This window comes from Streptomyces sp. CB00455 (assembly GCF_001905445.1).
Lineage (GTDB): Bacteria > Actinomycetota > Actinomycetes > Streptomycetales > Streptomycetaceae > Streptomyces.
In genome coordinates this window covers 57,672-115,342 of the sequence record NZ_LIVQ01000012.1, presented here as the reverse complement: position 1 = coordinate 115,342, position 57,671 = coordinate 57,672, and the positions used below count along the sequence as shown (strand labels likewise).

Annotated in this window: 43 protein-coding genes (2 of these 43 cut by a window edge); 28 read left to right on the top strand and 15 right to left on the bottom strand. The window is 71.0% G+C overall.

What is annotated here, in order from left to right; all coding sequences use genetic code 11:
• The 3 genes from AMK16_RS31875 to AMK16_RS31865 form a co-directional block, all read left to right on the top strand.
• Positions 1-1,044: the 3' portion of a ParA family protein gene (locus AMK16_RS31875; RefSeq protein ID WP_073920813.1), read on the top strand. 123 nt of this gene lie to the left of the window's left edge; 1,044 of the gene's 1,167 nt are visible here — the last part of the coding sequence; its start codon lies off the left edge, out of view; the stop codon is at positions 1,042-1,044.
• Positions 1,041-2,345 carry a ParB/RepB/Spo0J family partition protein gene (locus AMK16_RS31870; protein ID WP_073920812.1) on the top strand — a complete coding sequence of 435 codons (1,305 nt, stop codon included), beginning with the start codon at positions 1,041-1,043 and terminating at the stop codon, positions 2,343-2,345. The genes AMK16_RS31875 and AMK16_RS31870 overlap by 4 nt, the downstream gene beginning before the upstream one ends.
• Positions 2,346-2,625: 280 nt before the next feature.
• Positions 2,626-3,486, top strand: a complete 861-nt coding sequence (locus AMK16_RS31865) for a DUF6008 family protein (RefSeq protein WP_443333629.1) — start codon at positions 2,626-2,628, stop codon at positions 3,484-3,486.
• Between the two features lie 4 nt (positions 3,487-3,490).
• Here the strand turns inward: AMK16_RS31865 and AMK16_RS31860 are convergent, their stop codons facing one another.
• Both AMK16_RS31860 and AMK16_RS31855 read right to left on the bottom strand, forming a co-directional pair.
• On the bottom strand, positions 3,491-5,206 hold the full coding sequence (locus tag AMK16_RS31860; protein WP_073920811.1) for a hypothetical protein: 1,716 nt from the start codon (positions 5,204-5,206) through the stop codon (positions 3,491-3,493).
• A gap of 315 nt (positions 5,207-5,521) precedes the next feature.
• The gene (locus AMK16_RS31855) at positions 5,522-6,469 is read right to left on the bottom strand and encodes a ScbA/BarX family gamma-butyrolactone biosynthesis protein (protein WP_079191874.1); all 948 of its coding nucleotides are present in this window, start codon (positions 6,467-6,469) and stop codon (positions 5,522-5,524) included.
• Positions 6,470-6,580: 111 nt separating this feature from the next.
• Between AMK16_RS31855 and AMK16_RS31850 the strand changes: the two genes are divergently transcribed.
• Both AMK16_RS31850 and AMK16_RS31845 read left to right on the top strand, forming a co-directional pair.
• Entirely contained in the window at positions 6,581-7,207 is a 627-nt protein-coding gene (locus AMK16_RS31850) for a ScbR family autoregulator-binding transcription factor (RefSeq protein ID WP_073920810.1), read from the top strand.
• Entirely contained in the window at positions 7,204-8,160 is a 957-nt protein-coding gene (locus AMK16_RS31845) for an NAD-dependent epimerase/dehydratase family protein (protein ID WP_073920809.1), read from the top strand. The genes AMK16_RS31850 and AMK16_RS31845 overlap by 4 nt, the downstream gene beginning before the upstream one ends.
• A 241-nt stretch (positions 8,161-8,401) precedes the next feature.
• Here AMK16_RS31845 and AMK16_RS31840 read toward each other — a convergent pair whose 3' ends face one another.
• Complete coding sequence (locus AMK16_RS31840) at positions 8,402-9,013, bottom strand: TetR family transcriptional regulator (protein WP_443333628.1); 612 nt, start codon at positions 9,011-9,013, stop codon at positions 8,402-8,404.
• A 426-nt stretch (positions 9,014-9,439) separates the two neighbouring features.
• On the opposite strand from AMK16_RS31840, the gene AMK16_RS31835 reads away from it, so the two are divergent.
• The 10 genes from AMK16_RS31835 (at position 9,440) to AMK16_RS31790 (ending at position 24,782) form a co-directional block, all read left to right on the top strand.
• Positions 9,440-10,642 carry an IS701 family transposase gene (locus AMK16_RS31835; RefSeq protein ID WP_073920807.1) on the top strand — a complete coding sequence of 401 codons (1,203 nt, stop codon included), beginning with the start codon at positions 9,440-9,442 and terminating at the stop codon, positions 10,640-10,642.
• Positions 10,643-10,741: 99 nt separating this feature from the next.
• Complete coding sequence (locus AMK16_RS31830; protein ID WP_073920806.1) at positions 10,742-11,185, top strand: winged helix-turn-helix transcriptional regulator; 444 nt, start codon at positions 10,742-10,744, stop codon at positions 11,183-11,185.
• A gap of 175 nt (positions 11,186-11,360) precedes the next feature.
• On the top strand, positions 11,361-12,350 hold the full coding sequence (locus AMK16_RS31825; RefSeq protein WP_073920841.1) for a DUF1702 family protein: 990 nt from the start codon (positions 11,361-11,363) through the stop codon (positions 12,348-12,350).
• 152 nt (positions 12,351-12,502) lie between these two features.
• The gene (locus AMK16_RS31820; protein WP_073920805.1) at positions 12,503-13,489 is read left to right on the top strand and encodes a DUF1702 family protein; all 987 of its coding nucleotides are present in this window, start codon (positions 12,503-12,505) and stop codon (positions 13,487-13,489) included.
• A 56-nt stretch (positions 13,490-13,545) separates the two neighbouring features.
• Positions 13,546-15,399 carry a CRTAC1 family protein gene (locus AMK16_RS31815; RefSeq protein WP_073920804.1) on the top strand — a complete coding sequence of 618 codons (1,854 nt, stop codon included), beginning with the start codon at positions 13,546-13,548 and terminating at the stop codon, positions 15,397-15,399.
• A 2-nt stretch (positions 15,400-15,401) separates the two neighbouring features.
• Complete coding sequence (locus AMK16_RS31810) at positions 15,402-16,517, top strand: enediyne biosynthesis protein (RefSeq protein WP_073920803.1); 1,116 nt, start codon at positions 15,402-15,404, stop codon at positions 16,515-16,517.
• Positions 16,514-22,432 carry a type I polyketide synthase gene (locus AMK16_RS31805; RefSeq protein ID WP_073920802.1) on the top strand — a complete coding sequence of 1,973 codons (5,919 nt, stop codon included), beginning with the start codon at positions 16,514-16,516 and terminating at the stop codon, positions 22,430-22,432. Before AMK16_RS31810 ends, AMK16_RS31805 begins: the two co-directional genes overlap by 4 nt.
• Positions 22,433-22,435: 3 nt before the next feature.
• Positions 22,436-22,894, top strand: a complete 459-nt coding sequence (locus AMK16_RS31800; protein WP_073920801.1) for an acyl-CoA thioesterase — start codon at positions 22,436-22,438, stop codon at positions 22,892-22,894.
• Positions 22,891-23,436, top strand: coding sequence for a flavin reductase family protein (locus AMK16_RS31795; RefSeq protein WP_073920800.1), 546 nt, complete (start codon positions 22,891-22,893; stop codon positions 23,434-23,436). The genes AMK16_RS31800 and AMK16_RS31795 overlap by 4 nt, the downstream gene beginning before the upstream one ends.
• Positions 23,433-24,782, top strand: coding sequence for a cytochrome P450 (locus tag AMK16_RS31790; protein ID WP_073920799.1), 1,350 nt, complete (start codon positions 23,433-23,435; stop codon positions 24,780-24,782). The genes AMK16_RS31795 and AMK16_RS31790 overlap by 4 nt, the downstream gene beginning before the upstream one ends.
• Before the next feature lie 80 nt (positions 24,783-24,862).
• Here the strand turns inward: AMK16_RS31790 and AMK16_RS31785 are convergent, their stop codons facing one another.
• Positions 24,863-25,633, bottom strand: a complete 771-nt coding sequence (locus AMK16_RS31785; protein ID WP_073920798.1) for a helix-turn-helix domain-containing protein — start codon at positions 25,631-25,633, stop codon at positions 24,863-24,865.
• A gap of 42 nt (positions 25,634-25,675) precedes the next feature.
• Positions 25,676-26,632 carry a ParB/RepB/Spo0J family partition protein gene (locus AMK16_RS31780; protein ID WP_242439019.1) on the bottom strand — a complete coding sequence of 319 codons (957 nt, stop codon included), beginning with the start codon at positions 26,630-26,632 and terminating at the stop codon, positions 25,676-25,678.
• A 421-nt stretch (positions 26,633-27,053) separates the two neighbouring features.
• On the opposite strand from AMK16_RS31780, the gene AMK16_RS31775 reads away from it, so the two are divergent.
• The 10 genes from AMK16_RS31775 to AMK16_RS31730 all read left to right on the top strand — a co-directional run bounded on the left by AMK16_RS31775 (position 27,054) and on the right by AMK16_RS31730 (position 36,467).
• Positions 27,054-27,641 (top strand): DUF5987 family protein, encoded by a 588-nt coding sequence (locus AMK16_RS31775; RefSeq protein WP_073920797.1) that lies wholly within the window; start codon positions 27,054-27,056, stop codon positions 27,639-27,641.
• Complete coding sequence (locus AMK16_RS31770) at positions 27,638-29,299, top strand: FAD-dependent oxidoreductase (protein ID WP_073920796.1); 1,662 nt, start codon at positions 27,638-27,640, stop codon at positions 29,297-29,299. Before AMK16_RS31775 ends, AMK16_RS31770 begins: the two co-directional genes overlap by 4 nt.
• Positions 29,300-29,408: 109 nt before the next feature.
• Complete coding sequence (locus AMK16_RS31765; protein ID WP_073920795.1) at positions 29,409-30,212, top strand: TIGR03084 family metal-binding protein; 804 nt, start codon at positions 29,409-29,411, stop codon at positions 30,210-30,212.
• A 98-nt stretch (positions 30,213-30,310) separates the two neighbouring features.
• Positions 30,311-30,901: a prephenate dehydrogenase/arogenate dehydrogenase family protein gene (locus AMK16_RS31760; protein ID WP_073920794.1), complete on the top strand. Its 591-nt coding sequence runs from the start codon at positions 30,311-30,313 to the stop codon at positions 30,899-30,901.
• A gap of 5 nt (positions 30,902-30,906) precedes the next feature.
• Entirely contained in the window at positions 30,907-31,500 is a 594-nt protein-coding gene (gene epsC / locus AMK16_RS31755) for a serine O-acetyltransferase EpsC (RefSeq protein ID WP_073920793.1), read from the top strand.
• Positions 31,501-31,571: 71 nt separating this feature from the next.
• A complete protein-coding gene (gene cysK, locus AMK16_RS31750) occupies positions 31,572-32,528 on the top strand; it encodes a cysteine synthase A (RefSeq protein ID WP_073920839.1) in 957 nt (318 codons plus the stop codon).
• Entirely contained in the window at positions 32,525-33,760 is a 1,236-nt protein-coding gene (locus tag AMK16_RS31745) for an ATP-grasp domain-containing protein (RefSeq protein ID WP_073920792.1), read from the top strand. The genes cysK and AMK16_RS31745 overlap by 4 nt, the downstream gene beginning before the upstream one ends.
• Positions 33,761-33,920: 160 nt before the next feature.
• On the top strand, positions 33,921-34,181 hold the full coding sequence (locus tag AMK16_RS31740) for an acyl carrier protein (protein ID WP_073920791.1): 261 nt from the start codon (positions 33,921-33,923) through the stop codon (positions 34,179-34,181).
• Positions 34,182-34,232: 51 nt separating this feature from the next.
• Positions 34,233-35,102: a phytanoyl-CoA dioxygenase family protein gene (locus AMK16_RS31735; protein WP_073920790.1), complete on the top strand. Its 870-nt coding sequence runs from the start codon at positions 34,233-34,235 to the stop codon at positions 35,100-35,102.
• Positions 35,103-35,210: 108 nt separating this feature from the next.
• Positions 35,211-36,467: a cytochrome P450 family protein gene (locus tag AMK16_RS31730; RefSeq protein ID WP_073920789.1), complete on the top strand. Its 1,257-nt coding sequence runs from the start codon at positions 35,211-35,213 to the stop codon at positions 36,465-36,467.
• A gap of 118 nt (positions 36,468-36,585) precedes the next feature.
• Here the strand turns inward: AMK16_RS31730 and AMK16_RS31725 are convergent, their stop codons facing one another.
• The gene (locus AMK16_RS31725) at positions 36,586-37,017 is read right to left on the bottom strand and encodes an SgcJ/EcaC family oxidoreductase (protein WP_073920788.1); all 432 of its coding nucleotides are present in this window, start codon (positions 37,015-37,017) and stop codon (positions 36,586-36,588) included.
• Between the two features lie 24 nt (positions 37,018-37,041).
• On the bottom strand, positions 37,042-38,226 hold the full coding sequence (locus AMK16_RS31720; RefSeq protein WP_073920838.1) for an acyl-CoA dehydrogenase family protein: 1,185 nt from the start codon (positions 38,224-38,226) through the stop codon (positions 37,042-37,044).
• 274 nt (positions 38,227-38,500) lie between these two features.
• On the opposite strand from AMK16_RS31720, the gene AMK16_RS31715 reads away from it, so the two are divergent.
• A complete protein-coding gene (locus AMK16_RS31715; RefSeq protein ID WP_073920787.1) occupies positions 38,501-40,087 on the top strand; it encodes a 4-hydroxyphenylacetate 3-hydroxylase family protein in 1,587 nt (528 codons plus the stop codon).
• A gap of 70 nt (positions 40,088-40,157) precedes the next feature.
• On the opposite strand, the gene AMK16_RS31710 is transcribed toward AMK16_RS31715, so the two are convergent.
• From AMK16_RS31710 to AMK16_RS31690, 5 genes are all read right to left on the bottom strand, one after another.
• Complete coding sequence (locus tag AMK16_RS31710; protein ID WP_073920786.1) at positions 40,158-41,495, bottom strand: condensation domain-containing protein; 1,338 nt, start codon at positions 41,493-41,495, stop codon at positions 40,158-40,160.
• 98 nt (positions 41,496-41,593) lie between these two features.
• Entirely contained in the window at positions 41,594-43,213 is a 1,620-nt protein-coding gene (gene cmdF, locus AMK16_RS31705; protein WP_073920837.1) for a tyrosine 2,3-aminomutase, read from the bottom strand.
• An 81-nt stretch (positions 43,214-43,294) separates the two neighbouring features.
• Positions 43,295-45,967 carry an AMP-binding protein gene (locus AMK16_RS31700; protein ID WP_073920785.1) on the bottom strand — a complete coding sequence of 891 codons (2,673 nt, stop codon included), beginning with the start codon at positions 45,965-45,967 and terminating at the stop codon, positions 43,295-43,297.
• A 33-nt stretch (positions 45,968-46,000) separates the two neighbouring features.
• Positions 46,001-47,449, bottom strand: coding sequence for an FAD-dependent oxidoreductase (locus AMK16_RS31695; protein WP_079191873.1), 1,449 nt, complete (start codon positions 47,447-47,449; stop codon positions 46,001-46,003).
• Between the two features lie 164 nt (positions 47,450-47,613).
• On the bottom strand, positions 47,614-48,861 hold the full coding sequence (locus AMK16_RS31690; protein WP_073920784.1) for an acyl-CoA dehydrogenase family protein: 1,248 nt from the start codon (positions 48,859-48,861) through the stop codon (positions 47,614-47,616).
• A 295-nt stretch (positions 48,862-49,156) separates the two neighbouring features.
• Between AMK16_RS31690 and AMK16_RS31685 the strand changes: the two genes are divergently transcribed.
• Both AMK16_RS31685 and AMK16_RS31680 read left to right on the top strand, forming a co-directional pair.
• Complete coding sequence (locus tag AMK16_RS31685; RefSeq protein WP_274535396.1) at positions 49,157-51,388, top strand: molybdopterin-dependent oxidoreductase; 2,232 nt, start codon at positions 49,157-49,159, stop codon at positions 51,386-51,388.
• Between the two features lie 52 nt (positions 51,389-51,440).
• Positions 51,441-52,784 carry an extracellular solute-binding protein gene (locus AMK16_RS31680; protein ID WP_073920783.1) on the top strand — a complete coding sequence of 448 codons (1,344 nt, stop codon included), beginning with the start codon at positions 51,441-51,443 and terminating at the stop codon, positions 52,782-52,784.
• Positions 52,785-52,913: 129 nt separating this feature from the next.
• On the opposite strand, the gene AMK16_RS31675 is transcribed toward AMK16_RS31680, so the two are convergent.
• The 3 genes in view from AMK16_RS31675 to AMK16_RS31665 are tightly spaced (at most 8 nt apart) and all read right to left on the bottom strand, a layout consistent with a single transcriptional unit that may run on beyond the window.
• On the bottom strand, positions 52,914-53,654 hold the full coding sequence (locus AMK16_RS31675) for an aspartate/glutamate racemase family protein (protein WP_073920782.1): 741 nt from the start codon (positions 53,652-53,654) through the stop codon (positions 52,914-52,916).
• Complete coding sequence (locus AMK16_RS31670) at positions 53,651-55,846, bottom strand: condensation domain-containing protein (protein WP_073920781.1); 2,196 nt, start codon at positions 55,844-55,846, stop codon at positions 53,651-53,653. Before AMK16_RS31670 ends, AMK16_RS31675 begins: the two co-directional genes overlap by 4 nt.
• An 8-nt stretch (positions 55,847-55,854) precedes the next feature.
• Positions 55,855-57,671 carry the 3' portion of a non-ribosomal peptide synthetase gene (locus AMK16_RS31665; RefSeq protein ID WP_073920780.1) on the bottom strand. The gene runs 25 nt beyond the window's last position, so only the last 1,817 of its 1,842 coding nucleotides appear in the window; the start codon falls outside the window, past its right edge — the gene reads right to left on this strand; it ends in the stop codon at positions 55,855-55,857.

The following is a 57,671-nucleotide window of genomic DNA, read 5'->3' as shown; positions in this document are numbered from 1 at the left end:
GAGGCCATCACCGACTGGGCCGCGGTGGACGGGACGCTTCCCCCGGTCGAGACGGCGGGGGCGGACTCGTTCGCCACGTGGCTGCCGGAGAAGCTGTACGACGATTTCAAGCGCGACTGCGTACGGCTGGGCATCCCCTATGTACAAGGGCTCAGCCAGGCGGTGCGGCTGTGGCTGGAGGCGCACCCCTCGCCGCGGCGGCGGCGTCCGGCCGCCACCGGCATTCCGCAGCGCAAGATCGTCTGCAATCAGAAGGGCGGCGTCGGCAAGACCACCATCTCCGCCGGGATCGGGCAGGCGCTGGCCGAGGACACCGACCTGGGTGGGCTGGGGCTGCGGGTGCTGCTGGTGGACTACGACCCGCAGGGCCACCTCACCAAGCAGCTCGGTCTGGCGCAGCTGCCGCACGACGGGGACAGCCTGGCGAAGTTCATGTCGGGTCAGGCGCGCGGCGACATCCGGGACCTGGTGGTCACGGTCGAGGAGCCGCGCTTCGGCAAACGGCTCGACGTCTTGCCCGCGTGCGCCGACGCCTTCCTCCTGGACGTCATGATCGTCCAGGCCCGCAACCGGCAGGCGACGCTGGAACGCGCGCTGGAGGCGCTGGAGCCGCACTACGACGCGATCATCATCGACTGCCCGCCCAGCCTCGGCATGGCGATGGACGCGGCGATCTATTACGGCCGCCGCCGCGACGGCGAGGCGGCGCGGGTGTCCGGGGCGGTCATCACGGTGCTCGCCGAGGACTCGTCCGCGGACGCCTACTCGATGCTCATCGAGCAGATCGAATCCGGAAAGACGGACTGGCGGGTCGAGGTGGACTACCTCGGGCTCGTCGTCAACGCCTATGACTCGCGCGACGGTTACGTCGTGACCTCCTCGCTCCAGTCGTGGCGGGAGCTCAGCGATCCGCCGGTCATCGGTGTCATTCCCCGTCTGAAGGAGCAGCGGGAAGCCGCCAGGGCGCGTCGGCCGCTCCTCGCCTACGCCCCGCACTCCGAGCAGGCGGACATCCTGCGCAACATCGCCAGGGAGATCTCATGACCGCCGCCCGTGACCGCGTCGGCCCCTCGGCGGCCTTCAGCCACGCCGCCTCGCCGCGCAGCATCCGGGGCCACCTGATCGACAGCCTCGTCGGCTCCGCGCCGTCCGAGATCCCGCTGGACAGGATCACCCACAACCCCGGCAACCCCCGCGAGGTCATGGACGAGGGCTACGTCTCGGCGCTCGGCGCGAACATGGGGCAGGTCGGACAGGTCCAGCCGGCGACGGTGATGACCCGGCTCGCCTTCCTCGTCGCGCACCCCGAGTACCAGGACGAGGTGCCGGCGGACGCGGAGTACGTGGTGCTGGACGGGCACTGCCGGCTGGCGGCGGCGCGCTCGGCCGGGCTGCCGGTGTTGAAGGTGACGGTCGACGACTCCTCGGCGGGCACGCCGCAGGACATCCTGGCGGCGGCGCTCAGTGCGAACCACTTCCGCAAGGACCTCACTTATATGGAGGAGGCCCGGGCTTTGGAGGCACTGGTCGCCCACCACGGCAGCGCGGCGGCGGTCGCCGAGCTGCTGGGCGGCAGGCTGAACTCGGGATGGATCTCGCAGCGCCGTGCGTTGCTGGCGCTGCCGCAGGACGTGCAGGACCGGGTCGACGCGGGGGAGATCCCGCTGGAGATCGCGCGGAGCGCGGGGCGCAAGGACCCCTTGGAGCAGCGGGCCTTCATCGAGGCCCGGCTCAGCGAGCGGCACGCGGCGAAGGCCGGGAAGGCGAAGACCCCGCGGGGGCGGGCGGCCGCGGCGGCGCGGCGGGCCGATGCCGATGCCTCCGGTGGGGACGAGTTTTACGGCGTAAGCGACGGCCCTGGGGGCGGCGTGCCCGGAGGGTTTTACGGCGTAAGCAACGAGGCCGCTGCGGGCGGGCAGCCCGCGGAGTTTTACGGCGTAAGCAACGGGGCTGCCGAGGACGGCGCGCTGGACGAGTTCTACGGTGTGAGCGAAGGCCCTGGTGCGGCTGGCGGGTCCAGCGAGCCGGGCGGGTTTTACGGCGTAAGCAACGAGGGCGCCGGGGGCGGCGTGCCGGGAGGGTTTTACGGCGTAAGCGACGAGAGCGGCGCTGCCGGTGACGGGGTGGCCGAGTTTTACGGCGTAAGTAAGGCAGGGGCCGTCGGCGGTCGGGAAGACGGGGCGCTTCCGGGCGCGGGCTGGGTGCACGTGAGCGAGCTCAACCGGATGCCGTGGTCGGACGGGCACAAGGTCGCGGACCTCGTGGTGGCCAGGATGGACGAAGCTCAGCTGGAGGTCCTCCTGCAGCGCATCATCGAGGCACGCGCGGCGTCCCGGCCCGGGTAGCGGCGATCGCACCCGTGGGGCCCACCGCGTTCTTCGCGGTGGGCCTCACGTGTGTACGGACTGCGCGGACTTGGCGAAGTCGCGGCGAGCCTCCGTCCGCGGCCTGCGAGGCAGCCGGAATAGCACGTGGGAAGAAGTCGGACGGTGTTCCGGCTCCTTAGCGTGTTGCTCGCGCGCGGAAATGGACGCCCCTGACGGGGGGAGCGGCCCCGGTCCGTGCGGCCAGCCGTACGGACCCGGTCGTCCCCTAGAAGGAGCCCTCATGAATCACCCTCCAGGCATGCCAGGCATGCCGGGCATGCCAGGAATGGGCGGCATGGCGTCCTCCGTGGACACCGCGGGAGCCGTGCTCTTCATCCTCTGGGCCGTCGCGATGTGGGCGGCTGTGGCGGTGCTGGCGTACGCCAACCGGGGCGCGGTCAGGCCCTGGCTGTACAAGGCGTCGGTCGGTCTGATCGGACTCGGGGTCGTGGGCCAGCTGGGCCACTTCCAGGAGCACGTGTCACAGGCCGGCTACTGGATCACCCACCCGATGTCCCCGGCGTGGATGACACCGTGGGCCAACAGCCTGTCCCGCGGCATGGGGCAGATCGACACGACCAAGCCCTCCTTGGGCATGGAGATCCTGCACCTCACCGGCAACTTCATCTTCCTGGCCGGCCTGGTCGGGATCGTGCTGATCACCAAGCGGGCCAGCGGCCACCTCCAGTCCCGCAAGTGGGCCAAGATGGGCGTCTGGATGCAGGGCATCCACGGCCTGGAGCACGTCGTCCTGACCCTGTCCGTCGCGCTCGGCGCGAGCCGCGCCATCGGCCTGTCGACCTGGTTCGGCGCGATCCCGCCGGGACCGGCTCTGACCACGTACCGCGTCTGGTGGCACTTCGTCGCCAACCTCGTCGGCACCGGCATCCTCGCGCTGTCGCTGTACCACCTGTGGCGCGAGAAGCGTGCGGTCAAGGCCGGGTACGGGACGGTCTCCGCCGAACCCGCACCGAAGGCCGGCGCGGACTCGGTCAGCGCAACGCCGGAGGCGGCCGGGACGGCCACGTCGCGCCCGGAGGGCCACCAGGAGCCGGTCACGGCCGACGGGGCCGAACCCGCTGGATCAGCCGAGACGGTACTGGCCGGACGAACCGGGTAGCGGGTCATGTCGCGGCCGGGGCGGGGACGTGGTCCTGCACGGTGAACCGGCGGCGCGGGCTGGGGATGACCCGTTCCGGCGTGGCGGTCAGGCATCGCCAGCACATGCCGTCCAGCGAAGCGGGTCTGGTGCACTGACCGTTCCGGCCGCAGCAGCGGGGCGCGGGCGGCCCGGGGTCCGTCCCGGCGGCCTGGGGGAGGCCGGCGGCAAGGCGGGCACGGACCGTGCGTTCCTCCGCACATGTCGTGCATTCCCCCTCGCCGCCGGGTCGGTGCGGACGGGCGCACGTCGGGCAGCACGGGCGCGGGGGAGCCGGTGGCCGGGCGCCCGCCCGTGGTCTTTCCAGGCGGTCGCACGACTGCAGCCAGCGGATTTCCGTGCAGGCCCGGCAGTCCTGGCCGGTGTGCCAGACGACCCCGGATTCGCAGGCCGGGTCCGCGCAGCCCCAGCGGGGCAGTGCCACCCCCAGCAGCCAGCGGCCCGGGTCCCTGATCTCGGAGACCATCGTCCCCGCCAGCCTGGCCGTGATGCGGGCCTGGAGGCGCTCGACCGTGACGCCGTCGGCGAGCTGCCGGTCGATCTCGCGGCCCATCAGGCGCAGGACGTAACCGCGCAGGCCGTCCAGCAGGAAGTGAGCCGGCTGGAGCACCGTGTGCGTCGTCCTGCTGAGGAACGCGGGGGAGGCGTCGGGGCGCGCAGGTGGGGTCTTCTGCCGGTCGGCGACCGGCCGGGCCAGGGGGGATGAACCATCCGCGCGGAGCGCGCCGCCGTCCACTGCCACCGGATCTTCGCAGTCGGCGCTCCGAAGCTGCTGCGGCCTCGCGCCCACTACCGGTAGTTCGCCTCCGGCGGATGGGAGGGGGGTCTTGTCGTCGGGTCGGTCAGTCCTAGTGTCTTCCTTATACGCGAGGGATCCGTCATCAAGTTGGGGACCCGATCCGTCATCGGGTTGGGGACTTGCACACGCTGTTTCGGATTTCTGTGCGAGGGGGGGCGGGATGGGTTCGTCGTTGACTTGGTACAGATTGCGGCCCTGATAGCCCGCCCGCGGGATCACGATCAGCCAGCCGCTTCGCACGAGGCGTTTGATGATCTTCCTCGTCGCCTCGACGCTGATCGGCATGCCCGCGCGGGGACCGTGCTGGTGGCGCAGGTGCGCCGCCACGTCGGCCACGGTCAGGGGCAGGCCGCGGGCAACGCCGTACGCGATGACCGCGTACGCGCGCAGGAGGCGCGGGGGGAGGCTCTCACTGGCGAGGACCGGTATCCAGACGAAGGGTTCCCAGGGCTCCATGGGGCGAATGCGGCGCCGCGCGGTCGTACCCCGGCCGCCCTTCAATGTGCGGCGTTCGTTCCCCACGAGTTCGACGAAGCCGTCCGGATCGGGCTGGCGAAGATCGTGGATGCCCCGCTCGACGGTGGACTTGCCGACGTTCAGGAAGGTCGCCAGAGTCGATACGCCGGCCGTGCAGCCCTCCGGACGCCGGGCCAACGCCGCGATCTTGACGTACGCACTGAGGGCCGCGTCGCAGTAATTGGGCAACACCACGAGCTTGTACGGGGTCCTGATCCGGGTCCCGGCATGGGGCCTGACCAGGGCGGAATCCCTGCCTCCAGCCAGCCCGGACAGACCAGATTCGGCCAGGAGTGTCCTGGGGGTGGCGCTATCCGGCCAGAGTGTTTCCCAGAGGGACTGGAAATCGGGAACGGTTTGGTCCATGATACGGGGGTCCCTTTCTTGACGGGCCTCAGTGAGATCTCTTATGTGACGTGAGGGGCCTTGCGCTGATGCAGTGGTTGTTGCAGGGGCACCGGTAAGGACAGGGAACGCAGTTCGCACGTGTTTGTCGGGTTTCACCCGCAGCGTGCATCCGCTCGTCGAGCTCCTACTCGACGGATGGAAAGAGGATGGTCGTAACCCCGGTGTTGGCGCACCGGGTTCGATCACCGGTCGTGGTCGGCTCTCAGGTCCGTTCTCGAACTCCTCTGTTTATCGGACCTGTTCGTGGGCAGGCTGCAAACACCACCACTGCGCTTAGAGCGACGTCACGTCCGTCATCTCTGTTGTCGCCGTGAAGGCGAAAGTACCGCCTTGGAGCCCGTTTACGCGCACACTCCGTCTGGATCTCACACTTCCTGGTGACGCGGTCTCCGCCTCGATCCAACACGGAGTATCGAATTCCACGTAGCGGTTGAACGACACGTCCATCGACGTGGGCATCAGTGCGCCCCACGAAGGCTCCAGCGCCTGGCCGGCCTGACGGACCGACTCCAGCAGGAGCATCCCGGGGACATGGTCCAGCGGGTGGTCGAACAAGACCGGATGCGCGGTGTCCACGCGCAGCTGCCAGCGCCAGCGCTCCTTGGTGGGCGACAGCACGATGTCCCGGCGCCGACGGCGCCCCGCCACGCTGCGCGAGACCGGGTCCGGCGGCATCGGCGCCGATTCGGAGAGCCGCGAGGCATCCGCCCGGCCCGCGCGCAGCCGCTCGTAGACGGCCGGGGAGTAGTTGCTGAAACCGATGCTCGCCACCGCCAGGAGCGAGTCGTCGCGCACGGCCTCGATGTGCATGACCATCGACGAGGGAACCGAACGGTGGTTGCGGATGTCGGAGCACGTCACGTGCAGCGTGATCTCGGCCGGTGTCGCCGTGACCCGCATGGCCTGCGGGTTGAGCGTGTACTGCATGCGGGTCCAGCCGATGCGGTGCCTGAGCGGAAGGTCGTACCCTGTGTGCGAAAGCAGCAGGCCGCACTGGCGGATCGTCTCGCACAGGAGCATCGGGTCGTGCATGTCGTGCTCCGGCGCGTAGAAGCTGTGGCTGCGTGGCCACTGAGCGCTGACAGTGAAGGCGTCCGTTCCCGTCTTTTCCCACCCCGTCAGGAACACTTCGGACAGAGCCGCCCTGTGGACGTACTCCCTTGGAACCGTCGTGGTCAGACGGGGTTCCGCTATCAGACGGCGTTCAGGTGTAGTGAGCATGCCTCTCCCCTGGGGCGTGCGTACATGAAGCCCCGCGCTCTACCAGTCGCGCGGACCGACCTGTAAAATAAGGGCGTTCGTTTTTTTTGTCGAGAGGCCCCGGGACATACGATGACCGAACCGCGCCAGCAGCGGGCAGTGAAGACGCGGGAAGCGATCATCTACGCTGCCGCCCACGTCTTCGACGAGTGCGGGTACAGCGGCGCCAGTATCAGCAAGATCATGGATCGCGCCGGGGTCACCCAGGGCGGCATGTACTTCCACTTCAAGTCCAAGCAGGAACTGGCCCGCGTGGTGATGGCGAAGCAACAGGAGTTCGTCGCCTTCAACGTGGGCCAGCCCGGCCTGCAGCGACTGATCGACCTGACCTTCTTCATGGCGCACGCCCTCCAGACCAACGTGCTGGTGCGGGCCAGCGTCCGGCTCGCCGTCGAGCAGGGCGAGTTCGGCAAGCCCGATGCCACCGCCTACCACGAGTGGGTGGACCAGCTCAGCGTCTTCCTCTACGCCGCCCGCGAGCGCGGTGAGCTGCTTGACGACGTCGATGAGCGGGAATTCGCCACGTTGCTGACCGGGGCCTTCGCCGGCGTGCAGATCTACTCGAACATCGCCACAGGCCGGGAGGACCTCATTGAACGCCTGATCTCCATGTGGAAGTACACGCTTCCGGCGCTGGCTCCCGCCCACGTCCGGGAGCGGCTCGTGCTGCGACCGTACGCCCGGGAACAGGCTGCGTGAAGCTGCGGCGGATCGTACTCACCGGCGCGACCGGCTTCATAGGCTCGGCCGTCCTGTCCGAACTCGCGCGGATCCGTGACGAGTCGGCTCCCGACGCCCTTTGGCTGCGGGCAGTGGGCCGCGGCGGCCCGCGCGCGGACGGCCGGGCCGACGAGTGGAGGGTGGCGGACCTGTCCGATCCCCGGTCTCTGCGCGGGGTCTGTGACGGCGCGGACATCGTGCTCCACCTGGCCTCGCTGGTCGGTTCCGACGAACAGCTGTGCGCCGCCGTCAACGTCGGGGGCACCACGGCGCTCATGACGCAGGCCCGGGCGGCCGGCGCCGGCCGGATCGTCCACCTGTCGACCTCGGCCGTCTACGGTCCCGGGCCCCACCGGGGGATCGCGGTGGACGGTGTTCCGCCCGCGCCCGTCTCGGGCGTCAGCCGGACCCGGCTGGCGGCCGAGGGACCCGCGCTGGCGGCGGGCGCGGTGGTGCTCCGTCCGGGGCTGGTGATCGGTCCGGGGGACCGCTGGGTGGTTCCCGCGATCGCGCAGCTGCTGCAATCCACCAGGGCGTTACCGGGAGCTGGGCGGGCTCTGCTGTCCCTGGTGGCCGTGGGCGACCTCGCCCGCCTCATCGCCCGTCTCGCACTGGGCCACCGCCCGGTCGGCGGTACGGTCTGGCACGCCAGCCATCCCGATCCGGTGCGCGCGGCCGATCTGGTGCGGGCGCTCGCCGTACGGGGCGTGCTGCCCGCAGTGGACCAGGACCTGTCCGAAGCCGAGTGCCTGGAACGCATGAGAGCTTCCGGTTGCCGGGTGAGCCCGCGTCAGCTCGGCCTGCTGGCCGAGGACCACTGGTACGACAGTGCCGCGATCTGGGCGGCCGCCGGCTGCCCGCCGGGTCCCGGAGCGCCGGCGCGCCTGGATGGTGCGGCCCCCTGGTACCGGGAGTACCTGGCCCGCGGGTGAGACCGCTGCGACGCGGCCGGCCGGGGCCGGCCGCACGCTCCGTGAAAGGCGTCCGTCCGCCGCTTCCCGAGAGCAGGGGCTCCTGGGAGGCGACGGACGGACTGTTGTGCCCGAGTGCCCGACAGCATGCTGGTAGTCACGGTGCCGGGCGGTCTTCGGGCAGCGTCCAGCAGGCACGTGTGCCCACTGGACGCGACCGCACCACGTCGACGGGGGACGACGGGTGGTGCGGTGGTCCGGTTCAGTCCGGTGAGCGGGGCGCGGGCACGGTGACCGCGGGTGTCTCACCGGTGGCCGACACGCCCACGAGGGCCAGATGCCACAGGCGCTTGAGCTGGCCCACGGCACTTTCGTAGGCCGTCTCGGTCTCCGTCCGGCGGCGCAGGTACGCCTCCGCGCCGCCGAGCAGGGTCTCGACCAGCGTCGTGACGTCCGCCGGGAGAGCGTCGTCGCGGAGCTGACCGTTCTCGTACGCGCGGTCCAGAAGTTGACGGACCGTCGGGCGCCACAGGTCCGCCCACGAAGCGCTGTCGGGGCGCTCGCGGGAGAGCCGGATGGCGGAGCGCACGCTGGTCTCCTCCTCCATCAGCCGGGTCAGTTCGAGGCTGAGGTCGACCACTGCGCGCAGGGCCGGCGCCGGCGCGGAAACCAGCTGCTCCAGCGCCGCCACCGTGACCGCCCTGCCCTCCTCGAACACCGCGTCGGCGAGTTCATTCTTGGACGAGAAGTGGAAGGTGACGGCGCCGATCGAGATCTTGGCGACCTTGCTGATCTGTGACAGTGACGTGCCCAGATATCCGTCGCGGTCGAATTCCTCCGCGGCCGCCCGTACCAGAGCTGTGCGCGTACGCAACGCCCGCTCCTGTTTCACCATGCTGTCTCCCGTTGAGCGCTCGCTACCGGGCGCAAGAGGGGCGTGGTTCCGTACCGTCGGCGCACTGATCCGGATTTTTTTCTTGAGTCTGACTTCACGTTAGAGAACCATCCTTCAGCGCCGTGCGGACCGGGCGCAAGGCGGAGTTGGCCAAGATGTACTGGAACTCCAGAGGGCATCAAGTCCCACTGTGTAGGGGGTGTCGGCGGCCTCGGCGACGGCGGCTCGGTGGCCGCCGCGGTACTCCTGGGTGGGGCCGTGACTGTGCTGCGGTGAACGCCGGACGCGGGGGCCCGACTTGGCGAAGTGGTCCAAGAACTCTCCTGAGTCGCAAAAAAAAGAGGGCGTTCGCTATTCTTTCATGGTGGTCGCCGGCCGTCGGCAGACACCAGGAGGGAACGCGCCATGGTCATGCACGCCTTGATGAGCTCCAGAGCCTCGATGCCCGTGTTCGCGGAGCGGGTCTTCGAGTGTCTGCCGAGGATGGATCAGCGCCGGTGGGCGCAGATGTACGTGCAGAGCCTGCTCATCACTCCCGGCAAGAAGTCCGTGCGGCGCCTGGCAGCTGCGGTCTGCGACTCGCCCACGGCCTCGCAGTCCCTGCACCAGTTCGTCAACGCCAGCCCCTGGGACTGGGCGCCGGTCCGCGGCGAACTCACCCGCTGGACCGAGCGGGAGATGGCCCCGAGCGCCTGGGTGCTCGACCTCGCGGTGCTGCGCAAGCGCGGGGAGCACTCCTGCGGCGTGCACCGCCGCTTCGTTCCCGCGACCGGACGTTCCGTCACCTGCCAGGTGGGCGTGGGCGGGTTCCTGGCCACGCAGGACAGCGCGGTCCCCGTCGACTGGCGCCTGCTGCTCCCCGGTTCCTGGATCAAGGACCCCGCGCGCCGTCAGCGCACCAAGATCCCCGCCGAGGCCGGCCCGCGCTCGCTCGAACAGCACGCGCTCGACGTCGTCGACAGCCTCGCCGACGCCAGCCGCACCGCGCCCGTGCCGGTCGTCGCCGACCTCGGGGATTCGACGGGGGCGGCCACGCTCGTGCGGGGCCTCTCCCAGCGCGGCCGGGACTTCGTCGTCTCCGTCCCCGGCAGCCTGCACGTGCTGGCCGGCCGTCACCTGCGGCTGCACCGGCCCGGCACCGCCGACGGCCGGGGCATGCTGCTCGCTGCCCGCAGCCTCTTCGAGCTCGACGCGGCGGGCCTGACCCGGATCGAGACGGTGGGTCCGTGGGGCGGTGGCCCGGGACGGCACAGCACCGTCATGTCGTGCTTCGTGCGACTGCCCGAGCCGACGGCGGCCGGGACGCAGGTGCACCGCACATACCGGCTGTTCGCCGTGCGCTCCGAGCGCGCCCGCCAGCCCGTCAAGCTGTGGCTGACCAACCTCACCCACGCCCGGACCGAAGAGGTCCTGGGGCTGACGCGGCTGATGGACCGCAGCGCGGAAGCCGTGCGGGAGCTGGAGGACGACTTCGGCCTCCTCGACTTCGAAGGCCGCTCGTTCCCGGGCTGGCATCACCACATGACGCTGGTGTCGGCCGCCCACGCCTACCGCAGGTTCGGCCGGCCGGGCGGCGACGGCGGGGAACCACTGCTGGAGGCCGCCTGACGGTCCGTCCGACGCCACGTCCGGCGCCCGCACGCATCCGCTCCAGCCGTCCGGTCGCCGGTCCTTTCACGAAACTCGTGGCGTGCATAGGGTGAAAGAATGCTGAAACACACGTACGACGGGCAGGACTGCAACCTCGCCCGCACGCTGGAGGTGGTCGGCGAGCGCTGGACGCTGCTGATCGTGCGCTCGGCACTCCTCGGCATCAAACGCTTCGACGGTTTCCTGGGCAACCTCGACATCGCCCGCAACGTCCTGACCAACCGGCTCGCCCGGCTCGTCGAGCACGGGCTCATGGAACGGGTTCCCTACCAGGACAAGCCCGTCCGCTACGAGTACCGGCTCACCCCGACCGGGCGGGACCTCACCCGGGCGGTGATCGCCCTCATGCAGTGGGGCGACCGGAACCTGCCCCAGGAGCTCGGCCCGCCGCGCCGTGCCGACCACATCGGCTGTGACGGGACGGTCCACATCGAGCTGCACTGCACCCAGTGCGGCCGCCGGGTGCATGACGAGGAAGTGGACGTGCGGCTCATCCGCTGACCGCTGACCGCCCACTCGTCAGCCGTGCCTGCCCCCCCGCGCCCGAGTTGGCCAAGTCCGTTCGGGGCGGACCGGTCGGGCCGGATGCGCACGGACGGAGATGCCCGGCCCGTGCCTGGGCGCACACGATGTGGCCTCCGGCCGCCGGCAGGGCGGCCCGTACGAGGAGGCGTCCGTGCCCGCACTGGGAGCACTGCGCAGGCTGGCCATGGCCCCGTCCCTGGACGAAGTGAGCTTCGCTGGACGCGGATTCACCGTGGAACCGAACGCGCGCACCCGCAAGCTCGAGGCCGTGCCGCAGGCGGTCGTCACCGGGTTCGAGTGGGGCATCGAGGACCGCGACCTGGCGACGACCGAGCGCCGGCTCTCGCTGGTCGACCCCGAGGTGCAGGGCTTCGCGTACGAGGGCGCCACCATGGCCTGCGCGATCCGCGACACCATGGGACCCGGCAGAGGCCACCGCACCCGCGACCTGTTGCAGGGGGGCGGCAAGCGGCACATCTTCCTCAACTACATCGGCATCGGCTTCGCCATGGCCAAGCTGCCCCGCCCGCTGTGGAAGAAGCTCGTACCGGACCTGAACGAGCCCGAGTACTACCCGGCCATGAGCTGGCTGTGCGTCGACGGGTACGGCTTCGACCGCGCCTACTTCGACACCGAGCGGTGGGTCGGCGGGCAGCGCCTGGACACCCCCTACCTGTGGGACGGCGACGCGGACTACTTCCAGCGCGCCTTCGACCAGGGCGTCGGACGGGCCCTGTGGTTCATCCACGGCGGCCACGTCGCCCACGTCTCGGCCGCCGTGCGCGCCTTCGCCGCGCAGCGCCAGGGTGACCTGTGGAGCGGCGTCGGCCTGGCCGCGACCTTCGCCGGCGGTACCACCGCCGCGGACCGCGCCGCGCTGCGCGACGAGGCGGGAGAGGACCGGGACCACCTCGCGCAGGGCTCGGTCTTCGCCACCAAGGCACGCCACCACGCGGGCTTCGTCCCCGAGCACAGCAGGGCAGCCGCCGAAGCCTTCACGGGCCTCGGCGTGGAGGCCGTCGCACGGCTCGCCGACGACACCGCGGCGAACGCGCCGGAGGCCGGCGTCGGGCCCGCCTACGAGGTGTGGCGCCGCAATGTCCGGGCGCAATTGCACACCTCCGCGGCAACGCTCGTCTGACGCTCCGCTGGCCCGCGACGATTGACGCTCCGCGGGCCCGCGACGATTTTCAGACCAATTGAGCACGGCGGAAGTAGAAGCCTTCCCGGGCCCTGGATAGATTCCCGTTTGCTGGGGGGTTTCAGGTTCTCAATGAGGGGCGGTCTACTTCGGTGTCCACTGTATTTGGTGCGCTACGGCGTCGGGTTCTCACACCTCCTGTTTCCGAGACGACGATGGAGGTGCGCGGGTTCCACGTGAAGAATCCGGAAGCCAAGGCGCGTCTGGAGAACATCGGCGAGGTGTTCCTGCGGGGATATGCCTACGCCGTGGAGGCCGGTTCGCCGGCCGAAGCCGAGGACATGCTGGAGACCGTCCCGCGGGACATGCGCGGCTTCGCCTACGAGGGCGCGGGCATGGGCGCGGCTGTGTACGACTCGCTGCCGGGCCACAGCGGCCGGCTCGACGGCCTGCTGAACGGCAAGGGCCGGCAGCACGACTACATGATCTACGTCGGGGTCGGCTGGGCGATGGCCCGCCTGCCCAAGCTCCTGTGGCCGGACATCAGGAAGACCGACCCGCTGCTGCGCTGGCTCGCCCTGGACGGCTACGGCTTCCACCAGGCCTACTTCAAGACCGACTCCTACGTGCGCACGCCCGCCGCCGAGCACCCGTTCAGCTGGTACGGCGGGCACAACCACTACACGCCGAACGCCATCGACCAGGGCATCGGCCGCGCGCTGTGGTTCGTCGGCGGCACCGACCCCGATGTCGTGACCGACCTGATCGCCTCCTATCCCAAGGAGCGGCACAGCGATCTGTACGCCGGCGCCGGCCTCGCCTGCACGTACGCGGGTGGTGTCACCGAGGCCGAGCTCGCGCGCTTCGTCGAGGGCGCCGGGGAGCACCGCTGGTCGCTCGCCCAGGGCTCCGCCTTCGCGATCGAGGCCCGCATCAAGGCCGACACGATCATCGACCACACCCACCTCGCCGCCCGCGTCGTCTGCGGTACGACCGCCGAGCAGGCGGCCGGGGTCTGTGTCCGGCTGCGCCCCGCCACCCAGGGCCAGGGCGACTCTCCCGCCTACGAATCGTGGCGCCGCGGCGTCTCCGCCGAGCTTTCTTCCCTCTCTCTCACCCGGAAAGGTGCCGACCAGTGACGGCCAAAAAGAACTGGGCGCATAGGAATGCGCCAGGAATTGTCGCTCTTGCCCTGATGGTCGGCACTTTCTACGGTGTTCGCCTGCCCGTTTCCTCGGCGGCCGAGACCGAGAAGATCGCGAAGAATTTCGGTTTCGAGTCGCTGTCGATCGCGATGCCCTCCGGATTTCCCAAGCAGGAAGTCCGAAAGGTCAACAAGGCATACCGGCACATCGAGGGATGGATCTCCTCGGTCGGCGCCGGAATCGCGGTCAACGACATCGACGGCGACGGCCTGCCCAACGACCTGTGCGTGAACGACCCGCGGATCGACCAGGCGGTCGTCACCCCGGCGCCGACGCGCAAGGACGGGGCGTACGCGCCGTTCGCGCTCGATCCCAAGCCGCTGGGCACCAGCACCACGATGGCGCCGATGGGCTGTGTGCCCGGCGACTTCAACGAGGACGGCGCGACCGACGTCCTCGTCTACTACTGGGGCCGCACGCCCGTCATCTTCCAGAACAAGAACGTGAAGGGCCAGCCGCTGTCGGCCGCCACCTTCACGCCCACCGAGCTGATCCCGGGCCAGCCGGGCGCGCTGTACACCGGCCCGCTGTGGAACTCCAACGCCGCCGCGGTGGCCGACTTCGACGGCGACGGCCACGACGACATCTTCATCGGCAACTACTTCCCCGACAGCCCCGTCCTGGATGACACCAAGGACGGCGACGTGGTCATGAACGAGTCGCTCTCCCACGCCCAGAACGGCGGCGGCGGCCACTTCTTCCGCTGGACGAAGGACGGGTACGAGAAGACCGACGACGCGATCCCGCAGGGGCTGAACCACGGCTGGACGCTCGGCGCCACCGCGGCCGACCTGGACGGCGACAACCTGCCGGAGGTCTTCCTCGCCCACGACTTCGGCACCTCGGGGCTGCTGTACAACAAGTCCAAGCCGGGCAAGATCGAATTCGGCGAGGTCAAGTCCGTGCACAGCGGCACCGTGCCCAAGTCGAAGGAGCTCGGACGCAGCTCCTTCAAGGGCATGGGAGCCGACTTCGGGGACCTGGACAACGACGGCCTGTACGACATGTTCGTCAGCAACATCACCACCTCCTTCGGCATCCAGGAGTCCAACTTCGCCTTCATCAACCAGGCGAAGAGCAAGGCCGAGCTCCAGGGCCGCTTCAAGGAGGGCGAGGCCCCGTACAAGGACGAGTCCGCCGACCTGGGCGTGGCCTGGTCCGGCTGGGGCTGGGACATCAAGACGGGTGACTTCGACAACGACGGCACCCTGGAGATCACCCAGGCGCTCGGCTTCGTCAAGGGCAAGACCAACCGCTGGCCCCAGCTCCAGGAGCTGGCCACCGCCAACGACGCCCTGACCTCGAACCCGACCTGGTGGCCCAATGTGCGCCACGGCGACGACCTGGCCGGCGGCCAGCACATGCGCTTCTTCTCCAAGGACAAGGACAGCGGACGCTACGTCGACCTGGCCAAGGCCCTCGGCATCGCCGAGCCCATTCCGACCCGCGGTATGGCCACGGGCGACGTCGACGGCGACGGCCGGCTCGACCTGGCGGTCGCCCGCCAGTGGGGCGAGCCCGTCTTCCTGCACAACGTCAGCGAGAGCACCGGTTCGTTCCTCGGGCTCAAGCTCGACCGCGAGTCCGGCTCGCCCGCGATCGGCGCCGAGGTCTGCGTCGAGCTGCCCGACGGCAGCATGCGCGTCGCCCGCGTCGACGGCGGCGGCGGCCACTCCGGCAAGCGCAGCAACGACGTCCACATCGGTCTCGGCGAGGGCATCAAGGGCCCGCTGCCCGTGAAGCTCACCTGGCGCGACCGCACCGGATCCGTCCACGAGCAGCAGCTGAAGCTCACGCCCGGCTGGCACAACGTCGAGCTCGGCACCCAGGCGAAGGAGAAGTGACCATGGCCGCAACCCTGACGGCGCTACCCGCCCCCGCGGGCCCGCGCCACAACCCCAAGGTCGTCACCGCGCTCCGCCGGTTCGCGATCTCCATCTCGGTGCTCAACATCGTCGGCTACACGGTGCTCGGCTTCGAGCAGCCCTGGACCTGGCCGTTCATCGCGCTGGCCACCTCCTACACCCTGGAGATCATCCTGGAGGTGCTCGGCGCCCGCTCCGAGGGCCGTGACCCCCGCTTCCGCGGCGGCGGCATCAAGGGCCTGATGGAGTTCCTCTTCCCGGCCCACATCACCGCCCTCGCGGTGAACATGCTGACCTACGTGAACGACCGCGTCTGGGTCATGGTCTTCGGCGTCATCGTCGCCGTCGGCACCAAGTGGGTGCTGCGCGCCCCGGTCAAGGGCCGGATGCGGCACTTCATGAACCCGTCGAACTTCGGCATCGCGGTCATCCTGGTGCTCTTCCCGTGGGCGTCGATCGCGCCCCCGTACCACTTCACCGAGTACCTCGACGGCGGCTTCGACTGGCTCGTCCCGGCGATCATCATCTCGCTCGGCACGCTGCTCAACGCCAAGCTGACCGAGCGGATGTGGCTCATCCTGGCCTGGGTCGGCGGCTACGCCCTCCAGGCGGTCGTCCGCGGTCTGATCTTCGACACCTCCATCCCCGCGGCCCTCGCGATGATGACCGGTGTGGCCTTCGTGCTCTTCACGAACTACATGATCACCGACCCCGGTACGACGCCCTCCACCAAGTGGGGCCAGATCGCCTTCGGCGGCGGCGTCGCCACCATGTACGGCGTCCTGACCGCCCTGCACGTCGTCTACGGCATCTTCTTCGCCACCGCGCTGGTCTGCGCCATCCGCGGCGCCTTCTTGTGGAGCGCCGACGTCGTCGCCAAGCGGCGCGCGGCCGAGGCCGCCGACCAGGCCGCCGCGGGCAAGGCCGAGGCCGTCACCGCCGTGCTGCCGGCCCAGCGGGCCTGCGGCTGCACCGGCGAGTGCGCCTGCCCCGCCCCCGTCGAGGCCGCCGCGTGCCCCAACGGGTGCGCCGAGCCCTGCGCCTGCCCCGCCCCCGCGGAGAAGACCGGCCAGGAAAAGATAGCGGTGGCCGCATGACACGCATCGCCATCGTCGGCATGGCCTGCCGCTACCCCGACGCCGCCACCCCGGGCGAGCTCTGGGACAACGCCGTCGCCGGCCGGCGGGCCTTTCGCCGGCTGCCCGACGAGCGGATGCGCCTGGACGACTACTGGGACTCCGACCCGGCCACTCCGGACACCTTCTACGCCCGCAACGCCGCGGTGCTGGAGGGCTACGAGTTCGACCGCATCGCCCACAAGATCGCCGGGAGCACCTTCCGCTCCACCGACCTCACCCACTGGCTCGCCCTGGACACCGCCGGGCGCGCGCTGGCCGACGCCGGCTTCCCGGCCGGCGAGGGCCTGCCGCGCGAACGCACCGGCGTCATCGTCGGCAACACCCTCACCGGCGAGTTCGCCCGCGCCAATGTGATGCGGCTGCGCTGGCCCTACGTACGGCGCGTGATGGCCGAGGCCCTCGCGGGCCAGGAGGACTGGGACGAGGAGCGCGTCGCGGAGTTCCTCGGCGACGTCGAGGCCGCGTACAAGGAGCCCTTCCCGGCCATCGACGAGGACACCCTCGCCGGCGGCCTGTCCAACACCATCGCGGGCCGCATCTGCAACCACTTCGACCTCAACGGCGGCGGCTACACCGTCGACGGCGCCTGCTCCTCCTCGCTCCTGTCCGTCACCACGGCGGGCACCTCGCTCGTCAACGGAGACATCGACGTCGCCGTCGCGGGCGGCGTGGACCTGTCGATCGACCCCTTCGAGATCATCGGCTTCGCCAAGACGGGCGCGCTCGCCAAGGGCGAGATGAAGCTCTACGACCGGGGCTCCAACGGCTTCTGGCCCGGTGAGGGCTGCGGAATGATCGTCCTGATGCGCGAGGAGGACGCCCTCGCGGGCGGCCACCGCATCTACGCGACGATCGCGGGCTGGGGCGTGTCCTCCGACGGCCAGGGCGGCATCACCCGCCCCGAGGTCAGCGGCTACCAGCTGGCCCTGCGGCGCGCCTACGAACGCGCCGGATTCGGCATCGAGACCGTCCGCCTCTTCGAGGGCCACGGCACCGGCACCGCCGTGGGCGACGCCACCGAGCTCACCGCCCTCATGGGCGCCCGGGCCGAGGCAGACCCCCAGGCGCCGGTCGCCGCGATCACCTCCATCAAGGGCATGATCGGCCACACCAAGGCCGCCGCCGGCGTCGCGGGCCTGATCAAGGCGGCCCTGGCCGTCGACAACCAGACCCTGCCGCCGGCCATCGGCACCGTCGATCCGCACGAACTCCTCACGCAGGACGGCGCCAACCTCAAGGTACTGCGCAAGGCCGAGGCATGGCCGAAGGGCGCGCCCCGCCGCGTGGGCATCACCGCCATGGGCTTCGGCGGCATCAACACGCACGTCGTCCTGGACGAGCCGGCCAGCCGGCGCCGGGCCGCCGCGAGCCGCCGCTCCGCCGCACTGGCCAGCTCCCCCCAGGACAGCGAGCTGCTGCTGCTGGAAGGCGACTCGCCGCGCGGGCTGCTCGCCCGGGCCGGAGAGGTCTCCCGCTTCGTCGCCCGCGTCTCCTACGGCCAGGTCTCCGACCTCGCCGCGACCCTCCAGCGCGAACTGCGCGGCCTGCCCTACCGCGCGGCGATCGTCGCGTCCTCGCCCGAGGACGCCGAGCGCCGCCTGCAGCACCTGTCCGACCTGCTGGAGTCGGGGGAGACCTCGCACACGTCGGCCGACGGGCGCAGCTTCCTCGGCAAGGCGAACGGACGCGGTCGCATCGGCTTCCTCTTCCCGGGCCAGGGCTCCGGCAAGGGCACCGGCGGGGGCGCCCTGCGCCGCCGCTTCCCGGAGGCCGCCGAGGTCTTCGACCGGGCCGGCCTTCCGGCCACCGGCGACATGGTCGCCACCGACGTGGCGCAGCCCCGTATCGCCACCGGCTCCGCCGCGGGCCTCAGGGTCCTGGACTCGCTGCGCCTGGAGGCGTCGCTCGCCGTCGGGCACAGCCTCGGCGAGCTGTCGGCCCTGCACTGGGCCGGCGCCCTCGACGAGGAGACGCTGCTGGACGCGGCACGGGTGCGCGGCAAGGCGATGGCCGAGCACAGCGCCTCGGGCACCATGGCCTCCCTGGGCACCGACCCGGAGCAGGCCGGGCAGCTCATCGCCGGCCTGACCGCCGTCATCGCGGGCTACAACGGCCCCCGGCAGACGGTCGTGGCCGGTCCCGTCGAGGAGATCGAGGAGATCCAGCGCCGCGCCGAACGGGCGGACGTCAGCTGCACGCGGCTCGCCGTCTCGCACGCCTTCCACTCGCCGCTGGTCGCCCCGGCCGCCGCGGCGTTCGGCAACTGGCTCGCGGGCGCCCGCTTCGGCCCCGTCTCCGGGAAGGTCGTCTCGACCGTCACCGGCGCCGAACTGGAGCGCCGCACCGACGTGGTGGAGCTGCTGAGCCGCCAGATCACCGACCCGGTCCGCTTCACCCAGGCGGTGCAGGCGGCCGCGGCCGAGGTCGACCTGTTCGTCGAGGTGGGCCCGGGCCGGGTGCTCAGCGGCCTGGCCCAGGCGACGACCGGGATCCCGGCGCTCTCGCTGAACACCGACGACGAGTCGCTGCGGCCGCTGCTCCAGGTGGCCGGCGCGGCGTTCGTCGCGGGCGCCCCCGTCGCGCTGGACCGGCTCTTCCAGGACCGCCTGATCAAGCCGTTGGAGGTCGGGCAGGAGTTCAGCTTCCTGACCAGCCCCTGCGAGCAGCCGCCCAAGTCCGCCCAGTCCGCCCAGGCCGCCGAGCACCGCACCCCGGCGGCGGCGCCGGCCGCGGACTCGGCGCAGAAGGCGGCCAAGGCCGCCAAGGCGATCAAGGCGGCGAAAGCCGTGAAGGCGCTGAAGGCCGCCGAGGCCGTGCAGGAGCCGACTCCCGACCCGGCAGCGTCGTCCTCGGACGGCGACGCCGCGCTCGAAATCCTGCGCAACCTGGTCGCCGAGCGCGCCGAACTCCCGGCCGACCTCGTGGATCCGGCCAGCCGGCTCCTGGACGACCTGCACATGAGCTCCATCACCGTGGGCCAGATCGTCAACCAGGCGGCGTCCCACCTGAAGATCCCCGCGTCGCAGGTCCCGACCAACTTCGCGACGGCCACCCTGGCGGAACTCGCCGAGGCCCTGCAGATCCTCGCCAGCACCGGCGGGGCCGAGCAGAACGACGAGGCACCCCCAGTGGTCGCCGGTGCGGCGACCTGGGCCCGGCCCTTCGCCGTGGACCTCGACGAGATCGCCCGGCCGCGCACGGCTCCGACGGAGGCCGGCGGCTCCTGGGAGCTGTTCGCCCCCGAGGGCGGTGCGCATGCCGAACGGCTCCGGCAGGAGCTCGAACAGGCGGGTGTCGGCTCCGGCGTGCTCGCCGTACTGCCCAAGGGGATCTCCCAGGAGCAGATGTTCCAGATCCTGGACGTCGCCAAAAGCGCGCTGACGGGCCGCCGCGACCGCAGGTTCGTCCTGGTCCAGGACGGACGCGGAGCGGCGGGTCTTGCCAAGACGCTCTACCTGGAGGCACCGCACCTGCGCACCACCATCGTCCACACCCCGATGACGGACGACGCGGTGGAACGAGTGCTGGCCGAGGTGGCCGCAACCACCCGGTTCACCGAGGTCCACTACGACGAGGACGGCGTGCGGCGCGTCCCGACGCTGCGGGCCCTGCCCGCGGCGCAGGAACGTGAGGACGCGCCGCTGAACGCCTCGGACGTCCTGCTCGTGACGGGCGGCGGCAAGGGCATCTCCGCGGAGTGCGCCCTGGCCGTGGCCCGGAAGACCGGTACGAAGCTGGCCGTGCTCGGCCGCTCCGACCCGGCTGACGACCGAGAACTCGCCGACAACCTCCGGCGCATGGCTGACGCCGGCGTCGGCGTGCACTACGCCCGGGCCGACGTCACCGACGCCGGCCAGGTGCGGGGCGCCGTCGCCGAGCTCGAAGGCGCGCTCGGCAAGATCACCGGCCTGCTGCACGGCGCCGGCCGCAACGAGCCGAACGGCCTGGTCCACCTGGAGGCCGACGACTTCCGGCGCACCTTCGCCCCGAAGGTCGACGGCCTGCGCACCGTCCTTGACACCGTCGGCGCCGGCAATCTCAAGCTGCTGGTCGCCTTCGGCTCCATCATCGGCCGGGCGGGCCTGCGCGGCGAGGCGCACTACGCGACCGCCAACGAATGGCTGGCCGACCTCACCGAGGAAGTCGCCCGCACACACCCGCAGGTGCGCGCACGCTGCATGGAATGGTCGGTGTGGTCCGGCGTCGGCATGGGCGAAAAACTCTCCGTCGTCGAGTCGCTCAACCGTGAGGGCATCACCCCCGTCTCCCCGGACCAGGGGGTGGCGATCCTGCTGCGGCTGATCTCCGACCCGGACGCACCCGTCGTCAGCGTCATCAGCGGCCGTACCGAGGGCATCGACACAGTGCGCCGTGACCTGCCCGCCCTGCCGCTGCTGCGTTTCACCAGCAACCCGCTGGTGCGGTACCACGGCGTGGAGCTCGTCACCGAGGTCGAGTTGAACGCGGGCACCGACCCGTACCTCGCCGACCACCTGCTCGACGGCAACCTGCTGATGCCCGCCGTGATGGGCATGGAAGCCATGGTCCAGGTCGGGGCCGCGGCCACCGGCCGGAGCACCACTCCCGTCATCGAGGGCGCCAAGTTCCTGCGGCCCATCGTGGTCCCGCCGAACGGCAGCACCCGCATCCGCATCGCCGCGACCGTGACCGGCACCGACACCGTCGACGTGGCCATCCACGCCGAGGACACCGGTTTCGTCGCCGACCACTTCCGCGCACGGCTGGTCTACACCGAGGTCCCGGCGCCGGAGGGTCCCCCGCTCCAGGTACCGGCCGACACCCCACTGGTACCCCTGGACCCGGCCAGGGACCTCTACGGCAGCGTCCTGTTCCAGGGCGCGCGCTTCCAGCGCCTGAGCCGCTTCCACCGGGCCGCTGCCCGGCACGTGGACGCCGACGTGGACGTACAGCGCACGCCACAGAACTGGTTCGCCGGCTTCCTGCCCGGTGAGCTCCTGCTCGCCGACCCGGGCATGCGCGACGCGCTCATGCACGGCAACCAGGTGTGCGTCCCCGACGCCACCCTCCTGCCGTCGGGCGTGGAGCGCATCCATCCGCTCGGCAACGGTCCGCACGTGCCGGACAAGCTCCGGTACGCCGCGATCGAGCGCAGCCGTGACGGCGACACGTACGTGTACGACATCGCGGTCCGCGCCGAGGACGGCACCGTCGTCGAGCGCTGGGAGGGCCTGACCCTGCACGCGGTGCGCAAGACGGACGGATCCGGCCCCTGGGTCGCCCCGCTGCTCGGCCCGTACCTCGAACGCACGTTGGAGGACGTCCTGGGCGCCCGCATCGCCGTCGCGGTCGAGCCGCACGGCGAGTCGCCGGCCGGCTCGGTCTCACAGCGCCGCAGCTTCACCGCGGACGCGGCGGCCCGGGCCATGGGGGCTCCGGTGACGGTCAACCACCGTCCCGACGGCCGTCCCGAGCTGGAGGGGAGCCGGCACATGTCCATGTCGGCGGCCCACGGCCTGGGCGTCACCGTCAGCGCGGTCTCCGGCTCCGAGGTGGCCTGCGACATCGAGGCGGTCAGCATGCGGCCCGCCTCGGAGTGGCGCGGCCTGCTCGGCGAGCACACGCCGGTCGCCGAACTCGTCGCCAAGGAGACGGGTGAGGCGCCGGACACCGCTGCCACCCGTGTGTGGAGCGCCTCCGAGTGCCTGAAGAAGGCAGGGATCTACGTGGGCGCACCGCTCACGGTGCTGCCGAGCCGCAAGGACGCCTGGGTGGTCTTCGCCGCCGGCGACCTGCGGATCGCGACCTTCGTCACCGCACTGCGGGACGCACTGGAGCCCGCCGTCTTCGCCTTCCTGACCAACGAAGCAGACCTCATCGAAGGGCGGTCCTAGACCATGGCTGAAGACTACTTCGAGTACCTGCACACCGTCGGATTCGAGGAGACCAACCTCGTCGGGAACGTCTACTACGTGAACTACCTGCGCTGGCAGGGCCGGTGTCGGGAGCTGTTCCTGCAGAAGAAGGCGCCGGACGTGCTGGCCGAGGTGCAGGACGACCTCAAGCTGTTCACGCTGAAGGTGGACTGCGAGTTCTTTGCCGAGATCACGGCCTTCGACGAGCTGTCGATCCGGATGCGCCTGTCCGAGCTCGGTCAGACGCAGCTGGAGTTCACCTTCGACTACGTGAAGATCACCAGCGGTGTCGAGGTCCTGATCGCCCGGGGCCGCCAGCGCATCGCCTGCATGCGAGGCCCGAACACCAACACGGTGCCGTCGCTCATCCCCGAGGGCCTGGCACGGGCCCTGGAGCCGTACTCGGCGCGGAGCCGGGCCCTGTTGGGGCGAGCCGCATGACCGTCCTGACCGCCGCACTGCCGCAGGGTGTCGCCATCGGTGACCCCTCGCGGCTGCGGCGGGCCTTCGGGACCTTCGCCACCGGGGTCACCGTGGTGACGGTGGGGGGCGCCAGCCCGCGGGGCATGACGGCGAATTCCTTCACCTCTGTTTCCCTGGACCCGCCGCTGATCCTGGTGAGCGTCGGCAAGGAAGCGGTCATGCACCGCCGCCTCGCCGAGGCCGCCACCTTCTCGGTCTCGGTGCTCGGCGCCGGCCAGGAGGGTGTGGCCCGCCACTTCGCCGACCGTTCACGGCCCATGGGCGCCGGCCAGTTCGACGCCGTCGAATGGCTGCCCGGCCGCGCCGCCGACGCCCCCCTGATCGCGGGGGCGGCAGCGCACTTCGAGTGCGCCCAGTGGAGTGCGTACGACGCCGGCGACCACACCCTCTACCTGGGGGAGCTGCTCGCCGTGGACGAACTCCCGGACCGTGAGCCGCTGGTGTTCCACCGCGGCTCGTTCCGGGAACTCGTCCCGTCGCAGCTCGGGGGTGTGCGATGAGCGTGCACCCACCGGGTCCCCCTTTCTGGCAGCTTCCCGGACTGCTGCGCAAGCTCGCCGTGGACCGGCTCGCCATGATGCGGGACGCCGCCGGCCTCTCCGACGCCGTGCGCGTGTCGATGGGCCCGAAGAAGATGTACATCTTCAACCGCCCGGACTACGCCAAGCACGTCCTGGCCGACAACGCGGCCAACTACCACAAGGGCATCGGACTGGTGGAGTCCCGCAAGGTGCTCGGCGACGGCCTGCTCACCAGTGAGGGCGACCTGTGGAAGGCACAGCGCCGCAACGTGCAGCCCGCGTTCAAACCGGGCCGCATCGCCGCCCAGGCGGGCGTGGTGGCGGAGGAAGCCGGACGCCTGCTCGGCCTGCTGCGGCTACGGGCCGACGGAGGCGTGGTCGATCTGGTCCAGGAAGTCACCGGGCTCACCCTCGGGGTGCTCGGCAGGACCCTGATGGACACCTCCCTGGACGGGCACGAAGGGATCGCGCACGCCTTCGAGGCCGTGCAGGACCAGGCGATGTTCGACATGGTCACGCAAGGTCTGGTGCCCACCTGGGTGCCCTTCGCGACGCAGCGCCGCTTCCGCAGGGCCCGCGCCGAGCTGACGGCCACCGTCGACGAACTGGTCGCGGACCGCCGCACCCGCATGTCCGATGGTGAGAGCGCCGACGACGCGTTCTCCCGGATGATCGTCGCCGCCGCCAAGGAGAGCGACCCGGTCCTCGGCCGCAAGCGGCTCCAGGACGAACTCGTCACCCTGTTGCTCGCCGGACACGAAACCACGGCCAGCACGCTCGGCTGGACGCTGCTGCTCCTCGCCCGCCACCCGCACGTACGGGACCTCGTGCGCGAAGAAGCCCGCGCCGTGCTGGCCGGCGGCCGCCTGCCCGAGGTCGACGACCTGCACAAACTCTCGTACACGATGCAGGTCGTGCAGGAGGCCATGCGGCTGTACCCGCCGGTGTGGATCCTGCCGCGCATCGCCCAGCAGGCCGACGAGGTCGGCGGTTTCCCCGTGCCGGCCAAGGCCGACGTCTTGGTGTGCCCGTACACCCTGCACCGCCACCCGGACCTGTGGGAGGAGCCGCAGCGCTTCGACCCGAGCCGGTTCGAGTCCTCAAGGGTCGCCAACCGGCCCCGGTACGCCTACATCCCCTTCGGTGCGGGACCGCGGTTCTGCATCGGCAGCAACCTCGGGATGATGGAGGCGGTCTTCGTGACGGCACTGCTCACCCGGGACCTGGACCTGACCGTGGTGCCGGGGCACGAGGGCGTTGCCGAGCCCATGATGTCGCTGCGGATGCGCGGCGGACTCCCGATGACCGTCCGCAGGGCGGACTGACGCACGTAGTACCCATGACGAAGGGGCCGGCCGCGGTAAGACCACCGCGGCCGGCCCCTTCGTCATGCGTGGTCGGCGGGTCAGACGGCCTTGCGCTCGAGAGCGTTCATGCGCAGGTCGAGCAGGGCCATCAGGACCGGAGGCTCCAGGGCCTCCATCGGACGCAAGGTGACCTCGGCGGGCAGGAGCAGGGTGTCGGCGTGCGCGGTGACCGGCCCGTAGCGGCCCACGGAGACGGTGTCCTTGTCGCCGGTACCCGACGGCAGGTGTTCGTAGCTGTAGGGGACCGAGTGCACGAGCAGGTACCACGTGCCCGCCGGGATGTCGCGCAGCTCAAAGGAGCCGGGGCCGTCCAGGACGGAACAGCGGGTGGGCTGGCCCTGAGGGACGGGAGTGGGGAAGAGCCCGAGGAAGCAGTAGCCGGGATCGCGGTCCTCGGGAAAGACGATCTTTCCGCGCAGGGTGCTGCGCGTGGTGACGTCCTTGCCCGCGGGGTCGGTGTCGATGGACGGTGCGTACCCGCCCAATTCCCGGTACATGCTCGGAGAAACTCCGACGCACGACTTGAAACGTGAGCTGAAGGTGCCGACGCTGCTGTATCCGACCTGGCTGCTGATGTCCGCGACGCTGGATTTCGTGTCCACCAGGAGACGCTTGGCCTCCTGGAGCCGCAAAGCCGACAGAAAGCGTCCCGGCGACGTTCCGGTCACATCCCTGAATACGCGGGTGAAATGGAATTTGCTGAACATTGCGGTGCGCGCCATGTCGTCGATGGTCAGATCCTGGCCGAGGTTGACGTGCATATCGTTGATCACCCGGTGGACAGCGCTCTCAATGGCGGTGGAGGTCACCGTTTCTCCCTGTCGTTGAGTAATGGCGATGCGATGTCCCGGTCACTTCCGGGATTCCGGAGCGGGCTGGAGCGCGGCGGCGCCGGCAATGTCCGTCAGCCGGCGGCTGGCCAGTTCTTCCGCGAACCTGCGCCACGCGTGGGAGCACTGCAGGGCGAGCTCCGCCACGGTGGCCGTGGAGTGCGGGGGGACGGAGTCGACCTGCTGTCGCCAGGCGTCGTCCAGTACGAAGTGGGTGTGGAGCCAGCGCAGGAACTGGCGTCCCGACTCGGAGTGCCGCAAGGACGGATCACTCGTGAGCCCGCGCAGCATGTCCAGGGAGGTCCTGGTTCGCCCGGCGCCCGCGGGCGCCGGGCCGGCTCTCCTGGTGGGTACGGCGACGGCGTGCACGGCGTCGGGGCGGTCCGGGGCGTCCGTGGCGTGCACCCGTACGGGCGCGGACGGCTCGCGCTTCCCGGTGCCGCCCGAACCGGCTCCGCGCCGAGGTGCGGGAATCGGCGCCTCGCCGCGCAGCAGTCGTTGGCGTACGTCGTGAGCGGTACCGAGGGACAGACCGGTCTCCTTGACGATGGCGCGCAGGGGCAGATCGGGGTGGTTGGTCATCAACTCGGCGGCGCGCATGCGTTCCGCCGTCCGATCCAGGGGGTGGGCCTTGCCGTCGGCGCCGATCCGGGTGTTCGACCGCCGGACGTCCTCGGTTGAACCGCGGCGGATGACGGCGACGGTCTTCGCGTCGAGTCCGGTGTGGGTGGCCACGGCCCGGTCGGACATGTCGGCGTGGGAGCTGAGGATGCGCTCCGCGGCCGCTTTGCGTTCCGGCGTGGACAGGGGAAGCCCGTGGGCGACGTTCGCGGAGACCGAACGCAGAAAGGAATCCGTCTCGGGACCGTCGAAGTAGTGAACCTCGACGCTGTCCAGACCGCGCAGCACGGCGGCCGCGACCCGGTGCGAGCCGTCGATGATCCGCATCGTGGGCCGGTGGACGAGTATCGGCGGCAAGGATGTCTGTATTTCGGCGAGCCGTCGCACGTGACTCGCGTCCACGCCTGCCAGCCGGGGTGAATCCGCCGACTTCAGTGCGTCGATGCGGACCCGGTGGGTGAGATTCGTGGGCAGCTCCAGACTTCTGTCCGTGCTTTCCAACTTCTCCCCCCGTTCAACTCAAGGCGCACCGTGGCAAGCCGTTCCGGTCACCGCTGAAGGGGCCGGTAACTGCGGGAAACCTGGACGTCCCAAGGACAATAACCGGACGACCGTTTTTCTTGCGAACCGGAGAACTGCGAAGCCCCGACTTTGCCTAGTTTCATGAAGCAACCGACTGTTCGGTGAACTGAGCACGGTTGGTTGTTTGAAACGACCCAGTGGACCTACCTTCATCTCACGCCAGCAGGAAATCCCGACCGAACCGAAGGAGGACGAGATGCCGGCTGTGGAGGAAAGAGCCGAGCGCAGGGTCGATATCGGCCCCGACGCTGCTCTCACGCTTGAGGCTTACGCGGACACCATCGTCCCCGGCGAGAAGCGCTGGCCCGGAGACCGGGCCGTGGCCGGGGTGTCCACCGGCGGGGGAGCGGTTGCCGCCGGTGCCCTGGAGCTGCTGCGCTGGGACGCCACCGGCGTCCACGACGGCCTCGAAGACCTCGCGAAGCTGGTCAACGACCACACCCGGGCCTACGCCGCGGGACGGGAGCTGGCCCTGGACGAGACGGTGCCGCCCTTCGTGGCCCTCGACTACGAGGACCGGGTGCGGCTGATCGTGCAGCTGACGACTCCGGGCCACCCGGAGAAGGACTTCTGGGTCCTGCTGTCCCTCTTCTGCAACATGGCCTTCGACTCGGCCGCACACCTGCACACCGCCGAGGCCCTCGAAGACGGCCACCCGGGCCTCGAGGCCATGGGCATCACGAAGCCCGACGCCGACGGCCTGTGGCGGTTCCAGGACTTCGGCTACGGCCGCCAGCTCGCAGAACTGCACCCCGACACGACGCCCTCCGGGAGCCCAGCATGAGCAACACCACCGAGAAGACGGACGTCCTGGTCATCGGAAGCGGCTTCGGTGGCGCCATCGCGGCCTACCACCTCGCCGCCGGCGGTGCGAAGGTCACCGTGCTGGAGCGCGGACCCTGGCTGGAGAGCAAGGACTTCGAGCACGACTACAAGCTCGGCTCCTCCTACACGCGGGCCTTCGACTTCGTCGTCGGCGACGGGATGAGCGTGCTGGGCGGCAACTGCGTCGGCGGCGGCAGCGTCGTCTACTTCGCGGCCATGCCCCGCGCCCCCAAGTTCGTCTTCGACCGCAAGGGGAGCATCGGCCGCCGCATGTGGCCGCAGGCGGTGAGCCGCGAGACCCTCGACCCGTGGTACGACCGGATCGAGGAGTCCCTCTCCGTCACCAAGCAGGAGTGGAGCGACGTCTCCTACGCCGGCGGCCTCTGGGCGGCGGCGTGCAACCACTCCGGACGCACGGCCAACCCGCTCGCCGTCGCCATCGACAACTCCAAGTGCACCAACTGCAACTTCATGATGGCCGGATGCCGCTTCGAGGCGAAGCAGTCGCTCACCGTCAACTACCTCCCGGCCGCTATCGCCCACGGAGCGCAGATCCGCCCGCTGCACGAGGTGCAGTACCTGGCGCGGACCCCTGAGGGCGACTACCGGGTCCACTACAACATCGTGGACGACGTCGACTACCGCCTCCAGAACGGCTCCGGTGTGATCGAGGCGAAGATCGTCGTCATGGCCGCCGGCGCTGCGGCCACCCCCGTCATCCTCCAGCGCAGCGAGGCCCACCTCGGCAGCATGCCGCACGCCGTCGGACGCTACTTCTCCGGCAACGGCGAACGCCTCAACACCGCCATCCTCAACGAGGACAAGGTCGCCGAGATCCTCGGCCTGTCCCGCGGCGACGGCGAGCTGCCCTACGGCGCCAACGCGATCGGCAAGGGCCCGACCGTCGCCAGCTGGGACAAGCTCGACGGCTCCCTGCCCGAGTACTCCCGCTACTCCCTGGAACAGCTCTACTTCCCGCCGGGGCTCGGCACGATCCTCGCCCAGGTGCCCGACGCCACGGGTCCGACCTGGTTCGGCAAGGAGAAGAAGGAGATCCTCAAGAACTGGAAGTCCTGGCTCACGATCTTCTCGATGACCGAGGACGACAACGAGGGCGTCTTCGGTCCGCCGCCGGCCACCGGCAACGCCCACCGCATCTCCCAGCAGATGCTCGGCCGCGGCAACCTCTCGTACCAGCCGACGAAGAACACCTGGCACGGCTGGAACCAGTCCGACGCCGAGGTGAAGGAGATCATGGAGAAGGACGGTCTCGCCAAGGTGATGCCCTGGACCAACGACCTCGTCGGCGCCTACACGGTGCACCCGCTGGCCTCCTGCCGTATGGGTGACGACCCCAGCACGTCCGCGCTCGACCACACCAACGAGCTGCGCGGCCACGCCGGCATCTTCGTCACCGACGGCTCCGCGGTCCCCGGAGCACTGACCGTCAACCCGGCCATGACCATCGCTGCCGTCGCCGAGCGCGCCGTCCCCAGCATCGTGGCGGCGGCACAGCGCAAGGGCGTGGCAGTGACCTACGGGGCCCCGGCCCCGACCGGCTACAAGAGCGGCCGCAAGGGGGTCCTGCCCCTCCTGCCCCAGCTGGTCCGCGTCTAGCCGGTCCTGCCCCGGGGCGCGCTTTCAGCGCCGCCCGGTGAGTTGCTTCAAGAGACTTTGCACTTCCACTCAGTTGCTTCACGAAACTATTAGCGAAAGCGAGTACGACATGTCGCTCAACGACGTACTGAAGGTCCTGGCCGCCGACATCGACGAGGTCGAGAACCTCGTCCGGGACATCGACGAGGCCGACTGGGCCAAGCCGACCCCGGCGCCCGGCTGGAGCATCGCCGACCAGGTGGCGCACCTGACCTTCATCTTCCGCCTGGCCAAGACCGCGGCCGCCGACCCCGACACCTTCAAGGGCATCGCGGCCAAGGCCACCCAGAACTTCGACGGCGCCGTCAACGCGGCCCTCCAGCAGTTCAACGGCTTCCCGCCCAAGGAACTCCTCGCCCGTTTCCGCAGCGAGGGCGACGCCTCGGTCGAGGCCCTGGCCGCCGTCCCCGAGAACTCGGTGGTGCCGTGGCTCGTCAACCCGCTTCCGCCGACCGTGCTCGCCTCGGCCGGAATCATGGAGCTCTTCGGCCACGGACAGGACATCGCCGACGCCCTGGGCGTGCACCGCGAGCCCACCGACCGGCTCCGGCCGTTGGTTCAGTTCGCCGTCCTCACCCGTGACTTCGGCTACCTCGCCCACGACCTGACCCCGCCGGCCGAGCCCTTCCGCTTCGAACTGACCGCCCCGACCGGCGAGGTGTGGACCTACGGGCCCGAGGACGCTACCGAGAAGATCACCGGGCCGGTGCACGACTTCTGTCTCCTGGTGACCCGCCGCCGCCACCGCGACGACCTCGCCCTGACCGCCACCGGCCAAGAGGCCGAACGCTGGCTCGGCATCGCGCAGGCCTACCGCGGTCCCGCCGGCGAGGGCCGCAAGCCGGGCCAGTTCGCGGACCCGTGCTGCGACTGACCGGGCTCCGGACCACGCGCCGGGCCCCCCACCGACCGCCGGTCCCCGCCCCGCGGTACCAGCCCCACGCCACCGGCCGAAGCCCACCAGGAGAGACCATGACCAGTACGCCCCTGCGCAGCGTCACCGTGATCGGCTGCGGACCGACCGGCACTTCCATCGCCCTTGCCCTGACCCGCGCCGGGGTCGACGTCGCCCTGGCCGACAGCGACCCCCGGGCCCTGGACCGGGCCCTGCGCTCCGGCGCCGGCACCCTGCTCGTCCCCGGCGACCGGCCCGCCGACGTCGTGGTCGTGGCCACCGCGCCGGCCGCCGCCGCGGACGTCCTCTACGAGGCGCAGGCCCGCGGCCTGGGACGCGCCTACACGGATGTGGACGGGACCGACGAGTCGATGTGGCAGGAGGTCCTGCTACGGGGCTGCGACCAGTTCGGCTACGTCCCCGGACGGCCGCCGGGAGCACCGCGGACCGCGGGGCCCGAAACTCCCGCGGCCGACCGCTTCGAGGGCCGCCCGTGGGTCCTCGCGCCGGTCCCGGCCACCCCTGCCGGGGCCGTGGCCGCAGTCCGGGAACTCGTCGCCCTCTGCGGCGCGATCCGCCACCAGCTGCCGCCCGCCGCCCCGCCCCGGGGCATCACCTTCTGCCTCGAGCGGGTGGCCGTCGAGTCCGTCGCGCACAAGAGGAGCTGACGACCATGTACGCACAGCCCGGTCTGCTGAGCACCATGCGCGAGGACCTTGAGGTCGTCGTGGCCAGGGACCCGTCCATAGGCAGCCGATGGGAGGCCCTGCTGCACCCGGCGCTGCCGGCGCTGTGGGCCCACCGCGTCGCCCACCGGCTCTACCGGCGGGGCCTGCGCACGGCCGCCCGCCTCCTGGCCCGCGCCGCACGCAGGCGCACCGGGGTGGAGATCCACCCCGGTGCCGTCCTGGGCCGCCGCGTCTTCATCGACCACGGCGCTTCCGTCGTCATCGGCCAGACCGCCACCGTGGGCGACGACGTGACGATTTTTCAGCAGGTCACCCTGGGGGCCGTCGGCTGGTGGAGCGACAACGCACTGCCCGCCGGCCGGCGCCGTCACCCCTCGATCGGCAACGGGGTGGTCCTCGGCGCCAACGCGACGGTGCTCGGGCCGGTGACCGTCGGCGACCGCGCCCTGATCGGCGCCATGGCCACCGTCACCGAGGACATCGCCCCCGGAAGCCGGGTCTACGCGCCCCGCTCGGTGGTCAAGCCCGCCGCCCTCCCCGGCCCCGTGCGTCTGCTCGCCCAGGCCGCCTCGTGGTGACCGCCACCGTTCTCGCCGCCCACCGCCTCTTCCCGGCCCCGGCCGCCGTACCCCCGCACAGGAGCCCCGTCGTGACCACCGCGCTCGCCCCCGCAGACAGCCGCATCGCCGCAGGCGTCGAGGAACTCATCGGCAACACCCCGCTGGTCCGCCTCGCCGTCGCGGACGCCGGTCCTTCAGTCCGGGTCCTGGCCAAGCTGGAGTCGGCCAACCCGTACGCGAGCGCCAAGGACAGGGCAGCCCTGTACATGATCCGCGCCGCCGAACAGCGCGGAGATCTCCTGCCCGGCGGTACGGTCATCGAAGCCACCTCGGGCAACACCGGCATCACCCTGGCCGCGCTGAGCGCCGTACGCGGCTACCGATGCATCGTCGTCCTGCCGGACAGCGCGACCCGCGAGCGGATCGGCCTGCTGGGCGCGCTGGGCGCCGAAGTCGTGCACACACCGGCTGCCGAGGGATTCGCCGCAGCGGTCGCCAAGGCCGCGGAGATCGAAGCCGCCACCCCCGGCTCCTGGTACATGCGCCAGCACGAAAACCCCGACAACGTCCGGGCTCACTACGAGACCACCGGGCCGGAGATCTGGGCCGACACGGGCGGCCGGGTCGACGTACTGGTGGCCGGCGTCGGCACCGGCGGCACCCTGACCGGCGCGGGCCGCTACCTGCGCGAGCGCAACCCGGACCTGGAGATCGTCGCGGTCGAGCCGGAGAACTCGGCCCTGCTCTCCGGAGGCAGCGCCGGGGCCCACCGCATCCCGGGCCTCAACGGCGGCTTCATCTCGCCCACCACAGACATCTCGCTCATTGACCGGGTGCTCACGTGCCCGGACTCCGACGCCCTCGACACTGCCCGGGCGCTCCTGCGCGAGCAGGGCCTCTTCGCCGGACTCTCCTCCGGGGCCGCCGCCTTCGCCGCCGGCCTGCTCGCCCGCCGGCCCGCGTACGCCGGAAAGACCATCGTCACGATCCTGCCCGACACCGGGGAGCGGTACGTGAGCATCTGGAACGAGAGGACCACCTCATGACCACCACCCTGGTTCTGCACCGCGGATCCCTGCGCGCCAACCCCTACGGCCGGTGGCTGGAGGGACACGACTCGAAGATCGTCCTGCTCGGCTCGGCGGAGCAGCTGGCCCTGCACGGTGAGGAACTGCCGACCGAAGCACCGTACCTGCACGCAGAAACGCTGTCCGACTACGACCACGGCACGCACGTCGCCGACCGGGCGGCCCAGCTGATCAGCGAGTTCGGGGTGACCGACATCATCGCCACCCAGGAGTTCGACATCGAGCGTGCGGCCCTGCTGCGGGAGCAGTTCGGCCTGGAGGGGCAGCGTCCGGACTCTGCGGTCGTCTACCGCGACAAGTGGGAAATGAAGCGGGCCGCCGAAGCGGCGGGCATCCCGGTCGCCGCGCACGCCCTGCTGACCGAGGCCGGCGACCTGACCCGCTTCGTCGCCGACCACGGCCTGCCGGTCGTGGCCAAGCCCCGCCGCGGAGCCCTGTCGATGGGTGTGGCCATCCTGCGGACCGAGCGGGAGCTGGCCGACTGGGCCGCCGGGACCCAGCTCCGCGACGAGCGGGGTGAGCCGGGCTGGCTGGTGGAGGCATACGTCGACGGGGCGATGTGTCATGTGGACGGCACCGTGCTCGACGGCGAGATCGCCAGCCTGTGGCCCTCTCAGTACACCTACGCGCTCGCGGACTTCCGCGACCGCAAGGGCCGGGTGGACATCGCCCTCGACACCACCGATCCGCTGGCCCGCCGGCTGGCCGCCTTCGGCGAGCAGGTCCTGGCCGCCTTCGGCGGACCCGAGCACTTCGCCTTCCACATCGAGGTGTTCGTCACCCCCGACGGTGAGCTGCTGCTGTGCGAGGCCGCCTCACGGGCCGGCGGGGCCGGGGTACGAGACGTGCAGCGGGCCCTGTTCGGCTTCGACCCGATGGAGTACCCGGTACGCCGGCAGCTGGGGCTGCCCGTGGAGCGCGAGCCGCGCCGCGACCCGTCCTGCATCGCCGGGCAGTTGCTCTTCACCAAGCGCCCCGGGGTCCTGCGAGCCCTGCCCGACCCGGCGCAGATGCCGCCCGGCGTCCTCAAGTACCAGACGTTCGCGCAGGTCGGAGAGAGGGTGGAGGACGCCTCGCACTCCGGCGACTTCCTGGCTGCCTTCATCGTCTCGGGCGCCGACCGCGCCGACTGTGAGGCGCGGATCCGAGAGGTGGAGCGCTGGTTCACCGCGGGCCTCGCCATCGGCTGACATCCGGTCCCCCCTGCTGCGCGCCGCGCCGTCCGGGCACCGTCCGCCGGGCAGCCGCAGGGCGCCGCAATCCAGGAGATGCCCCCTCCCCGGGGCGGGTGTGAAGCTGCCGGGGCACGCCGTGTGGGCGTCTCAGAATCCGGGAGAGGGAGAAGTGCGCATGAGCACCGATGTGGCGACGGTCGACAAGACGCTCGAAACGATCTGGACGGAAATCCTCGGGGATCTGTCCGAGGACCAGAAGGACGCGACGTTCTTCGAGGCGGGCGGCGAGTCGATCTCGGCCACCCGCATCGTCTCGCGCATCGAGGAGGAGCTCGACGTCGAGATCGAGGTCGGCGACATCTTCGAGGAGGACCCGAACCTGGCGTCCCTCATCCGCATCGTCAAGGCCCGTGCCGCCGGCTCCCGCGAGAACTGAAGGAGCCAGAGGCCCGAGGCACGCGAGCGAAGCGGAGAAGGTGAACAGCTGATGGCAGCTCTGCAGCGGGTCGGGCCCGACACCGCCCTCGACGACGTCGTGGAGATCCTGGAGCGGGACGGCGGGGTGATCGTCGAGGACCTCGCCGACACCGACACCCTCGAAGGGCTGTGGCGGGACCTCGGCCCCGACCTGGAGGCCCGCGACTACAGCGGCGACTGGTACAACGGCACCCGCACCCGCCGGGTCTCCTCGATCTTCGCCCGGACCACCCGGCTCACTCCGGTGGTCACCCATTCGCTGTTCCTCGGTGCGGCACGCAGGATCATGCAGCAGCCCGTGCACGTGTGGATCGGCCGGTCGCGTACCGAACTGGTCCCGACGGTGCAGATCAGCGGCACGCAGGCCATCCAGATCCACAAGGGCCAGGGCAAGCAGCCACTGCACCGCGACGACGCCCTGCACCTGCGGCGCCATCCCGGCCCCACCAGCCGGGTCCAGCTCATGCTGGCCATGAGCGACTTCACGGCCGCCAACGGCGGCACGATGGTGATCCCGGGCAGCCACCACTGGGACGACGAGCGCGCCCCGCGCACCGAAGAGGCCCACCCGACCGAGATGCGGGCCGGATCCGGCCTGATCTGGCTGGGCGGCGTCTACCACGGAGGCGGCAGCAACACGACGGACACCCCGCGCACCGGCCTGACCATCGCCCTCGACCTGGGCAACCTGCGCCAGGAGGAGAACCAGTACCTCGCGGTGCCGAGGGAAGCCGTACGTGCCTATCCCGAGGAGGTGCGGCGGCTACTGGGCTACGACCGCTGCCCGCCGGGCCTGGGCTGGTACGAGATGGACGACCCCTACGTCGTCCTGGAGAGCGGCTGCCCGGCGAACGCACCGGCACCGGCCGGGTCCCGGTAGCACGCCACGGATACCGGCCGCCGGCACCGGCCGGCTCCCCCTCCGTGGCCGGCGCCCACGCCCGGCCACGCCGACCGATCCACAGACCATGTCACCTCGGGAGAACCCATGACGCAGCGCTGCCCCGTCGCACACACCCTGGACACCACGGGCCAGGACATCCACACCGAAGCCGCCGCGCTGCGCGCGCAGGGGCCCGCCGTCAGGGTGGAGCTCCCCGGCGGGGTCCTGGCCTGGTCGATCAACGACTACGCGACCGTGCGCAGGATCCTGACGGACCCCCTGGTCACCAAGAGCGCCCGCAACCACTGGCCGGACTTCATCGAGGGCCGGATCCGCCCGGACTGGGAAATGATCAGCTGGATCGCGATGGACAACATGGTCACCGCGTACGGCAAGGACCACATCCGGCTGCGCCGCCTGGTCGGCAAGGCGTTCACCCCGCGCCGCACCGAGGCCGTCCGCCCGCTCATCGTGGGCCTCACCAACCACCTCCTGGATGCCCTCGCCTCCGTGGAGCCGGGTGAGACCGTGGACCTGCGCGAGCGTTTCGCCTACCCGCTGCCCGCCATGCTGGTGGCCGAGCTGATCGGCATGGGCGAGGAGCAGCGCGCGGCGACCGCAAAGGTCATCGACATGATGGTGGACACTACGGTCACCCCCGAGCAGGCCCAGGCCGTGCTGGCGAACTGGCGCGGGGCCATGGAGGAGCTGGTCGCGCAGAAGCGCGCCAACCCCGGTGAGGACATCACGAGCGACCTGATCGCCGCCCGCGACGAGGACGGCACGCGCCTGTCCGAGTCGGAGCTGTGCGACACGATCTTCGCGATCCTCGGCGCCGGGTCCGAGACCACCATCAACTTCTTCGACAACGCGATCACCGCACTGCTCAACAACCCCGGCCAGCTCGCCCTCGTCCTGTCGGGCGAGGCATCGTGGGACGACGTGATCGACGAAACGCTGCGCGTCGAGTCGCCGCTGGCCCACCTGCCGCTGCGGTACGCCGTCGAGGAGATCGAGCTGGACGGGGTGACGATCCCCAAGGGCGACCCCATCCTCGTCAACTACAGCGCTGTCGGCCGCGACCCGCAGCTGCACGGAGAGAGCGCCGGCGAATTCGACATCACCCGCGCCGACAAGGAGCACCTGTCCTTCGGATTCGGCCCGCACTACTGCCTGGGCGCGGGCATCGCCCGCCTGGTGGCGACCGTCGGCCTGTCCACCCTCTTCGAGCGGTTCCCGGGACTGAACCTCGCCGTGCCGGCCGAAGAGCTCCAGCCGCTGCCGACCTTCATCATGAACGGTCACCGCGCCCTGCCGGTGCGCCTGACCGCGGATGTCCTGTCCGGCGCCGGAGCCCGCTGACCACGCACGGGGCCGGCACGAAGAGCGGCACGAAGAGCGGCGCCCCCCGGGATCCGGGGAGCGCCGCTCTTCGTGTGCGCGGTGGGCGAGTGGCCGCAGCCACTCACCCACCGGCGGATCAGGCGCTGTCGCGCGGGCTGTTCTGGTAGGCGGCGAGGTACCACTCGCCGTCCTCCTTGGCGGCCACCCAGGTGGCGCGTACGGCGCGCTCGTCGGCGACCTCGGACTCGCCGGGGGCGAGTACGCCGCCCTGGGTGACCACGACGGCCACGTCGGAGCGGATGAACTTCAGGGCCAGCGGCGTTCCGGTGACCTGAGTGCCCTTGAACGGGCCCTGGAAGGCCGCGGCCATGAATGCCTCGATCTCCTCACGGCCGTCGCGGTACGCGCCGGGCAGGATCATCGTTCCCTGAGGAGTGAACACCTGGGCGAACGCCGTGGCGTCGTGCTTCGCCCAGGCCGCGACGATGCGGCCGGGAAGCGCGGCGACGGCGGCCTTGTCGGCGTCGGAGACGGCGGTGCCGGCCGGGGCGGCGGGTGATGTGGTCATGCTGGTCCCCTGATTCGGTCGGGTTCAGATGTAGAGGGAGTTGGGCTCAAGGCCGCACAGGACCCGGCCGTAGAGCTCGGCGTTGGTGTCCGGGTGCATCAGTGCGTGCAGGTTCACGGCCTGGATGTCCCGGGAGATGCGCTGGATCGGGACGCTGGTGTAGATCGAGGAGCCGCCGCTGGCCGTGGCGAAGATGTCCACGGCCTCCTTGGCGAGGCGGCAGACCGCGCCCATGTCGGCGCGGGCGCGGACCCGCTCCTCCAGCGTCCACTGGGCACCCGTCGCGTTCTTGCCGTCGACGAGGTCGGCCAGCCGGAAGGCGTGGAACTCGGCCTGGTCGATCTTGAGAGTGGCGTCGGCGACCTGGAGGTGAGTCAGCGGGGCCTCGGCCTGGCTGGCGTAGTTCGTGTACGTGATCTTGCGCTCGGGCAGCCGGGCCAGGAAGGCGTCCTTGGCGGCGCGGGCCATGCCGAGCACTGCGCCCACCGAGGACGCGGAGGCGACCGGGAGCAACGGTGCCCGGTACATCGCGACATCGGCGTTGGCCTGGGAGGCGCCGCCCTGCCCCTGCACGATCGCGCCCAGGGGCAGCACGCGGTCGGCGGGGACGAAGACGTTCTCCGCGAGGGTGCTCACGCTGCCCGTGCCCTTGAGGCCGGCGGTGTGCCAGTCATCGATGATCTGGAGGTCCGAGACCGGAACCAGCGCCATGATCGGCATGGGCTCGCTGTCCGGAGCGATCTGCACGGCGACGATGACCTGCCACTGTGCGTGCAGGGCGCCGCTGATGAAGCCCCACTTGCCGTTGACCACGATGCCGCCGTCGGCCGGGACGGCCATCGCGCTCGGGCTCAGGGTGCCGCAGACGCGGACGTCGGGGGTGGCGAAGACCTCGTCCTGGACGTGGTCCGGGAACAGGCCGGCCATCCAGGTGGGGATCCAGTAGACCGAGGCGGTCCAGCCCGTGGAGCCGTCGGCACGGCCGAGCTCGGCGGCAACCTCGACCAGGGTCCGGGTGTCGCTCTCGTAGCCACCGAACCGGGCGGGCGCCCGCATACGGAAGATACCGGCGTCGGCCAGGGCCTCGATCGAATCGTCGTGAATCCGCCGGTTGTCCTCCGACCAGTCCGAGTTCTTCTGCAGAACCGGCACCAGTTCGGACGCTCGACGAACAAGCTGTTCCCGTGCAGGAACGTCGGTCGTCGTCAGCACCATATCCTCCTGGAAAAGATGTCCTATCCCCGGAGGCCGGAAATTGGCCGTCCGCGATATTTAGGGACGACCCTGGCAGTCTGCGACGATCGGACGCATCTTCGAGATTGCGGGATCAGCCCGCTTCGGCGTCCGCCCGACGCCTTCCCGGCCCGGGCCGCCCACGACGCCGCATCCTAGGAGAAGGCCCGGCCCCTCCCCGGCTGCGACGATGAGGGCGCCACCAAGTCCTGGAACGCGCCTCGTGTAAGAGGAAGAGGGAAGAAAACTGATGACCGAGCGTCAGGATATCCCTGCCGGTCCCGCCGTGGAACGGCGGAAAACCCGCCCATTGACGGGTGATGAATACATCGAAAGCCTGCGGGACGGCCGGGAGATATATATCTACGGTGACCGGGTAAAGGATGTCACCAAGCATCCCGCATTCCGTAATCCGATCCGCATGACCGCACGTCTGTACGACGCTCTGCACGATCCGGCCAATCGCGGTGTCCTGACCAGGCCCACGGACACCGGCAGCGACGGGTACACGCACAGTTTCTTCACCACTCCGCGCAGCGTCGACGACCTGGTGGCCGACCAGAAGGCCATCGCGGAGTGGGCCCGCATGAGCTACGGGTGGATGGGGCGCAGCCCCGACTACAAGGCGTCGTTCCTCGGCACGCTCGGCGCCAACGCGGACTATTACGCGCCGTACTCGGACAACGCGCAGCGCTGGTACCGGGAGTCACAGGAGAAGGTGCTCTTCTGGAACCACGCCATCGTCCACCCGCCGGTCGACCGCAACCTGCCGCCCGACGAGGTGGAGGACGTGTTCATCCACGTCGAGAAGGAGACCGACGCCGGTCTGGTGGTCAGCGGCGCCAAGGTGGTCGCCACGGGCTCAGCCCTGTCCCACTACAACTTCATCGCCCACTTCGGTCTGCCGGTCAAGAAGCGGGAGTTCGCGCTGGTCGCCACCATCCCGATGGACGCGCCGGGCATGAAGCTGATCTGCCGCCCGTCCTACACCGCGACTGCCGCCGTCATGGGCAGCCCCTTCGACTACCCCCTCTCCTCCCGGCTCGACGAGAACGACACCATCCTCGTCCTGGACAAGGTCCTGATCCCCTGGGAGAACGTCTTCGTCTACGGCCACCTGGGGAAGGTCCAGATGTTCCCGGCCCGCTCGGGCTTCGTGGAGCGCTTCACCTTCCACGGGTGCACCCGGCTTGCCGTGAAGCTGGAGTTCATCGCCGGTCTCCTGGTCAAGGCGCTGGAGATCACCGGAACCAAGGACTTCCGCGGTGTCCAGACCCGCATCGGTGAAGTGCTCGCCTGGCGCAACCTGTTCCTGGGGCTGTCGGACGCCGCCGCGCGCAATCCCGTCGAGTGGAAGAACGGAGCGCTGCTGCCCAATCCGCAGTACGGCATGGCGTACCGGTGGTTCATGCAGATCGGCTATCCGCGGATCAAGGAGATCATCCAGCAGGACGTCGCGAGCGGCCTGGTCTACGTCAACTCCAGCGCCCAGGACTTCAAGAACCCGGACGTGCGCCCCTACCTCGACAAGTACCTGCGGGGCTCGGGCGGGGTGGAGGCGGTCGACCGCGTCAAGGTGATGAAGCTCCTGTGGGACGCGGTGGGAACCGAGTTCGGCGGGCGCCACGAGCTCTACGAGCGCAATTACGCCGGCAACCACGAGAACACCCGCGTGGAGCTGCTCTTCTCCCAGATGACCTCAGGTCAGGTCGACGGGTACAAGGCCTTCGCGGAGGCGTGCCTGTCCGAGTACGACCTGGACGGCTGGACCGTGCCTGACCTCTCCTCCTTCGATGACCTGCGGACCGCGGCCCACGGCTCCTTGAACGACGCCTGACCCCGTGACGGCGAACGCCCGCGACCCCCTCCGGGGGACGCGGGCGCTGTCATGCCCGGGGCGAACGGGATCAGTAGAGGGTCAGCGGCGCGTCGGGAGTGACGACCGTCCGCTCCAGCACCTTTCGGAAACCGGCGGCGAACTCGGCCATGGTGCTCTCGTAGTAGAGGTTGGTGTTGTAGCCCACGTGGCCGAGCATCTGCCCGGAGAGGGGGTCGATGTCCAGCTGGAACATCACGCCGTCGGGGATGTCCGTGCTCACGGGCTGCGACAGCAGGCGGCGGCGGATCTCGGAGATCCGCAGGTCGCCCGCCTCCTCACCCTCCAGCGCGGGGAACTGGAAGACCTGGAAGGCGATGACGCCGAGGTCGTCCGCGCCGAAGGAGGCCGCGAGTTCCGGGGCCTCGGCGGCGACCTGGCCGAACGGCAGGGCATTGCCGTACGCCTTCAGACAGGTCGTGCGGGTCCGCTGCACCACGTCGCGGAAGGTGGCGGCGCCGGCGACGGAGGTCCGGAGCGGGACGAAGTTGAAGAACGCCCCGACCGTGTTCTGGAACCTCGCCGGGCCGCGGCCCGAGGCCATCGTCGGGACGACGACGTCGGTGGCGCCGAGGCGCTCGTTGAGGAAGACTTTGTAGGCCGCGAGCAGAACCATGAAGGCCGAGCTGCGGGTCTCCTTGGCGAGGGCCAGCGCCGCCGAGGTCAGCTCCGCGTCGATCTGGAAGCGGTGCACGGACGTGGTCTTCTCCACGCCCGCCGACTTCAGGTGGTCCGTCGGAACCCCCGTGATCTTCGCCCCGGCCAGCTGCTCACGCCAGTAGCCGCGCGCCTTCACATCGGCTTCGGGCGCGAAGCGCTCGCGCTCCCACCGGGCGAAGTCCTGGAACTGGGTGGCCTCGGGGAGCTCGGCGGCCCCGTGGCCGCGCCGCTCGGCGTAGAAGGCACCGAAGTCCCTGATGATCAGCTGGATGGACACCTCGTCGGCCGCCGTGTGGTGGGCGATCAGGACCAGGACCGCGTCGTCCTCGTCGAACCGGCCCAGGACCGCGCGCAGCAGCGGCAGCTCGCCCACGCCGTAGTGGCCGCCCTCCAACTCGATGAGCAGTTCCTCCGCGCGACGGTCGCGTGCCGCCACGTCCGGCTCGGGGATCTCACGCACGGTCAGGGAGACCGGCGAGGCCGCCAGGATCTCCTGGCGCTGGCCGCCGGGGGTGCGCACGATCGTCGTGCGCAGCGCCTCGTGGCGCTCCACGACGTCGTCCAGCGCACCCTGCAGGGCGTCGGGGTCTGCCTTCCCGGCCAGCCGCCAGCCGCCGACGATGTTGTAGAGCGGGCCGAAGGGGCCCTTCTCGTCGCCCTGGTCGAACATGCACAGGAACTCTTGGTTGAAGGAGAGGGGAATGCTCATCGGGTCGTCCCAGGTGTCGTGGAGGGAAGCGGCGGCCCCCGGCGGCCCATGTGTTGCGTACGGCCGCCGGGGCGCAGAGGCGAGATCGGGGGCGGGGCTCAGCGCAGTTCGGCGCCGGTGGAGCTCGCGGCGGCCAGGAACTCGCCGCGCGAGAGGGCGGCGGCGACCAGCTCGATGTCGTCGGACATGTAGCGGTCCTCCGCCAGCGTGGGGACCAGCGAGCGGATCTGATCGTATGTGGCCTTGCCGGTGGGGCTGAGCTTCTCGTAGCGGCCGGACAGGTCGACGGCCTGAGCGGCGGCGAGGAACTCGACCGCGAGGATGCGGGTGTTGTTCGACAGGACCCGGCGGGCGTTGCGGGTGGCGATCAGGCCCATGCTGACGACGTCCTGGTTGTCACCGTTGGACGGGACGCTCTGGGTGCTCGCAGGACCGATGGTCCGGTTCTCCGCGACCAGCGCGGTGGCGGGGTACTGGGCTCCGGCGAAGCCGCTGTTGAGGCCCGGGTCGTTGGCGACGAGGAATTCCGGCAGACCGTCACTGAGGTGCCGGTTGAGCAGGCGGTTGGTACGGCGTTCGGAGAACACACCCAGCTGGGTGAGGGCCAGCATGACGAAGTCCATGGCGAAGGCGATCGGCTGGCCGTGGAAGTTCGCGCCGTGGAAGACCTCCTTGCCGTCGAAGAACAGCGGATTGTCGTTGGAGGAGTTCAGCTCGGTCTCGAGCTTGTCCACGGCGTGGTAGAGGGTGTCGCGCACGGCTCCGACGACCTGCGGGATGGCTCGCAGCGTGTACGCCTTCTGCAGGTAGACCTCGGTGCGCGAAACACCGTCGCCGGTGCGCTGCTCCTGCGCCTGGCGGCGCAGCTCCGCGTGCTCGACCATCAGGCGGCTGCCGCTGAGCAGGGCGCGCATGTTGGCCGCGGTGTCGATCTGGCCCTGGTGCGGGCGGGCGATGTCGTGGCCCTCGGCCTGGAACGGGCTGGTCGAGCCGCGCAGCGCCTCGAGGACGAGGGCGGTACCGATCTCGGCCTGCCGCACCTGGTCCAGGGCGCGGGCCACGACCAGGGAGCCCAGACCCGTCATGGCGGAGGTGCCGTTGATCAGCGCGAGGCCTTCCTTGAAGCGCAGCTGGAGCGGCTCGATGCCCTTCTCCCGCAGCACCTCCGCGGTCGGGACACGCTTGCCGTCCTTGAGGACGTAGCCCTCGCCGATGAGCGTGCCGGCGATGTGGGAGAGCGGGGCCAGGTCACCGCTGGCGCCGAGCGAGCCGATCTCCGGGATCGCCGGCGTGATGCCCTCGTTGAGGTAGAGGGCCAGACGCTCCAGCAGCTCGGGGCGCACGGCCGAGTAGCCCTTGGAGAGGGCGTTGAGACGAGCGGCCATGATTGCGCGGGCCTCGTCCTCTGCGAACAGCGGGCCGACCCCGGAGCTGTGGCTGCGGACCAGGTTGGTCTGGAGCTCTATCTCCTTCGACTTGTCGACCTGCATGTAGATCATCTCGCCGTAGCCGGTGGTGACGCCGTAGACGGGGGCACCCTCCTGGACGATCTTCTCGAACTGGACGCGGCTCCTGGCCGCCTTGGCCAGTGTCTGCGAGCTCACGGTGACCGGCGCCAGGTCTTCCGCCACCCGGCGGACCGCGGCGATGTCGAGCGTCTCGCCGTCGAAGCTGACGCTCGACCCTTCGGAGCCGACCGAGAAGTCCGTCTCAAGCAGTGTCACGACATTCACCCCAAGTGATATGTGATAAGCGAGTTCAGTGGAAGGAGGCCCTTCGGCCGTCCCCGGTCCCGGTGCTCAGCTGGCGGCCGCGCCGGCCCCGGCCAGTGCGCGCCGGTCGACTTTGCCGCCCGTGTTGCGGGGCAGGCTGTCCAGCGTCACGAACGACAACGCGGGCAGGGTCCTGCCGAACCACCGCACCAGGGCGGCCCGCCAGTCGGCCGAGGTGGCCACCGGATCGCCGTCCGGTGTCCGGTGGGGCACCACGTACGCCTCCAGCCGCGTCACGAGTCCGTCGGGACCGGCGTGCGCGACCACGGCGCAGGAGGACACCGATTCGTGCGCGGCCAGCGCCGCTTCGATGCCGATGAGCTCCAGCCGCGTGCCGGAGATCTTGATGCGGGAGTCACCGCGCCCGGAGTACTCCAGCGAACCGTCCCAGCGCCGGCGGCCCCGGTCTCCGGTGCGGTGGATGCCGTTGCGGGTGATCGCGGCCAGACTGTCGCCGGCCAGGGGGCGGAAGGCCTCACAGCCGGGACCCTCACCGATGTAGCCGGGCGTCACGTGCGGGCCCAGCACGACGACGTCACCCGTGACGCCGGTGGGGCAGGGCCGGTCGTTCTCGTCCAGGACCAGCACCTGACGGCCGGGGACGGACTGACCGATCGGCACGGCGCCGTGCACGGGCGCGGCGACCTCGGCCCAGGTGGCCAGGATCGTCTCGGTGGAGCCGTAGAGGTTGACCAGCCGTGTGGCGGGCAACGCCGCCCGCACGGCGTCCGCCAGCTCCCCGGAGAGTGCCTCGCCCGCCAGGAGCAGATGCCCGAGGGACTCCAGGCGTCCCGGGACGGAGCCGATGGCGCCGAGCAGCTCCCGCGCGAAGCTGGGAACCGTCTGCAAGTGGGTGATGCGCTGCGAGTCGAGCCAGTCCGCCAGCTTCTCCGGATGCGCCCGCAGCCGCTCGGGCACGGGGCACAGGGTGGCCCCGACGGCCAGGGCTGCGAAGACCTCCACCAGGGCGGCGTCGTAGCCGGGAGAGGCCCACTGGGCCACGCGTGAGCCCGGCCCGATGCCGAACTCGCCGGTGAACCAGTCGATGAACTGGGCGAAGGTGCGGTGGGTCTGGGGTATGCCTTTGGCGGTGCCGGTCGTACCGGAGGTGTAGGTCACGTAGGCCCACCGGTGGGGCGAGGCCGCCGCGCCCGGTCTCCCCGGCCCGGTCGGCACGGAGGTGCCGACCGGGCCGGGGACCGCCCGGTCGGGGGTTTCCGGGTAGGGGTGGACGTCCGTGAAGGCGTCCAGGTCCAGGACGTGTCCGTCCAGTTCGCTCCGGTACCAGTCGACGAGGCCGCGGTCGCCGCGGTCGCCGGCCAGGACCAGGCAGTGCGGCCGCAGACTGTCGAAGACGGCCTTGCCGCGCTCCCCGGTGCCGTCAGTGCCCAGGCACACAGCGTGCGCTCCCGCGCCGAAGGCGCCGAGCAGGGCCGCGGCCTGGCGGGATCCGGGGGGAAGCATCAGCGCCACCGCCGAACCCTCGCCGACGCCGAGCGCGCGCAGGGCGTCGGTGATGCGCGAGGACCGCGCGAGGAGTTCGCCGTAGGTGACCTCGCCGGTGGCCTCGGACAGCGCGATCGCGCCGGGCGCGCTCCGCGCCACCTCGCGGAAACGCTCGTGGACCGCGGGGGCGCTCCACTCGCCGGCCGCCGCCGCGTCGGCTTCGAGGACCGCGTGCAGGATCTGCTCGGGGCTCTCCAGGGGAAGTGTGTGCGCCGGCGTCCCGGGATCGGCCAGAGCCGCCTCCAGCACGGTGCGCAGCTGGCCGAGGAAGCCGGCCGCGGCGCCCGGGTCGTACGGAGTGGTGCGGAAGGTCAGGTGACCGGTGACGGAGGGAGTGGTCTGGTGCACCGTCAGGGCGATGTCGGCCTCGGGCGCGTCGCCGCGGAACCAGCCTTCGTCCGAGCGGAGCCTGCGCACGCGGGCCCCCGCCAGCCTGAGGACCGGTCCGAACGGGTCGGCCGTGGCGAACACCGCGTCATACGGGCCCTCTTGGGTGGCCGCCGCGCCGGACCCGGCGGTCCGCTGGAGCGGGAGGCGCTGGTCGGCGGCGGCCGAGCGCCGCAGCGCGGCCGTCCGCAGCAGCAGATCGCGAAAGACGGGACGTCCCGAGAAGTCCCCGCGGATGCGCCCGCCCCCCGTGACGGCGACCGTCAGGCCCTCCTCGACGTGGTGCCGCCCGAGCAGCCAGTGGTAGGCGGTCAGCAGGACGTCGTAGGGAGTGACCCCTTCCCTGGCGCTCACCTCGCCGAGCGACGCGGCGAGCTCCGTGCCCCAGTCGAAGTCGGCGCTGCCGAAGTCACCGGTGCGCCCCGCGGTCTCCGAGGCGTAGGCGGCGGAGAGGTCGTCCGCGAGACCGGCCAGCGAGCGGCCGGCTGCGAACGCCCGGTTGACCGCGATCAGCAGCAGGTGGCCGCCGTCGGCGAACCGCGCGACGGTCAGACGCGCTGCCGGGCCGCGGTCCGCGGGGAAGGAAAGCGCGAGCGGGTCGCCCCACAGGCGCTCGGCCGCCTCCCACGCACCGGCGTCCGCCACCGTGCCGAGGTCGGTGAACCAGTGGGCGTCACTGCCCGGCCTGGCGGCGCCGCCAGGCACGTCGTGCCCGGCGGTGGCGTTCCGCCAGGCGGCGCGCAGCGCCTGAGTGTCGAGGCCGCCGGTGACGGCGTACGCCCTGACAACATGAGCCGTCTCGGTCATGCCCACTCCCTTCGTCTGATGTGGTCGGTCAGGTCAGTGACTGACCAGCTCGTCGGCCGACCGGGAGGGGGCCGCGGGCTGGGCGGCGGGAGCCGCCTGCGAATTCTGGGCGCCACCGGTGGCGGTGCCCGTGATCTTCTCGACCGCGTCGCGGGCGACGTTCCACAGGACCCGGGCGATGAACGCGGGGCGCATCATCGCGTCGGGCTTGTCGACGAGACCCGCGCCGCGCATGTAGGCGGCGGTGATCCTGCCGTCGCGGGTCGCCGCGGTCTGTACCAGCTTGAGGAAGGTCTGCGCGGCCTTGACCTGCGGCGTGCGCTCGCCCTTGACCCCGGGGAAGGTGAGGTCGACGGTGTTGGTCATCTCCCACGGCGGGTCTATGACGTCGCGGGCCAGGTCACGGAAGTAGTCAGCGGGGATCGGGGCCGCACCGGTGTGCAGGTGGTCGCGGATGGTCAGGGCGCCGAGTGCGGCGGCCGTCATGCCCTGTGCGTAGACCGGGTTGAAGGTCGTGACGGCGTCACCGGTGACCAGCAGGCCCTCCGGAAAGCGCGGCATGTCCTCGTAGCGGCGGCGCAGGGTCGTCGGGAAGCGGAACGCGACCGGCTCGTCGAGCGGCTCGGCGTGCTGCAGGGCGTCGTAGATGTCCGGCACCGCGAGCGACTTGACCCACGCGTACAGGCCGTCCTGGTCGGTGGGCGGGTGGTCGCCCAGGAGACCGTAGGTGGTCAGCTCGACGCGGTCGCCGTCGGTCTTGGTGAAGATGGCGCCGCGGGGGAGCTCGGGAGACGCCACCGGGTTGATGGACAGGTCCCCGTGGTAGGGGTCCTCCAGCAGCTTGTAGTGCTGGGTGACGTACCCGAGGCCGATCTTCTTGCGCTCCTCGACGACGCGCGGGTAGCCGAACTCCTCCAGCCACACCGGGGTGCGCGAGCCGCGGCCCGTCGCGTCGACCACGAGGTCGGCGTCGATGGTCTCCTCGGCGCTGTCAGCGGCCAGGCTCTGGACGCGTACGCCGGTGACCTTGCCGTGGTCGGCCGTCGTCACCAGGCCGAGGATGTCGTGTTCCTCGAAGAAGGCCACGTTGGCCAGCGCTGCGGTGCGCCGGCGGATGTGCTTCTCCAGCATGGGACGGCTCGCGGCCACACAGGTCAGCCCGGCCACCTGCTGCTTGAGCGGCTTGCCGTTGAAGTACCAGCGCACGTGGCCCGCGAGGTCGCCCGTCGGAACGCCGTCGGCGAAGAGCTCCTCGGTGATGCCCGGGTACAGCTCCTCCATGACCAGCTGACCGCGGGCCAGCAGACCGTTGATGTGGCGGCTCTGGGGGCAGTTCTTGCGTGGGCCCTCCACCCCGACCAGCACGTCGCGGTCAACGATGAGCACTTCGTCGTATGCATCGGCGAGCACTCTGGCCGCGAACAGGCCGGCGATGCTTCCGCCGAGTACCACCGCGCGAGTACCGGTCTTGTCGCCCGACACGGGGACCTCCTCGAATTTCCCGTTATGGGATGGGAATAAGGGGTTGGGATGGGAATCACATGAATCGGATTCGGTGCTGCCGATCGTCGCGCCCGGCCGAGCCGTGGCGCATCTCCTGGTGTGCTGCCCCGCCGGGCGGTCGTGCCGCATTCCGGCAGGCAGGGTCAGTGAACGCCGGCGCCGGCGGCGAAGTGCGCACGCGAGAGCTCGCGCGCGGCCGAGGTGAAGAGGAACAGCGCGATGCCCGCGTGGCTCTGCTGCATGGACATGTCCCGCCAGACGCGCTCCATGCGCTGGCCCTGACGCACCGCGCTGGAACCGGCGGTGGGGAACAGGTACGCCTCGACGGCCCGCCAGCTCATCCGGACCGACTCCCGGCAGATGGTGGCGATACGCAGTTCGAGTTCCGGGGTGACGTGTTCTGCTCCCCGGGCAGCGGCCTCCTCCCACTGGCGGACGGCACCCAGCAGGCCGGCCTCGGCGGAGTGGACGAGCCCCGCCGCCTGTCCGTACCAGTACTGGAAGTCGGGGTCCTCGGTGCGCGGCACGATGGGCGGGAACATGGTGTGGCGTTCGCGCATCAGCTCCTCGTACGCGTCGAGGGCGTTCTTGGCCATGCCCACGGCGAGCGCCGCATCCTCGAGGATCATGAAACTCAGCGGCCCGCCGCCGTACGTCGCATTGCCGTGCAGGGCACGGCCCGGAGTACCACCGCTGACGTCCACCTGGCTCATGTGGGTGTCCAGCGTGAGGTGGGAGGGGACGCGGCCGTTCTCGATCCGGATGCTGTGCGAACCGCTGCCGCGCAGACCCAGCGTCCCGTGCCAGTCGTCGAGCCGGGTGAACTCGCTGCGCGGGGCGACGAACAGCATCGGCCGCATTTCTCCCCCGCCGCCGTCCACCAGGGTGTGGCCTATGAAATGCGTGGCGTACGGCGAGCCGGAACAGTACTTCCAGGTGCCATTGAGCACCCATTGACCGTCCGCGTTGCGCTCTGCGGTGCCGCTCGGTGCGACCGTCGCCGGAGCGATGAAGTCACCGCCGGCGAAGACCTCCGCCTGAGCCCGCTCGTCGAACAGCGTCGCCACCGCGTGGGCGTGCGCCGCGCCCAGGCAGAACATCCATCCTGTCGACGGACAGCCACGGGTCAGGGCGACCACCACGCGCATGAACGTGCCGACGCCGAACTCGTAGCCGCCATAGCGGCGTGGTACCAGGATCCTGTAGAAGCCGGCCGCCCGGAACTCCTCGTGCGTGTCCTCGGCGTAGAAGCCGCGCTGCTCCGTCTCGGCCTGGCGCTCGATCAGGCCCTGGGCCAGGGCCTCGGCCCGGGCCACGACCTCCTCGGGGGTCAGACCCGGCTCGGGCGGGAGAACGGCGGTCCATTCGGGAGCACTCGCGGTGACTGTCATTGCTGCGCGGATTCCTTTGTCTCGGACGATGGCCTTCGCGCGGCCACACCACCTGCGGCGCCGGCGCGCTGCGGCCGTGGCCCACGGCCGACGGTGGCAGAGTCGCACCGGCCCCGAGCGAGGCGCATCTCCTGGTTTGCGGCACCCGGGCGGCCCCTGCACGAAGCCCGGACGACGGAAGGCGGGAACAGCACACGGGAAGATGCCGGTCCGCGGCGCCGGATGCGATCGTCGGACCGCCTGGTCCGGTCCGCCGGCCGTACGGATCCTGCCAATCGACGCTCCTGGAGTTCCGTTGAGAACCGCGCACCGCACCTGTCCCATCTGTGACGCCGTCTGCGGCTTGCAGATCGAACTCGACGACGACGAGAAGGTGCTCAGCGTCCGGGGGGACCGGGACGACCCGCTGTCCAAGGGCTACATATGCCCCAAGGGCGCGAGCCTGGGCCGGATCGACGAGGACCCGGACCGCCTGCGCGTACCGATGATCCGCACGGGCGACCAGTGGCGCGAGGCAAGCTGGGACGAGGCTTTCGAAGCCGTCGAGACGGGCCTCATGGGCGTCATCGGCCGGCACGGCCGTCAGTCCGTCGCCGCCTACTTCGGCAACCCGACCTTCCACACCATGGGCGGCATCTTCTACCGCGGACCGCTGTCACAGTCCCTGGGCACCACCAACCTCTACAGCGCCGGCACCATCGACCAGCTGCCCAAGCACGTGGCCGTCGGCCTCATGTTCGGCAGCGGCACGGCCATCTCCGTACCGGACCTGGACCGCACCGAGTACCTGCTGATCCTCGGCGCCAATCCGGCGGAGTCCCACGGCTCGCTCTGCGCCGCCCCCGACTTCCCCGGCCGGCTCAAGGCACTGCGCGCCCGCGGCGGCAGGATCGTCGTGGTCGATCCGCGCCGCACCCGCACCGCGGACCTCGCCGACGAGCACCTGTTCGTGCGTCCTGGTACCGACTCGCTGCTGCTCTTCGCCCTCGTGCACACCCTGCTCGCCGAGGACCTCGTCACCCTGCGCGTCGCCACCGAAGGCCTCGACGAACTGCGCTCGCACGCCCGGCCCTTCACCCCCGAGGCGGTCGCACCCGTATGCGGGGTGCCCGCGGGGGACATCGTCCGCCTCGCCCGCGAACTGGCGGCCGCGCCCGCCGCGGCCGTCTACACCCGCATGGGCACCAGCACCGCCGACTTCGGCACGCTCACGCAGTGGCTCGTCGACGTCATCAACACGCTCACCGGCAATCTCGACCGGCCCGGCGGCGTCATGTTCCCCAAGCCCGCCACCCTGGAGATGCCGTGGGGGCCCCGGCCCTTCACATCCGGCCGCTGGCACAGCCGCGTGAAGAACTATCCCGAGGCCATGGGCGAACTGCCCGTCGCGACCCTCGCCGACGAGATCGAGACCCCGGGGGAGGGCCAGGTGCGGGCGCTGATCTCTATCGCCGGTAACCTCGCCCTGTCCGCGCCCAACGGCCCCCGGCTCGCCCGCGCCCTCGGCGATCTGGAGTTCATGGTCTGCGTCGACCCCTACCTGAACGAGACCACCAAGTACGCCGACGTCATCCTGCCGCCCCCGCGCATGATGCAGATGCCGCACTACGACCTGCTGCTCCTGACCGTGACGGTCCGCAACTACACCCGCTTCTCGCCGCCCGTGCTGCCGCTGGAACCCGGACAGCTCTCGGAGGCCGAGATCATGGCCCGCCTCAGCCTCATCGCCGCCGGCGCGGGTGCCCACGCGGACCCCGCCCAGCTGGACGAGGCGGTCATCGGCCAGCTGCTCGGCATCGGTGCCCAGATACCCGGCTCTCCCTTCCACGGCCTGGAGGCCGCGGAGGCCCGCGCACTCCTCGTCGGCGACAGCGGGCCCGAGCTGATGCTCGACGCGATGCTGCGCCTGGGCCCCTACGGGCTTTCCCTGGAGGAGCTGCGCCGCCACCCCAACGGCCTGGACCTCGGCGCCCTGGAACCCCGCCTGGCCGAAGTGATCGACACGGAATCGGGTGCGGTACGCCTCGCCCCGGTCGAGCTCGGTCCGGAGATCGAACGCCTCGGCGCGAGACTGGCCGCGCCCACCCCGCCGATGCTCCTCATCGGCCGTCGCCAGCTGCGCTCCAACAACAGCTGGCTGCACAACGTCCCGTCGCTGGTCGGCGGCAGCAACCGCTGCACCCTGCACATCCACCCCGACGACGTGGCCCGGCTCGGCCTGGACACCCACGCCCGCGTCACCTCGGCCACCGGCGACCTCGTCGTCCCGGTCGAGCCCAACGAAGCGATCATGCCGGGCGTGGTCAGCCTGCCCCACGGCTGGGGGCACTCCGGCTCGGCGCAGCGCACCGCTGCCGCCCACCCCGGAGTCAACGCCAACGCCCTGACCGACGACTCGACGATCGACGCGCTGTCGGGCAACGCCGTCTTCAACGGCGCCCCGGTCACCGTGGGTCCGGCGCCCGCGCCCGCCGACGAGGCCCCCCCGGTCCACGAGCCGGTCCTGCTGCCGGTCTTCGCCGCCTGAGCGACGCCTGCGAAGCAGCGCCGCACCACCACCGCCCCCTACTGGAGGACCCATGAACCCCGGCGCCCCGGACGAAGTCGTCGTCATCGAGGCCTGGCTCTCCGAGTTCCCGTTCCCCGACTTCCTGGAGCCGATCCGGGAACGCGCCCGGGAGTTCGAGAAGGCCCACCCCGGGTACCGGATCGACATCCGCGGCTACTCCTACGAGAAGCTCCCCGAGGCGGTCGCCGAAGCGGCCGCCCGGGGCGCCGCCCCGGCCATCGCCACGTACTACGCCGGCGCCTCGCAGCTGGCCCGGGACGCCCGAGCCCAGGACGGGTCCCCGCTGTTCGTCTCCGTGGAGAAAGCCGTCGCCGGCCGCACCGAGATCCTCGGCGAGCGAGTGGTCCTCGACGACTTCCTGCCGGGCGTGCGCGAGTACTACACGGTCGACGGCGACTTCGCGACGGTGCCGCTGACCCTCTCGACGATGCTGCTGTACGCCAACACCACCGTCCTGCGGCAGGCCGGCATCGACGCCCTGCCCCGCACCTGGCAGGAGACCACGGCCGCGTGCGAGGCAGTGGCCCGCCTGGAGAACGGTCCCGGGCACGGCATCGCCTGGCCCGTGGACGGCAAGTTCATCCAGCACGCCCTCGCACAGCAGGGCGCCCTCCTCGCCGACGCGGGCAACGGGCGCTACGGACGGGCCACCGAGCTCGACCTGGGCTCCGCGGCGCTCGCCGACTATGTGGACTGGTGGCGGGACCTGCACCGCGACGGGCACTACCTGCACACCGGCGTGGCCGAGGACTGGGCGGGCACCTTCAAGGCACTCGTCGACCAGGAGGTTGCGCTGCGCTTCAGTTCCTCCTTCGACGCCAATTACATGGTGCGGGCCGCGGCGGAGGCCGGCTTCGACCTGGAGGTCGGCGTACTGCCCCGCAACGGCGCCATGCCCTGCGCGGGCAACTGGATCGGCGGCGACTCCCTCTGGCTCACCGACGGCCTCGACGACGCGGTCCGCGACGGTGCGCTCGCGTTCATGCAGTACCTGAACAGCCCGCGCGCCGCCGCCGCCTGGCACAAGGCCAGCGGCTCGGCCCCGGCGACGTACGGCGTGATCGCACTACTCGAGGAGGAGGGCTGGTTCGACCTGCACCCCCACCACCGGGCGACCGCCGAACAGCTCGAACTGCGCAGCGGGCCGCCGGAGGCGCACGGCGCGGTGCTGGGCGGCTTCCACGCCATCCAGATCGCGATGATGGAGGCCATGCAGGACGTCCTGGACGGCGTCGAGCCGCGCGAGCGGTTCGCACGGGCGGGGGAGCGGGCCCAGACGCTGCTGGACGACTACAACGCCTACGCGCAGGGCACCGGCCCGCTGACGCCCGACTGCCTCACGGTGCGCATCTGACGCGGGGCGGGTGGCTCGGGCGTTCCTGAACAGACGGCCCGGTCGGAGACGCAGGGGGTCCCGGCCGGGCCGTCACAAACCCGCACGGCGGTCACCGGGCTGCCGTGCTGTCCCGTGCTGTCCCCTTGGTCAGGCGCGGGCGAGGGTCAGGGGCGCTCCGGCGCGCAGGAGCGGCGTCACGTAGAGCTCGTGCGCGCAGGCCGAGGCCAGCGCGCCGAGGCTGGAGACGGTCATCCCCTCCGGCAGGCCCGCGCTGTCGTAGGCCAGCGGCAGCTCGGTGCAGGCCGTGACCACCGGCAATCGCTCGCGCCGCCACAGACTGCGCACCGCCGAGGCGAACACCCGCCCGGCATGCTCCGTGTGGCCGGCCTTCACCAGGACGGCCGCCTCCTGGATCAGCTCCTGCATCCCGGGCGCCGGAACGAGCAGCCGGTAGCCGAGCTCCGCCGCCCGCCGCTGGTACAGGCCGGCGGCCACGGTCCCGGAGGTGGCCGTCAGCCAGCCGCCCGTCGGGCTCAGCAGCCTGGCCGCCTGCAGGGTCGCATCCACGATGTGGACGAGCGGGACCGGCAGCTCGTCCCGGATCCGGTCGATGTAGACGTGCGCGGTGTTGCACGGCACGGCCAGCAGGTCCGCCCCCCAGCCCGTCAGCGTCGTGAGCCCGTCCAGGATGCCCGCGAGGGGCGCGTCGCTGCCGTCGAGCAGGGAGTCGCTGCGGTCGGGGATCGACGGCTCGGAGAGCATCATGATCCGCGGGTGCTCCTGGTCGGTCGTCGCGGGGACGAGCGCCGCGAGCAGCCGCAAGAACTCCGCCGTCGCAGCGGGACCCATGCCGCCGAGCACGCCGAGGGTTCCTGCCGGGGCGGTCATCGCGGCCCGGGCTCCGCGGATCCCGCCAGCCGTCGCGCCACGCGCTCCGGCAGCGCGGCCGCCAGCAGGCGGCTCCGCCGCGAGGGGCTGCACCACCAGTCCAGGTACAAGGTTCCCTCCCGTACGACGCCGTTGACGGTCACGGTGTCCCGGCCGGTGCCCGGCAGCACGGTGAAGTCGACCTCGTCCGCCGCCACGACGGCCAGGGGCGCGTCCGGGGGCAGCAGGCCGGCGAGGTCGCCGAAGTGCTCGTAGCGGATCAGGGCCTCGGCATCCGAAGCTCCGTACCCCTCGCCATCCGCATAGACATCCGTGTCACCCTCCGCATCCGGCGTCGCGACCCCGGCCCGCGACCAGCGGCCGATACTGCCCTGCCCGTCTCCAGCGGTGTGGTCGACCACTTCGATCTCCGGCGCGTCACCGAGAGAGGCGAGCGACTGCGACAGCGCCCGGGCCACCACGGCCGCAGGCACCGGGGCCCCGCAGCCCCATCGGATCCGTACCGGAGCCCCGTCGCCGGCGGAGCCGGCCGGAGGCCCGGACCGCCCGTAGCCTGCCCCGCCTGTAACCGGCTCACCGGCCAGGGCCACGGCACGCTCCAGGAACCCGCCTGCCGGCGGGAGCTGAGCCCTGCCCTGCGGCGCCGTCCACAACGTGCACAGGTCACGCAGCAGTACCCGCCAGGAGGCGGTGTCCGCCAACAGCTCGTGGACCACCAGCAGGAGCCGGGCGGGCCGGGACCCGCGGTCGACGAGCGCGATCTGGAGCAGCGGGCCGTCGGTGAGGTTCAGCCGGGAGCGCAGCCGCTCCACAGCGGTGCGCAGCGCCTCCGCCTCCTGCGATGGCTGCCGCGCCGAGAGGTCCAGGCGCAGCACGGGCAAGGCGCCGGCGACACCGGCGTCGTACTGGCGCCATGTGCCGCCCTCGTGCGTGAACCGCAGCCGCAGTGCCTCGTGGTGCAGCAGCAGCTGGAGCGCGGCCCGCCGGACCCTGCCGGAGTCGGCGCCGTCCGAGGCCTCCAGCAGCAACGTCCGGCCCTGCAGGGCCGGCGCGGAGGCGCCCCGCAGGAGCACCTCGTGCTGAGCGGGCGTCAGCGCGGCCTCCCGCACCGCCGGAGCGGGCGGGGCCACCGAGGTGCGCTCCGCCCCGGATGCTTCGGCGTGGGTGACGGGGCTGCCCGCCTCGGGCAGCGGGTAACCGATCTGGAGCAGCATCTTCTGCACGCGCGGGGTCGCGGCAGGCTCGCGCAGCTCCTCGTCCGCCTCGCTGCGCTCCAGGTGCCCCAGGCGGACCTCCCAGCGGGTGGGCGCCTCGTAGTTGTGGAAACCGCGCTCCCGGGTGTGCACGAGGACGCCGGCATCGTTGATCATGCAGTTCGAGCTGCAGAACCCGGTGTCCCCGGGCTGGGACCACAGGTCCGACCGCGACTTCAGCAGTGCGCGGATGCCGTCCTTGGTGACGTCGGAGTACCGGTAGTAATCCACCACCTCGACGGAGTCGACCGCCTCGGCGCCGATGGCACCGCCGGACTGGTGGTACACGCTGCGGCCGGCCTTGAGCCGGGGCTCGATCTCCGCCGGGTCGAAGATCCCCTGGTTGTGGAACCAACTCAGCCGCTCGTCCATGATCTGCCCGCGCGAGAGACCCGTGACGATGGTCGGGATGCCCAGGTCGTGGGCGTGCTGGGTGCTGAGGTCCAGCAGCGAGCGGAAACACCCGTTGCACACGCTCTTGTGCTGCTGGAGGCTCTGCAGGAAGACCTTGTTCTGGTCGGCGTGCGTGGCGGTGACGTGCTCGATGCCGAGCTCGGAGGTGATCGTCTCGACGTTGCGCAGGGCCGTCTTGGAGATGAATCCGTTGTCGAAGGTGAAGGTCCTCACGCGCAGACCGAGTTCGATCAGCCGGTACAGGACGTACGAGCTGTCCTTGCCGCCGCTGTAGAGCAGCAGGCAGTCGTAGTGCGACCCGCGCTCCTCGGCGCGGGCGCGCACCAGACGCACGAAGGCGTCCACGTCGCCGAAGTACGACAGGATGTCCCGCTCCTTCGCCCCGTACATCGCGCACAGGTCGCATACGCCCGACGCATCGAAGGTGATACCGGGGTAGCGGCCGCTGATGCCGCAGCGGTCACAGGCCCGCGCCTGGGTGACGGCGGAGGTGGCGACAGGCTGCGGAGCGAGTTGGGTGGTCATGTGGGCCCCTAGATGGCGAGGAGGTCGTCGAGCGGTGCGTCGGCGGCCAGCAGTTCGCGTTCGACTGCCTCGGCGAGCGTCGAGATCGTGGGCGACCGGAGGAAGTCGCGCAGCGGTACCGACACACCGAAGGCGCGGTTGACCCGGGAGAGCAGTTCGACCACGAGGAGCGAGGTGCCGCCCGAATCGAAGAAGGCGTCCTCCAGGCCCACCCGGCCCACAGGCAGGAGGCCGAGCCACAGGTCGGCCACGGTCCGCTCCACCGGCGTCCGCGGCTCGCCGCCGCGGACGTCGGAGACGGTGCGCCGCACCGGCGCGGGCAGCGCGCCACGGTCGATCTTTCCGCTGAGGGTGCGGGGGAGCCCGGCCACCGGGACGAAAACCGCCGGTACCGCGCTGTCGGGCAGGTGCTCGCGCAGGTGCTCGCGCAGGGCGGTGTGCAGCACCTCGGGATCGGAGTCCGCGGCGTCCCGGGACAGTTCGAGGTGGGCGCCCAGGTACGTCGCGCCGGCGTCTTCCACCAGGCTGACGGCCGCCTCGGCGACGGCCGGGTGGGCGCGCAGGAGGCTTTCGACCGCGGTGAGCTCGACCCGGACGCCGCCGATCTTGACCTGGTGGTCCTTGCGGCCGAGGAACTCCAGCGTGCCGTCCTCCAGCAGGCGACCGAAGTCACCGGTGCGGTACACGATGTCGTCCGCATCACCGGTGAGCGGGTTCGGTACGAAGACCCGGGCGGTCTCCTCGGGCAGGCCCAGGTACCCCAGCGAGCGGTGGGGCGTCCGCAGGTGGATCTCGCCGACCGTCCCCGGCTCGACGGCTGCTCCCCGCTCGTCCAGCAGCAGCACCTCGGTGTCCGGCATCGGTCGTCCGACGGGCACGGAGGCCCGTTCGGCGTCCCGCCGGGTCAGGAAGTGGAAGGTCTTGGTCATCGTCGTCTCCGACGGCCCGTACAAGTTGAGGAGCCGGACCCGGTCGCCGTGCCTGCCGAACCAGCGCCCGGCGTCGGCGGGCGCGAGCCGCTCGCCGGACAGCGCGACGCACCGCAGGGACGACAGCGTGAGGTCGGCCGCGAGCGCCGCGTCCACCAGCCCGCGGAACAGGGACGGGACGCAGTGCACCAGGTCGATGCGGGCGTCGTCGATCCAGCGGGCCAGCGCCGCCGGGTCGAGCAGGGTGTCGGGCGGCGGCACGACGAAGGTGCCGCCGGTGCTCAGCGGCACGAACACGTCCCGCATCACGGCGTCGAAGGCGGGCGAGACGAGGTTGCCGATCCGCCAGTCCGCGGTGACGCCGAGCAGCCCGGTCTCCCACTGGATGTAGTGCGTGACGGATCCCAGCCGGCCCACGATGCCCTTGGGACGGCCTGTGGTACCGGAGGTGTAGAAGACGTAGCAGGGATCGTCGGGGGTGGCCCGGTGCGGGGTCACGGGGGTCGCGGTGCTTGACGCCCGGGGGTCCGCAGTGACCGTGCGCGCGTCCGGAGCGGCATCCGCGAGCACCTGCGCCGCCACCGCGTCCGGAGCGGAGCCGAGGACGGCCCACCCAGGGGCGACGTCGGCGACGATCAACCGCAGCCGGGCGGGCGACGCGGACAGGTCCAGGGGTACCACGACTCCGCCGATACGCAAGATCCCGAGCACGGAGGCGACCAGCTCGCGGCAGTCCCGTGCCAGTACGGGGACGAAGGACCCGGCGCCCGCACCCGCGGCCCGCAGGGCGCCGGCGATGCGCTGGGCCCGCTCGTCCAGCTCGGCGTAGGTGAGGCGGCCCTGCGGGGACTCGACGGCCACGCGGTCCGGGAACCGCTCGATCGCCTTCCCCACCA

Coding starts and splice junctions, on each gene's coding strand:
- AMK16_RS31870 (WP_073920812.1), top strand. CDS start 1,041: ATGACCGCCGCCCGTGACCGCGTCGGCCCCTCGGCGGCCTTCAGCCAC.
- AMK16_RS31865 (WP_443333629.1), top strand. CDS start 2,626: ATGCCAGGCATGCCGGGCATGCCAGGAATGGGCGGCATGGCGTCCTCC.
- AMK16_RS31860 (WP_073920811.1), bottom strand. CDS start 5,206: ATGGACCAAACCGTTCCCGATTTCCAGTCCCTCTGGGAAACACTCTGG.
- AMK16_RS31855 (WP_079191874.1), bottom strand. CDS start 6,469: ATGCTCACTACACCTGAACGCCGTCTGATAGCGGAACCCCGTCTGACC.
- AMK16_RS31850 (WP_073920810.1), top strand. CDS start 6,581: ATGACCGAACCGCGCCAGCAGCGGGCAGTGAAGACGCGGGAAGCGATC.
- AMK16_RS31835 (WP_073920807.1), top strand. CDS start 9,440: ATGGTCATGCACGCCTTGATGAGCTCCAGAGCCTCGATGCCCGTGTTC.
- AMK16_RS31830 (WP_073920806.1), top strand. CDS start 10,742: ATGCTGAAACACACGTACGACGGGCAGGACTGCAACCTCGCCCGCACG.
- AMK16_RS31815 (WP_073920804.1), top strand. CDS start 13,546: ATGGTCGGCACTTTCTACGGTGTTCGCCTGCCCGTTTCCTCGGCGGCC.
- AMK16_RS31810 (WP_073920803.1), top strand. CDS start 15,402: ATGGCCGCAACCCTGACGGCGCTACCCGCCCCCGCGGGCCCGCGCCAC.
- AMK16_RS31805 (WP_073920802.1), top strand. CDS start 16,514: ATGACACGCATCGCCATCGTCGGCATGGCCTGCCGCTACCCCGACGCC.
- AMK16_RS31800 (WP_073920801.1), top strand. CDS start 22,436: ATGGCTGAAGACTACTTCGAGTACCTGCACACCGTCGGATTCGAGGAG.
- AMK16_RS31795 (WP_073920800.1), top strand. CDS start 22,891: ATGACCGTCCTGACCGCCGCACTGCCGCAGGGTGTCGCCATCGGTGAC.
- AMK16_RS31790 (WP_073920799.1), top strand. CDS start 23,433: ATGAGCGTGCACCCACCGGGTCCCCCTTTCTGGCAGCTTCCCGGACTG.
- AMK16_RS31775 (WP_073920797.1), top strand. CDS start 27,054: ATGCCGGCTGTGGAGGAAAGAGCCGAGCGCAGGGTCGATATCGGCCCC.
- AMK16_RS31770 (WP_073920796.1), top strand. CDS start 27,638: ATGAGCAACACCACCGAGAAGACGGACGTCCTGGTCATCGGAAGCGGC.
- AMK16_RS31765 (WP_073920795.1), top strand. CDS start 29,409: ATGTCGCTCAACGACGTACTGAAGGTCCTGGCCGCCGACATCGACGAG.
- AMK16_RS31760 (WP_073920794.1), top strand. CDS start 30,311: ATGACCAGTACGCCCCTGCGCAGCGTCACCGTGATCGGCTGCGGACCG.
- epsC (WP_073920793.1), top strand. CDS start 30,907: ATGTACGCACAGCCCGGTCTGCTGAGCACCATGCGCGAGGACCTTGAG.
- AMK16_RS31745 (WP_073920792.1), top strand. CDS start 32,525: ATGACCACCACCCTGGTTCTGCACCGCGGATCCCTGCGCGCCAACCCC.
- AMK16_RS31740 (WP_073920791.1), top strand. CDS start 33,921: ATGAGCACCGATGTGGCGACGGTCGACAAGACGCTCGAAACGATCTGG.
- AMK16_RS31735 (WP_073920790.1), top strand. CDS start 34,233: ATGGCAGCTCTGCAGCGGGTCGGGCCCGACACCGCCCTCGACGACGTC.
- AMK16_RS31730 (WP_073920789.1), top strand. CDS start 35,211: ATGACGCAGCGCTGCCCCGTCGCACACACCCTGGACACCACGGGCCAG.
- AMK16_RS31725 (WP_073920788.1), bottom strand. CDS start 37,017: ATGACCACATCACCCGCCGCCCCGGCCGGCACCGCCGTCTCCGACGCC.
- AMK16_RS31715 (WP_073920787.1), top strand. CDS start 38,501: ATGACCGAGCGTCAGGATATCCCTGCCGGTCCCGCCGTGGAACGGCGG.
- AMK16_RS31710 (WP_073920786.1), bottom strand. CDS start 41,495: ATGAGCATTCCCCTCTCCTTCAACCAAGAGTTCCTGTGCATGTTCGAC.
- AMK16_RS31700 (WP_073920785.1), bottom strand. CDS start 45,967: ATGACCGAGACGGCTCATGTTGTCAGGGCGTACGCCGTCACCGGCGGC.
- AMK16_RS31690 (WP_073920784.1), bottom strand. CDS start 48,861: ATGACAGTCACCGCGAGTGCTCCCGAATGGACCGCCGTTCTCCCGCCC.
- AMK16_RS31680 (WP_073920783.1), top strand. CDS start 51,441: ATGAACCCCGGCGCCCCGGACGAAGTCGTCGTCATCGAGGCCTGGCTC.
- AMK16_RS31675 (WP_073920782.1), bottom strand. CDS start 53,654: ATGACCGCCCCGGCAGGAACCCTCGGCGTGCTCGGCGGCATGGGTCCC.
- AMK16_RS31670 (WP_073920781.1), bottom strand. CDS start 55,846: ATGACCACCCAACTCGCTCCGCAGCCTGTCGCCACCTCCGCCGTCACC.